60 protein-coding genes and 1 pseudogene (1 of these 61 cut by a window edge) are annotated in these 53,310 nt (G+C 64.6%); 14 read left to right on the plus strand and 47 right to left on the minus strand.

The genetic code is table 11. From position 1 onward, the window contains the following. Positions 1 to 104: 104 nt before the first annotated feature. The 5 genes from AC3WQA_RS00245 to AC3WQA_RS00265 form a co-directional block, all read right to left on the minus strand. Complete coding sequence (locus tag AC3WQA_RS00245) at positions 105 to 314, minus strand: hypothetical protein (RefSeq protein ID WP_369487781.1); 210 nt, start codon at positions 312 to 314, stop codon at positions 105 to 107. After that, on the minus strand, positions 301 to 1,068 hold the full coding sequence (locus tag AC3WQA_RS00250; protein WP_492673246.1) for a DUF6338 family protein: 768 nt from the start codon (positions 1,066 to 1,068) through the stop codon (positions 301 to 303). The genes AC3WQA_RS00245 and AC3WQA_RS00250 overlap by 14 nt, the downstream gene beginning before the upstream one ends. A 43-nt stretch (positions 1,069 to 1,111) precedes the next feature. Next, the gene (gene istB / locus AC3WQA_RS00255) at positions 1,112 to 1,852 is read right to left on the minus strand and encodes an IS21-like element helper ATPase IstB (protein ID WP_492673247.1); all 741 of its coding nucleotides are present in this window, start codon (positions 1,850 to 1,852) and stop codon (positions 1,112 to 1,114) included. Positions 1,853 to 1,862: 10 nt separating this feature from the next. After that, positions 1,863 to 3,389, minus strand: a complete 1,527-nt coding sequence (istA, locus tag AC3WQA_RS00260) for an IS21 family transposase (RefSeq protein WP_492673248.1) — start codon at positions 3,387 to 3,389, stop codon at positions 1,863 to 1,865. 190 nt (positions 3,390 to 3,579) lie between these two features. Continuing rightward, positions 3,580 to 3,897: a helix-turn-helix domain-containing protein gene (locus AC3WQA_RS00265; RefSeq protein ID WP_492673249.1), complete on the minus strand. Its 318-nt coding sequence runs from the start codon at positions 3,895 to 3,897 to the stop codon at positions 3,580 to 3,582. Positions 3,898 to 3,935: 38 nt separating this feature from the next. On the opposite strand from AC3WQA_RS00265, the gene AC3WQA_RS00270 reads away from it, so the two are divergent. The 7 genes from AC3WQA_RS00270 to AC3WQA_RS00300 all read left to right on the plus strand — a co-directional run bounded on the left by AC3WQA_RS00270 (position 3,936) and on the right by AC3WQA_RS00300 (position 13,756). Further along, entirely contained in the window at positions 3,936 to 4,343 is a 408-nt protein-coding gene (locus AC3WQA_RS00270) for a helix-turn-helix domain-containing protein (protein ID WP_492673250.1), read from the plus strand. A gap of 68 nt (positions 4,344 to 4,411) precedes the next feature. After that, positions 4,412 to 4,966 carry a hypothetical protein gene (locus AC3WQA_RS00275; RefSeq protein WP_492673251.1) on the plus strand — a complete coding sequence of 185 codons (555 nt, stop codon included), beginning with the start codon at positions 4,412 to 4,414 and terminating at the stop codon, positions 4,964 to 4,966. A 177-nt stretch (positions 4,967 to 5,143) separates the two neighbouring features. Further along, the gene (locus tag AC3WQA_RS00280) at positions 5,144 to 5,821 is read left to right on the plus strand and encodes a hypothetical protein (RefSeq protein ID WP_492673252.1); all 678 of its coding nucleotides are present in this window, start codon (positions 5,144 to 5,146) and stop codon (positions 5,819 to 5,821) included. Positions 5,822 to 5,872: 51 nt separating this feature from the next. Then, on the plus strand, positions 5,873 to 9,940 hold the full coding sequence (locus tag AC3WQA_RS00285) for an RHS repeat-associated core domain-containing protein (RefSeq protein ID WP_492673253.1): 4,068 nt from the start codon (positions 5,873 to 5,875) through the stop codon (positions 9,938 to 9,940). Between the two features lie 19 nt (positions 9,941 to 9,959). Then, complete coding sequence (locus AC3WQA_RS00290; RefSeq protein WP_492673254.1) at positions 9,960 to 10,202, plus strand: hypothetical protein; 243 nt, start codon at positions 9,960 to 9,962, stop codon at positions 10,200 to 10,202. 1,611 nt (positions 10,203 to 11,813) lie between these two features. Then, complete coding sequence (locus AC3WQA_RS00295) at positions 11,814 to 12,620, plus strand: hypothetical protein (protein WP_369487819.1); 807 nt, start codon at positions 11,814 to 11,816, stop codon at positions 12,618 to 12,620. Continuing rightward, positions 12,620 to 13,756 carry an ATP-dependent helicase gene (locus AC3WQA_RS00300; RefSeq protein WP_492673255.1) on the plus strand — a complete coding sequence of 379 codons (1,137 nt, stop codon included), beginning with the start codon at positions 12,620 to 12,622 and terminating at the stop codon, positions 13,754 to 13,756. The genes AC3WQA_RS00295 and AC3WQA_RS00300 overlap by 1 nt, the downstream gene beginning before the upstream one ends. 170 nt (positions 13,757 to 13,926) lie before the next feature. Here the strand turns inward: AC3WQA_RS00300 and AC3WQA_RS00305 are convergent. The 5 genes and pseudogenes from AC3WQA_RS00305 to AC3WQA_RS00325 form a co-directional block, all read right to left on the minus strand. After that, positions 13,927 to 14,991 (minus strand): annotated as a pseudogene (locus AC3WQA_RS00305) (DEAD/DEAH box helicase family protein); the annotation flags it as partial. A 155-nt stretch (positions 14,992 to 15,146) separates the two neighbouring features. Further along, entirely contained in the window at positions 15,147 to 15,371 is a 225-nt protein-coding gene (locus tag AC3WQA_RS00310; protein ID WP_369487836.1) for a hypothetical protein, read from the minus strand. 109 nt (positions 15,372 to 15,480) lie between these two features. After that, positions 15,481 to 16,119 carry a single-stranded DNA-binding protein gene (gene ssb / locus AC3WQA_RS00315; protein ID WP_369487837.1) on the minus strand — a complete coding sequence of 213 codons (639 nt, stop codon included), beginning with the start codon at positions 16,117 to 16,119 and terminating at the stop codon, positions 15,481 to 15,483. A gap of 126 nt (positions 16,120 to 16,245) precedes the next feature. After that, positions 16,246 to 16,938: a hypothetical protein gene (locus tag AC3WQA_RS00320; protein ID WP_369487838.1), complete on the minus strand. Its 693-nt coding sequence runs from the start codon at positions 16,936 to 16,938 to the stop codon at positions 16,246 to 16,248. Between the two features lie 135 nt (positions 16,939 to 17,073). Beyond that, a complete protein-coding gene (locus tag AC3WQA_RS00325; protein ID WP_369487839.1) occupies positions 17,074 to 17,796 on the minus strand; it encodes a thermonuclease family protein in 723 nt (240 codons plus the stop codon). Positions 17,797 to 18,023: 227 nt separating this feature from the next. On the opposite strand from AC3WQA_RS00325, the gene AC3WQA_RS00330 reads away from it, so the two are divergent. Then, the gene (locus AC3WQA_RS00330) at positions 18,024 to 19,082 is read left to right on the plus strand and encodes a hypothetical protein (protein ID WP_369487840.1); all 1,059 of its coding nucleotides are present in this window, start codon (positions 18,024 to 18,026) and stop codon (positions 19,080 to 19,082) included. A 3-nt stretch (positions 19,083 to 19,085) separates the two neighbouring features. Here the strand turns inward: AC3WQA_RS00330 and AC3WQA_RS00335 are convergent, their stop codons facing one another. From AC3WQA_RS00335 to AC3WQA_RS00360, 6 genes are all read right to left on the minus strand, one after another. Further along, positions 19,086 to 19,880, minus strand: coding sequence for a S1C family serine protease (locus tag AC3WQA_RS00335; RefSeq protein WP_369487842.1), 795 nt, complete (start codon positions 19,878 to 19,880; stop codon positions 19,086 to 19,088). Then, positions 19,877 to 20,161, minus strand: a complete 285-nt coding sequence (locus AC3WQA_RS00340) for a hypothetical protein (RefSeq protein ID WP_369487844.1) — start codon at positions 20,159 to 20,161, stop codon at positions 19,877 to 19,879. The genes AC3WQA_RS00335 and AC3WQA_RS00340 overlap by 4 nt, the downstream gene beginning before the upstream one ends. A gap of 4 nt (positions 20,162 to 20,165) precedes the next feature. After that, positions 20,166 to 20,489: a hypothetical protein gene (locus tag AC3WQA_RS00345; RefSeq protein WP_369487846.1), complete on the minus strand. Its 324-nt coding sequence runs from the start codon at positions 20,487 to 20,489 to the stop codon at positions 20,166 to 20,168. 222 nt (positions 20,490 to 20,711) lie between these two features. Then, a complete protein-coding gene (locus AC3WQA_RS00350; protein ID WP_369487848.1) occupies positions 20,712 to 21,839 on the minus strand; it encodes an ATP-dependent DNA ligase in 1,128 nt (375 codons plus the stop codon). 53 nt (positions 21,840 to 21,892) lie between these two features. Beyond that, complete coding sequence (locus AC3WQA_RS00355; RefSeq protein WP_369487849.1) at positions 21,893 to 22,363, minus strand: hypothetical protein; 471 nt, start codon at positions 22,361 to 22,363, stop codon at positions 21,893 to 21,895. 153 nt (positions 22,364 to 22,516) lie between these two features. Then, positions 22,517 to 23,296: a PRTRC system ThiF family protein gene (locus tag AC3WQA_RS00360; protein ID WP_369487850.1), complete on the minus strand. Its 780-nt coding sequence runs from the start codon at positions 23,294 to 23,296 to the stop codon at positions 22,517 to 22,519. Positions 23,297 to 23,522: 226 nt separating this feature from the next. Here AC3WQA_RS00360 and AC3WQA_RS00365 point away from each other — a divergent pair, with 226 nt between their 5' ends. Beyond that, on the plus strand, positions 23,523 to 23,771 hold the full coding sequence (locus AC3WQA_RS00365) for a hypothetical protein (RefSeq protein WP_369487895.1): 249 nt from the start codon (positions 23,523 to 23,525) through the stop codon (positions 23,769 to 23,771). Next, on the plus strand, positions 23,761 to 24,279 hold the full coding sequence (locus AC3WQA_RS00370) for a PH domain-containing protein (RefSeq protein WP_369487897.1): 519 nt from the start codon (positions 23,761 to 23,763) through the stop codon (positions 24,277 to 24,279). Before AC3WQA_RS00365 ends, AC3WQA_RS00370 begins: the two co-directional genes overlap by 11 nt. Here the strand turns inward: AC3WQA_RS00370 and AC3WQA_RS00375 are convergent. From AC3WQA_RS00375 to AC3WQA_RS00420, 10 genes are all read right to left on the minus strand, one after another. After that, positions 24,260 to 24,943 (minus strand): hypothetical protein, encoded by a 684-nt coding sequence (locus AC3WQA_RS00375; protein WP_369487898.1) that lies wholly within the window; start codon positions 24,941 to 24,943, stop codon positions 24,260 to 24,262. The genes AC3WQA_RS00370 and AC3WQA_RS00375 overlap by 20 nt on opposite strands. Continuing rightward, complete coding sequence (locus AC3WQA_RS00380; RefSeq protein WP_369487899.1) at positions 24,924 to 25,964, minus strand: DUF6694 family lipoprotein; 1,041 nt, start codon at positions 25,962 to 25,964, stop codon at positions 24,924 to 24,926. Before AC3WQA_RS00380 ends, AC3WQA_RS00375 begins: the two co-directional genes overlap by 20 nt. Further along, a complete protein-coding gene (locus AC3WQA_RS00385) occupies positions 25,961 to 26,914 on the minus strand; it encodes a recombination-associated protein RdgC (RefSeq protein WP_369487900.1) in 954 nt (317 codons plus the stop codon). The genes AC3WQA_RS00380 and AC3WQA_RS00385 overlap by 4 nt, the downstream gene beginning before the upstream one ends. Positions 26,915 to 27,213: 299 nt before the next feature. Continuing rightward, complete coding sequence (gene lepB, locus AC3WQA_RS00390; protein ID WP_369487901.1) at positions 27,214 to 28,074, minus strand: signal peptidase I; 861 nt, start codon at positions 28,072 to 28,074, stop codon at positions 27,214 to 27,216. A gap of 99 nt (positions 28,075 to 28,173) precedes the next feature. Beyond that, entirely contained in the window at positions 28,174 to 29,010 is an 837-nt protein-coding gene (locus AC3WQA_RS00395; RefSeq protein WP_369487903.1) for an alpha/beta hydrolase, read from the minus strand. Between the two features lie 2 nt (positions 29,011 to 29,012). Further along, complete coding sequence (locus AC3WQA_RS00400) at positions 29,013 to 29,879, minus strand: S1/P1 nuclease (RefSeq protein ID WP_369487905.1); 867 nt, start codon at positions 29,877 to 29,879, stop codon at positions 29,013 to 29,015. Continuing rightward, positions 29,876 to 30,256, minus strand: a complete 381-nt coding sequence (locus tag AC3WQA_RS00405) for a hypothetical protein (RefSeq protein ID WP_369487906.1) — start codon at positions 30,254 to 30,256, stop codon at positions 29,876 to 29,878. The genes AC3WQA_RS00400 and AC3WQA_RS00405 overlap by 4 nt, the downstream gene beginning before the upstream one ends. After that, on the minus strand, positions 30,256 to 30,588 hold the full coding sequence (locus tag AC3WQA_RS00410) for a hypothetical protein (protein ID WP_369487908.1): 333 nt from the start codon (positions 30,586 to 30,588) through the stop codon (positions 30,256 to 30,258). Before AC3WQA_RS00410 ends, AC3WQA_RS00405 begins: the two co-directional genes overlap by 1 nt. 12 nt (positions 30,589 to 30,600) lie before the next feature. Beyond that, positions 30,601 to 30,999 carry a hypothetical protein gene (locus tag AC3WQA_RS00415; RefSeq protein WP_369487910.1) on the minus strand — a complete coding sequence of 133 codons (399 nt, stop codon included), beginning with the start codon at positions 30,997 to 30,999 and terminating at the stop codon, positions 30,601 to 30,603. Then, positions 30,996 to 31,661: a hypothetical protein gene (locus AC3WQA_RS00420; RefSeq protein ID WP_369487911.1), complete on the minus strand. Its 666-nt coding sequence runs from the start codon at positions 31,659 to 31,661 to the stop codon at positions 30,996 to 30,998. The genes AC3WQA_RS00415 and AC3WQA_RS00420 overlap by 4 nt, the downstream gene beginning before the upstream one ends. A gap of 639 nt (positions 31,662 to 32,300) precedes the next feature. On the opposite strand from AC3WQA_RS00420, the gene AC3WQA_RS00425 reads away from it, so the two are divergent. From AC3WQA_RS00425 to AC3WQA_RS00440, 4 genes are all read left to right on the plus strand, one after another. After that, positions 32,301 to 33,764 (plus strand): AAA family ATPase, encoded by a 1,464-nt coding sequence (locus tag AC3WQA_RS00425; protein WP_369487912.1) that lies wholly within the window; start codon positions 32,301 to 32,303, stop codon positions 33,762 to 33,764. Beyond that, positions 33,761 to 34,816, plus strand: coding sequence for a ParB/RepB/Spo0J family partition protein (locus tag AC3WQA_RS00430; RefSeq protein ID WP_369487913.1), 1,056 nt, complete (start codon positions 33,761 to 33,763; stop codon positions 34,814 to 34,816). Before AC3WQA_RS00425 ends, AC3WQA_RS00430 begins: the two co-directional genes overlap by 4 nt. A 1,900-nt stretch (positions 34,817 to 36,716) precedes the next feature. Next, a complete protein-coding gene (locus AC3WQA_RS00435) occupies positions 36,717 to 37,850 on the plus strand; it encodes a hypothetical protein (protein ID WP_369487914.1) in 1,134 nt (377 codons plus the stop codon). 362 nt (positions 37,851 to 38,212) lie between these two features. Further along, positions 38,213 to 38,686, plus strand: coding sequence for a hypothetical protein (locus tag AC3WQA_RS00440; RefSeq protein ID WP_369487916.1), 474 nt, complete (start codon positions 38,213 to 38,215; stop codon positions 38,684 to 38,686). A 72-nt stretch (positions 38,687 to 38,758) separates the two neighbouring features. Here AC3WQA_RS00440 and csrA read toward each other — a convergent pair whose 3' ends face one another. The 21 genes from csrA to AC3WQA_RS00545 all read right to left on the minus strand — a co-directional run. Beyond that, positions 38,759 to 38,959 carry a carbon storage regulator CsrA gene (gene csrA, locus AC3WQA_RS00445; RefSeq protein WP_369487918.1) on the minus strand — a complete coding sequence of 67 codons (201 nt, stop codon included), beginning with the start codon at positions 38,957 to 38,959 and terminating at the stop codon, positions 38,759 to 38,761. A gap of 36 nt (positions 38,960 to 38,995) precedes the next feature. Beyond that, positions 38,996 to 39,646 (minus strand): hypothetical protein, encoded by a 651-nt coding sequence (locus AC3WQA_RS00450; RefSeq protein WP_369487920.1) that lies wholly within the window; start codon positions 39,644 to 39,646, stop codon positions 38,996 to 38,998. Positions 39,647 to 39,737: 91 nt separating this feature from the next. Then, positions 39,738 to 40,415 (minus strand): hypothetical protein, encoded by a 678-nt coding sequence (locus AC3WQA_RS00455; RefSeq protein ID WP_369487922.1) that lies wholly within the window; start codon positions 40,413 to 40,415, stop codon positions 39,738 to 39,740. A gap of 92 nt (positions 40,416 to 40,507) precedes the next feature. Further along, the gene (locus AC3WQA_RS00460) at positions 40,508 to 40,756 is read right to left on the minus strand and encodes a hypothetical protein (protein ID WP_369487923.1); all 249 of its coding nucleotides are present in this window, start codon (positions 40,754 to 40,756) and stop codon (positions 40,508 to 40,510) included. A gap of 35 nt (positions 40,757 to 40,791) precedes the next feature. Further along, the gene (locus AC3WQA_RS00465; RefSeq protein ID WP_369487924.1) at positions 40,792 to 41,283 is read right to left on the minus strand and encodes a DUF1643 domain-containing protein; all 492 of its coding nucleotides are present in this window, start codon (positions 41,281 to 41,283) and stop codon (positions 40,792 to 40,794) included. Further along, complete coding sequence (locus tag AC3WQA_RS00470; RefSeq protein ID WP_369487925.1) at positions 41,283 to 41,489, minus strand: hypothetical protein; 207 nt, start codon at positions 41,487 to 41,489, stop codon at positions 41,283 to 41,285. Before AC3WQA_RS00470 ends, AC3WQA_RS00465 begins: the two co-directional genes overlap by 1 nt. Positions 41,490 to 41,585: 96 nt before the next feature. After that, complete coding sequence (locus AC3WQA_RS00475; protein ID WP_369487926.1) at positions 41,586 to 41,801, minus strand: hypothetical protein; 216 nt, start codon at positions 41,799 to 41,801, stop codon at positions 41,586 to 41,588. Between the two features lie 88 nt (positions 41,802 to 41,889). Beyond that, positions 41,890 to 43,140 (minus strand): DNA-methyltransferase, encoded by a 1,251-nt coding sequence (locus tag AC3WQA_RS00480; protein WP_369487928.1) that lies wholly within the window; start codon positions 43,138 to 43,140, stop codon positions 41,890 to 41,892. A gap of 13 nt (positions 43,141 to 43,153) precedes the next feature. After that, positions 43,154 to 44,245 (minus strand): phosphoadenosine phosphosulfate reductase domain-containing protein, encoded by a 1,092-nt coding sequence (locus tag AC3WQA_RS00485; protein WP_369487930.1) that lies wholly within the window; start codon positions 44,243 to 44,245, stop codon positions 43,154 to 43,156. 59 nt (positions 44,246 to 44,304) lie between these two features. Then, a complete protein-coding gene (locus AC3WQA_RS00490; RefSeq protein ID WP_369487931.1) occupies positions 44,305 to 45,240 on the minus strand; it encodes a deazapurine DNA modification protein DpdA family protein in 936 nt (311 codons plus the stop codon). A 7-nt stretch (positions 45,241 to 45,247) separates the two neighbouring features. After that, positions 45,248 to 45,685, minus strand: a complete 438-nt coding sequence (locus AC3WQA_RS00495) for a hypothetical protein (RefSeq protein WP_369487932.1) — start codon at positions 45,683 to 45,685, stop codon at positions 45,248 to 45,250. Between the two features lie 127 nt (positions 45,686 to 45,812). Further along, the gene (locus AC3WQA_RS00500; protein WP_369487934.1) at positions 45,813 to 46,451 is read right to left on the minus strand and encodes a hypothetical protein; all 639 of its coding nucleotides are present in this window, start codon (positions 46,449 to 46,451) and stop codon (positions 45,813 to 45,815) included. Beyond that, positions 46,448 to 46,831, minus strand: a complete 384-nt coding sequence (locus AC3WQA_RS00505; protein WP_492673256.1) for a hypothetical protein — start codon at positions 46,829 to 46,831, stop codon at positions 46,448 to 46,450. Before AC3WQA_RS00505 ends, AC3WQA_RS00500 begins: the two co-directional genes overlap by 4 nt. Positions 46,832 to 46,839: 8 nt before the next feature. Continuing rightward, positions 46,840 to 47,175 carry a hypothetical protein gene (locus tag AC3WQA_RS00510; RefSeq protein WP_369487938.1) on the minus strand — a complete coding sequence of 112 codons (336 nt, stop codon included), beginning with the start codon at positions 47,173 to 47,175 and terminating at the stop codon, positions 46,840 to 46,842. A 74-nt stretch (positions 47,176 to 47,249) separates the two neighbouring features. Continuing rightward, positions 47,250 to 48,098: a prohibitin family protein gene (locus AC3WQA_RS00515; protein WP_369487939.1), complete on the minus strand. Its 849-nt coding sequence runs from the start codon at positions 48,096 to 48,098 to the stop codon at positions 47,250 to 47,252. A 634-nt stretch (positions 48,099 to 48,732) separates the two neighbouring features. Beyond that, positions 48,733 to 49,044, minus strand: a complete 312-nt coding sequence (locus tag AC3WQA_RS00520; RefSeq protein ID WP_492673257.1) for a hypothetical protein — start codon at positions 49,042 to 49,044, stop codon at positions 48,733 to 48,735. 24 nt (positions 49,045 to 49,068) lie between these two features. Next, the gene (locus tag AC3WQA_RS00525) at positions 49,069 to 49,272 is read right to left on the minus strand and encodes a hypothetical protein (RefSeq protein WP_492673258.1); all 204 of its coding nucleotides are present in this window, start codon (positions 49,270 to 49,272) and stop codon (positions 49,069 to 49,071) included. 24 nt (positions 49,273 to 49,296) lie between these two features. Next, positions 49,297 to 50,334, minus strand: coding sequence for an AAA family ATPase (locus AC3WQA_RS00530; RefSeq protein WP_369487941.1), 1,038 nt, complete (start codon positions 50,332 to 50,334; stop codon positions 49,297 to 49,299). 62 nt (positions 50,335 to 50,396) lie between these two features. Further along, positions 50,397 to 50,912, minus strand: coding sequence for a hypothetical protein (locus tag AC3WQA_RS00535; protein ID WP_369487943.1), 516 nt, complete (start codon positions 50,910 to 50,912; stop codon positions 50,397 to 50,399). A 51-nt stretch (positions 50,913 to 50,963) separates the two neighbouring features. Continuing rightward, positions 50,964 to 51,515: a hypothetical protein gene (locus AC3WQA_RS00540; protein ID WP_369487944.1), complete on the minus strand. Its 552-nt coding sequence runs from the start codon at positions 51,513 to 51,515 to the stop codon at positions 50,964 to 50,966. Further along, on the minus strand, positions 51,512 to 53,310 hold the 3' portion of the coding sequence (locus tag AC3WQA_RS00545; protein WP_369487945.1) for a helix-turn-helix domain-containing protein. It continues 151 nt past the right edge of the window; the window shows 1,799 of its 1,950 coding nt (coding positions 152-1,950); the start codon falls outside the window, past its right edge; the stop codon is at positions 51,512 to 51,514. Before AC3WQA_RS00545 ends, AC3WQA_RS00540 begins: the two co-directional genes overlap by 4 nt.

The raw sequence follows: 53,310 nt of genomic DNA on the forward strand, positions 1-53,310 counted from the left end.
GCACCGCATCGGCGTCAAATACACCGACAACATGGCCCGCCCGCGCGCAAAAAAAAACCACGGGAAGCGCGAGGCTACCCGTGGTTTGTGGTGGATGTGACGTTCTAGTCCGTGGTTGAGAGCGCGAGGCTGAAGCTGCTGACCACCTTCGCCGCTTTGAAGAGCGGTTCGGAAGTCACCTTCGAGGGATCGATCCCCATCGCGGCGCAGCTGACCTTAAGTGGAACAGCGGGTAGCTGCGCCACTGCCGACGGCGGCTTCCAGGCACCGGTAAAGGACAGTGCAGCAGAGTAGTGCGCGTCACTTTTCATCATGGCTCGCACCTCCTTCCATAGACCGTGCAGTCGACTGGCCATCGTGTACCCGCTCCTGTGATCCGTTCCACAACGCGATCGTGGCCACTTCACTCCCCCTGATGAAAATGCCGCGTGAATCAGGGTTCGGAATAGCCCGTCCGTCCTTGGTGATATCACAGGATTGCGCGAGAAACAAATCGGGGTATGTGCCGTGACGTGACGTCGCCGATCCCGACTTGAAGATTCCGATGACCGTTGAGCCGGACTTCTTCTCGACGACGACCACATGCGGGCCACCGGTCGTCAGCTCCAGGTACAGAGCGTCCCAACCCTCAACGATCGAGGGCAGCGGCGCGAGCAACTGGCGGACGACCTTACGACCACCGAGCCGACGAGCGATCGTCGACACGATGATGTACGGCCACGCGACGACGTTGAACCGAACGGCGAGCGCCGCAAGGTAGTCGTGCACCTGAACCTCATCGTTCCCAGCGAACACCTTCGTGGTCGGTGACCAGAGCAGGACGAACGCTGCGGCCTGGTAGCCGCGGGAACGTGTCGAGCTGAAACTCAACTTGCGGTCACCGTTAGTCGCCTTGGACGCCGACACCGTGACGTGGCCGATAGCCCAACGCATGCGGTCCGCCACCCCCGGCTTGGCGGGCGACAGACTGCAAAACGCCAGCCGGTTAACCACCTTTGCCACAGCGATTGACCGCGGCCGGCAACCCAGCTGACCACCGTCGCCTGCGGCGCTATCCAGCTTCGCCAACAGACTATCCACCGCCGGCACCTCGCTGCCCGGCGCAGGCAGTCTACTGACCGCTGCGGTTTTTCACCCGCCGCATGGATTCGCCCTTCAGATCCAGCTTAACGCTGCTGTGGACGAGCCGATCGAGGATCGCGTCGGCCATTGCTGGATCGTTTATGTAGGAGTGCCAATCCTTGACGGGCATTTGACCCAGGATGATGGTGGCGCCGCTGCCCACCCGATCATCCAGCACTTCGAGCAGATCCGAGCGCCCGCGATTCGTCAGCGCGGTCAACCCGAAGTCGTCGAGGATCAGCAGTTGCGCCTTGCTGAGCTGGTTGCGCTGTCGCGCGATGGTTCCGTCCTCGTGCCCGATGGCCATCTCTTCCAGCAGCCGGGCGGTTCGGCGGTACGCAACCGTGAAACCCAAGCGCGCGGCCTGGACGCCGAGGGCGCAGCCGAGCCAAGTCTTGCCAGTGCCGGTGGCGCCGGTGATGAGCACATTCCGGTGTGCGCCGATCCAGAAGCCGGTCAGCAGATCCGCCATCACGGCTTTGTCCAAACCACGCCCCGGCCGATAGTCGATCTCCTCGGGTGCGGCGATGACCTTGAGCTTGGCGTTCTTCAGAAGGCGCTGATAGCGTTGGTTGTCACGTTGCGCTTTTTCGGCCTCGACCAGCATTTGTACGCGCTGCTCGAAAGCCACGCTGGCGAACACGGTATCGCTCATCTGGTGGGCGAACGCCTCGGCCATGCCGGCGAGGTGCAAGTCGCGCAGTTGCTCGATGGTTTGCAGGTGTGACATGAGGTATCCCCTATTCGTAGTCGGTGGCGCCGCGCACGTTCTGGTGCGGTGCGATGGGGTCGTTGGCCGCCGCGTCGTCTTGCAGCGGTGTGTTCTCGATGCCGCGCGACAACATCGAGCGGACGGAGGTGATGGTGATCGCGCGCATGCGCAGGGCCCGCGCGCAGGCTCGGTCGAGCCGTTCCGTGCCGAAGTCTCGGGCCAGCCGTTTGAGCCCGCGGAAGGCCTGCATCGAGGCGGCAGCGGAATGGGCTTGCTGGTGTTGCTGCATGAACTGGTGGACAGACGGCCCGACGGTTTCCGCCCAGGCGACGAGCTCTGCCATCTGCTCTTCACCGTACAGCCGGTGCGCAGGCGGTTGGTGCTCCTTCTTGATGAACACGCCATCGACACCGAACGAACGGCGATGCGTGGCCACCAACTGCCCGCGGTGATACGCCTCGACCGTGGTCGTCGTGACCCGCAGATTGACCTTGCGCGCCACCAGGCTGAAAGGCACTGAGTAGTAGTTGCGCTCCCAGACGACGCAGTAATCCTGCGGAACCGTGACGCCAATCTTCCACTCGGCATACTCGTAGGGCTGCACCGGCAGCGCGCGCATCGCTGGCCGATCCAGCTCCTCGAACAACTCGTTTCGGCTCATGCCGCCACGCGTGCGCATTCCTTTGCTGTTGAGGCGTACCAACAGCTCGTCGATTGCCTGGTTGAGTTCGGGGAGCGAAAAGAACGTGCGGTTCCGCAGCCGCGCAAGGATCCACATCTGGGCCAGGCGAACACCACCTTCGACGGCCGCCTTGTCCCGCGGCTTGCGCGCGCGGGTGGGCATCACCGTCAGGTTGTAGTGGTCGGCAAAGGCCTGGTAGGTGGGGTTGATGTAGTGGCCATCCTTGCGGGAGATGCTGACCACGGCGGACTTGAGGTTATCGGGGACGAGGTAGAGCGGGACGGCACTGAAGAACGCCAACGCGTGCACATGCGCATCGATCCAGTCGGGCAACTGCTGCGTCGCCGTGCAATAGGCAAAGGTCTTGCGGCTGGAGCCCAGGACGCCGACCCACAATTCCGCCGGCGTCTTCACGCCGGTGTCGGGATTTGTGATCGAGGGGCGCTTGCCCGAGTAGTCGACGAAGAGTTCTTCGCCCGGGCGTCGCACCTGGCGCATGACCACGCCGAGCGTGCGCTTGTAGCGGTCGTGGCGTCGCCGGAATTCCCGATCGGACATGGGCTCGGTGTCGAGTGAGGAGGCGTATTCCTCATACAGCAGCGTGATCGTCACCCCGGGGCGGGAAAGCTCCTGATGGACGTGAGACCAGTCCGGTTCCACGAACTTCTTTCGTATCCGCTCACGGCCGTTGTTGAGGCGCGCATCGAGCGCTTCTTCGGAAAGTTCGCTCACACGTTCCCAGGTCAGCCCTTCTTCTCGCAGGCGGTCGCGGTAGCGGCCGGCGGTGTGATGGTGCACATGGCAGATCTGTCCGACCTTGCGGTTGGACAGGTCGGTGATCAGCAATAGCCGGCATAAGCTCTTCAGAACCATGTCAAATTCTCATGCGGAGGGGATCGGGCGAGCGCTGCCGTCCGTCGCGCCGCCGTTCAGGGCGGCGCGGTTGACAGGATCGGCGGGGGCGCATGAGAATGCGTACGTCGGTGGTCACTCGACAATGGCAATCTCAAAGGGCTGGCGTTTGCAGACGCTGGCCCTTTTTGCGCTCGCGGTTCGGGGTGGGTTAACCGATGGCGGTTCCGGGCGAGGCGTTTCCTGTGGGCGAAGGCGGGGCGGCGCGCTGGAGCACCGGGTAGCGATCCGGCCAGAGCTGATCGGGTGTCGTCGAGAGCGTGGTCGCGATCTGTGCCTCTATACGCTGCGAGCGCCGATATCCTTGGCTCACCGAGGTGACAGTCGTCGGCTGCACGCCGAGTTCTCTCGCCACTTGCGCCAATGAACTGCCCGCCTGCCGCAGGCGTGCCTTGATCCGTTCATGGCGTTTCCTTTCGTGGCGCAAGTCGTTACCCTCTACGGCATGTATGAGACTCAATATAGGCATATATGAGTAGCATTGCAACGCCAGAACAAAACGCTGCTATGGGTCAACGACTGGTAGCTGTGCGGGCCAGCACCGGCCTGAGCCAAGGCGCCTTCGCCGATACCCTGGGATTGTCACTGCGTGCGTATGCCAACTACGAGCGCGGCGAACGTGAGATGCCGGTCGCGTTGTTTCGTGCCTTGTACGAGACCTACGGTATCGATCCGGTCTGGCTACTGGCTGGTCCCGGTGAACAGCCGATCAAAGCGGCCACGCGCACGATGGACTTCGCGCTCGTCGATCAGATCATCCGATGCGTTGATACCGAGCTAGCCACATTGAGCAAGAAGCTCAAGCCAGCCATGCGTTTGCGGATACTGAAGGCTGCCTATGCTCTGAGTACCGAGAAGGGGCGTGTGGAGCCGGGACAGGTGAAGGAACTACTCGCCATCGCGGTGCGCCGATGAACGAACGACCCGAGCAAGATGGGCACTCGTACCGTTCCGTCATTCTTTTTCCCAGGAGTAGTTCGTCCATGAAAGAGCACGACATCAAGTGGAACCAATTGAAGTCCGAGTTGGTGGATGCCGTCCGCGAAGGCGCGGCGGATGCGGAGGTGCTCTCGCTGGAGGCTCGTGACCGCTTGGCACAGGAAGAAGAACGGGCCTTCCGTACGCGCTTCCGATGTGATCGGCCTCAACTGGATCGGCAAAACCTGATCCGTCTGAAGCATGAAGCCGACCTCACGGATCGGGAAATACGCCTGCTACTGTTTACACACTCGCTTCGTTTTGGCAGCGAAAGCGTGCACTTTGCGGCATCCCTGCGCGGCTTGGCCTTGTTCGGCCGTATCGTCATGGGCTTCCTGGGATTCGAATTGCTTGAGGCATGGTACCTGGCCTCGCATTCGCCGCTGCCCGTACCGGTTTTGCTGCTTCGTCTCGTCGGCGTCATGGCCATGATGCTGGCGATGGGCTGGGGTGTGCAGCAGATCTACCTTAGGCCGCGACAGATTCAGTGCCGTGTATCTGTGCGGTGCGGCGGGGCTACGGACGAGGGCTTGTGGCGTCGCCTATGGCGTTGCCGATGAGGCACTGAGGTCGATGAGACGATAGCAGGACAGTTCATCTCGGCGCAAGATCTTGCTTGTTGACGTCTATGCGCAGGCGAAGAGATAGTGCGTGTGATCGCCTGCCGCGATGCGGCTCATGGCGACATCATCGAATCAGGGCCTGGGGAGTCGCTGATGTCAGGGAAGACAAGGGGCATGAAATCGTTCCGTAGCCCGGTCAAGACTACAGGTCTTGAGGTTTGTGGACGCCATTGGCGCAAGGTGACCACAGGTCTGGCGCTCACCTTGTTGCTTTTGCTCAACCGCGCTGCACGCGCGGCGGATGGCAAACCTTTGCAGCCCATTTGCAGTGCTGATCGTTGTGGCCTGCTCGTCGACGGCGCTTATCCTCACCTGGTCATTGGCCGGCTCGCGAGCGTGGGCACGCCGGCGGACATGAACCAGGTTTTCCACTGGGCCAAGTCGCACGGCTACTGGAAAAGCCTGCCCGTTTCGATAACACCCTACCTGCACGATGTGCAGATGGTGACGATCAACGTGCCCAAGGGAACAACCAACCAGTCGTTAACGCTCTTCATGCTGCGCACCGAATTCACCGCCGCGCCGTATCACGTGGGCGATCTGGTGCGTTACGCCCCGCACGACGCCGCGCACGACGAAGCCGCCACCGGCAGTGCCGACGACCTCACGCTCTTCCACGATCTGACCGGTTGCGTGGCAGTGCTTTGCCAGAAAGGCGATGGCGCCTGTTTGGCGCGCTACCGGCAAGGTGCGTTTCGTCACACCGACGGCCAGCAGGTCAGCACCACCTCGGGGCGGCCTGTTTCTCCCAGCACACGCATCGATCCGATTTCGCTTCTCCCCCTTCACTGATTCAACGGCGTTGGTTCACCGAACGTCGCTCGCATGGATAGAGAGAACCTTATGAAGACGCTGAGCAAGCTACTTTTAACGATGATCCTGGTCATTACCACGATGCAAGCGTGGGCTGGCGTCACACAGGCCAACGATCCCAATGCCAACGCGCCGTGCGACAGCGCCGACAGCAATAGCTGCGGGTCTGCCCATGGCATGCCGGTGTACTCCTTCAAATCGCTGCTCGCTGGCCTCAACATCCGCGATACACCGATTGGCTACACCCCGCCGCTGGGACCGACGGTGGAGACCACGATTGCCTACAACGAGCGCGAAGCCGACCAGCCGGTAGTGTTCGATACCTTCAGCGTCGGGCAGAAGTGGACGCTCAACTGGATCAGCTGGATCCAGGATGATCCGAGCAACCCAGGCAGTCAGGTGCTGCGCTATGTCTCGGGCGGCGGCGGCTGGCCCTACAGTGGATACAACGCAACCACCGGTGCGTTTTCGCCCGAACCGGACAACGGCGCGGTGTTGGTCATGACCTCCAGCAACCCGGTCAGCTACGAACTGCGCTACGCCGATGGCAGCAAGGACGTCTTCGCCATGCCGGACGGCGCGACTACCTACCCGCGCAAGGTGCTCCTCACCCGGATCGTCGATGCGCAGGGCAATGCCCTCACGCTAAGTTACGACAACCAGCATCGCCTAGTCACAGTGACCGACGCGATCGGCCAGCAGACCACCTTCACCTACGGCAACAGCACCGCGCCCCTGCTCGTCACCGGCATTGCCGATCCGTTCGGTCGCCACGCAACCCTGGCCTACGACAGTCAAGGGCGTCTAGTGTCGATCACCGACGCGATCGGCATGACCTCCACCTTCACCTACGACAGCGCCCTGTTCGTGCAGGCGATGACAACGCCCTACGGCACCACCACCTTCGCACACACCGAAGGCGCCAACGGCAATGCCACGGAGTTGTCGATCCAGGCGACCGATCCCGCCGGGCATACCGAGCGCACCGAATACATGCCCGGTGCGCCCGGTGCACCTTTCAGCGTGTCGCAGGCGCCGAGCGGCATGAATACCTTCAATGCCTACCTCAACTACCGCGACTCGTATTACTGGGACAAGAATGCGTTCGCGGCGGCCTGCACGGTGAGCAATGGCACGACCAGCTGCGACTACAGCAAAGCGCGCATGAAGCACTTCCTGCACGCCTATCCGTGCTGCTACTACACCTCGCGCGTGCTGGAGAACGTCAAGTATCCGCTGGAAGGCATGATCTGGTACGACTATGCCGGCCAGCCGGGGCCGTACTATCCCGGCACGCTGAACCTGCCCAGTGACGTGGGTCGGGTGCTGGATGACGGCAGCAGTCAGGTCACTCACTACACCTACAACGCGTACGGCAAGGTCACGTCCAAGATCGACCCCGATGGCCGCGAAACCACCTATACGTACGCACCCAACGGCGTTGACCAGATCCAGGTGCAGCAGAAGACCGCGAGCGGTTTCGATACGCTGGCGAGCGCCACCTACAACGGCCAGCATCAGCCGCTAACCACGACCGATGCGGCGGGCGGTACCACCACCTACACTTACAACGCCCGCGGCCAACGCACCTCGGCCACCGACCCTCTGGGCAACATGACGCGCTACCAGTACGACAGCAACGGCTACTTGTTGGCCGTCATCGACGCGCTCGGGCATGTGTCGCAGCGGTACACCTACGATGCCGAAGGCCGCGTCGCCACCAGCACTGATGCTGCGGGCTACACGCGCCAGTTCCAGTACGACGCGCTCAATCGCGTAGTATCCGTCAGCTATCCCGACCACACCTCCACCCGGTACACGTGGAACCGCCTAGACCTCGTGGCCGTCACTGACCGCCAGGGCAACACCACCCACTACGGCTACGACGCCGTACGCAACCTCATCGCGGTCACCGACCCGCTGGGCCACGTCACGCAGTGCACCTACTACGCCAACGGCAAGCGCCACACGATGACCGATCCGAACGGGAACGTCACCACGTGGACGCGTGACCTTGAAGGCCGGGTGACCGCCAAGACCTATGCCGATGGCAAGGGCTCGACGTACGCATATGACGGTGTTGGCCGTCTGATTAGCCAGACTGATGCGTTGGGGCAGACCATGGCGTACAGCTATGACCTGGCTGACCTGCTTACTGGAGTGCAGTACCTGCATGCCGTGAACCCCACGGCGGCGGCATCCTACCGCTACGATCCCTACTATTCCCGCCTGACTGGCATGACGGACGGCTTGGGTAACACCGGCTTCAGCTATGTGCCAGCCGGTCAACCTGGCGCCCTCAAACTGGCACAGGAGACGGGGCCGTTCAGTGCGAATGACAGCGCGCAGTATGCCTACGATGCGTTGGGCAGGGTCATTCACCGCACCACGGACGTGACGGTGAGCGATACCTACGATGCGTTGGGTCGGTTGAGCGAAGAAACCAACCCGCTTGGCAACTTCCAATACAGCTACCTCGGCGACACCGACCAGCTGACGTGGCGGGTGCTGATGACGCCCTCCGGCCAGCCCGGCCTTGCGTTGAACATGGAGTACGAGTCCAACCGTGGTGACCGGCAACTGCATCGTCTGATGTACCTGGACGTCAAGGGGCGGCGCCTGGAGGCCTTGCAGGAATATGCTCACAGTCCCGAGCATCTGCTGACAGCCGCCAAACTTGAGTGGCCGCGGCTGCGCGAAGGGAGGGATCACGATGGTGACGGCAATCACGACGATCGGGCCGATACCATTGATGCGGAACAGGCGGTAGCGAACGATTTGCAGCACGACTACGGTCACGATCGCGACGGATGGGGCCATGACGGTCGCGATGACGGGAACAACGAAGATGGTCGTGGTGACAGCGAGCGGTATCGCTACGATGCGGCATACCGACTCACGGATGTGCGCGGTGACGATCGGGATGCCAGCCGCTTCGACTACGACGCGGCCGGCAATCTGCTGAAGGCGGCGGGTGCCTCGTTCTCCCTCACGGCCTCTGCCAACGCGCTGAACCAGCTCAGCACGGTCAACGGCATGTCATGGCAGTACGATGCGGATGGCAATCTGATCAGTGATGGCGTACATCAGTACACATGGGACGCGGCTGGTAGGCTGGTCAGCCAGACCAATACCGCAACCGGTGAAGTCACCCGTTACGGTTACGACGGCTGGGGCCGGCGCTTGATGATCACCCACCAGAACGGCGCTGCCAGCACGCAGGCTCGCTATCTGTGGTGTGGGTCGGCGGTTTGCCAGGTGCGTGATAGCAACGACGTGGTGATGGCGGACTACTTCGACCAGGGTGAAATCCATGGGGTGCAGGCGCTGTACTACGTGCGCGACCAATTAGGCAGTGTGGTTGGTGCGACGGACGCCAACGGCAAAATGCTGGGCACTGCCAAGTACGGTGCGTATGGCGTCACAACACGGGCAAGGGGTATACATCCCGACTACGGGTATGCAGGTATGCTGCATGACCAAGGATCAAGTCTGTTTCTGACGCAGTACCGTGCTTATGATCCAGCCGTAGGCCGCTGGCTCAGTCGCGATCCGATTGGGGAAGAGGGAGGGGAGAACATTTACGCCTACGTAGATGGAGATCCGTTGGGCTCGATCGATCCATTGGGCCTAGCTTCGTCGGGACAGACATGCCAAGCCGCGTGGGCGGCCGCTGGGGCCACATGTGGTGGAGTTCTAGGAGGAGTGCTTGGCGGGGCGGGCGGCGCAGTGGGTGGTGGTGCTGCATGCACGCTGGTTGCGCCTGGTGTAGGTACTGTTGGATGTGGCGTTGCTGGAGGAGAGTCTGGTGGTTCTGCAGGTGCTGCAGGTGGTGCTGTTGCGGGCGGTGCCGTCGGCAATTGGCTTGGCGGAAAAATGTGCAATAAGGCTGATAACTCCTGCCCACCGTGTTCGCCCCAAGTGGGCACGATTGGTTACCGCCTTGATAAAGTTCCCCCAAGCAAACCCCATTACCCTTTCCCGGGTGATCACGTACACCTGTATCGAATGAACCAGAATCCCAATAACTGTCAGTGCTTTTGGTCTGCGATTGGCGTGACAGAGCCGCCGCCGCCACCCGGGGCAGTGCCTCTGTGAGAAAGGGAGGCGGCGCGTAATGAAATATGCAGATGGGAAAGAAGTCAGGCTAGGCGATCATGTGGCATTAGGGGGGGGGCGCGTAGGAGTTGTTGTATGCTCTATCGACACGAATGAGTACACCACGCTCTTTCCACAAGAACAGTGGAGCTATTTGCGTTCCGGTGTGATAGTCAGAATGGCTGGGGCTGGATTAATCCACTACCTTGAGCCAGATGAAGACTTCGAACAATTGCCGGGAAGTTCGGCACCGCGTGAATGACCTGAGTACCGAACAAGGCGCCTCTGGAGGCGCCTTGTTTATTTCATTGGTGTTCGTCCATCACTGGATCCTCTCGCCTCCCAATGAGGGGAGGCGGTGGACTCTATGGCTGCGAGGCGCCACTCAGTGTCGCCACAGTCGAGTTCACCGCCTTCGGCTCTACCAGGGCGGCGGGTGTCGGCTGCGCTACCTGCAGAAGCAGCAATAAGGAGGCGGAGGAAATTAATTTGCAACCGTCACAGACATGCTGGGCCACGTCACGCTGCACGCCTACTACGCCAACGGCAAGCGCCACACGATGACCGATGCGCGCCGTCAACCAGAACCTTGCGGTTAGAAAAAGGGCTGCAGGGAAATATGGGGTAAAACCTCACTGCCAAGCTGGGGCACATGCATCGAACGCCCGCCTCATGCGGGCCTTCGATGCATGACGTTTGGCGGTAGGCAAGACATAGCGGTTCATGGTCGGCCACGTCAGTGACGCGGTCGCGTGTTGAACGACGACAGCAGCAAGATCACGCATTACAGCTACGACGTTCACTGGTCAAAAAGCTGCTGCTGCTGGTCAGTTCACTTGCCTGAAATGGTCAGCCGTGTTGGCAACAGATGGTCAGCTCGATGGCAATACGCAGACAGACCGAACGCCTCCTCGAGTTCGGCAAGCTTCGCCGGCTCGAAAGGCGCTGACGTACCAGCCATGTGGATCAACGGTTCTCGGAGCGGAACGAGTCGTGCTTGGACATGGAAGACCTCCAAGGTTCAAGAAGCCGTCGACGGGAATCGGCGGTGGTTGGAACCTCGGGGAGCACGATCCCTGTAGGGATGCGAACACCCCAAGGGATAGGAAGACTGCGCAGTGAAACACTGCGGAGGACGCACACGCCTACAACGGAACGGTGATCGCGAGATCACGTCAGAATCCGGAGCGAGGCGGTCTGCGTCAAAGTCAACGCGGCGCGGGCCGAACGGTCGGGGCGCGAAGACTTCAGGTACACATGCCGGAGGCGGACAACGACCCTCGGGTCGAATCGCACACACGCACGCATGTGGCTGGCCGAAGCCAGACGGAGGTAGCAGCCGAAGCTGCAGTGTTTGGCGCATCGCGGATGCGCTATGTCGCCGAACAAAGGGTGATCGGTCCTAAGCGGACCGAGGCCATCGGGAGAACCCCGACGTGGTACGACAGCCGCACGGAGCGGCGGAACATCAGACCTATCTCTGGTGGATAGGAGCGGCTAGGAGCGAGCCTCGGCGCTTTGGTTGTGCATCTGAAAAAGCATGCCAACCAGAAATCGATGGGCAGACGGTAAGACGTGAGGGTACGCGGCGTCAAGCGGATTCTTGCACCACGGCGATGGGGCATCGGATTCGCCTCCACCCACTGCACGGACACCCCGTTGCCACGCTCTTCGGTGCGGCGGATCGCCGGCGTGTACCGCCCGCTTTGGGCGCCGGCCCTTTGTGTGCTGGCTTCTACGAGCTCAACGCGCCGGCCTCGGCTGCTGCACGGGCCGATTGCGCGAAAATCGCCCGATAACAGCCGAGTTTCGAAAGTCCACCGTCCTGGCACGACAGGACAATGGAGGCACCAACCACGCAAGGAGTGCACCCGTGAATGCTGCCGTTACCGACCAGACCGCCGCCGCCGGCGGCCGTACCGACCGCGACCAGCGCCAGTCGGCCAAGCGCACCCGCAGGCTCGAGATGGCCACGTGGGTGCCCAAGCAATCCACGCCGTACCGCCTGGAAAAGCTGGTGCTGAAGTCGAGCGCCGCCCAGTACGTGTACCACCTGGGCCTGGTGATGGCGCAGAAGTCCTTGTACTTCTTCTACTTCACGCTTCCGGACAACAACGAGGCCGTGAAAGCCGCCGACGCGATCGTGACCAAGAAGGTTGACGCCGTCTTCACTGCGATCGACGACGAGGTCAAGCGACTCACCGCTGTGATCGACGCGCAGCTCCCGGATCGCCACACCGGCTACTCCGACATGCTCACCTTCGAGGTGGCCATGTACTGCCCTGAGGCCGCCAAGATCGGCGACATCGTGCGCAAGTACGACACGCTGGTTGATCTGCTCGATACCCTGTGGTTCGCCGGTTTCGTCAAGCGCGAGGAGCGCGGCGCGCTGATCCAGAAGTACCGCGCGATGATCATCGGTCTGGCCCGACAGCTCTACCTGCTGAGCCGCCAGGCGCGCAGCTCGGTGACGCGGCAACGCGCCCAGCGCGACAAGGAGCGGCAGGAAGTGGCAGACCGTCGCGCGGCCGCCGCCGAAGGCCGGTCCGCCGACGCCGCAGAGGCGCCCCCGCCCGCCGCCTCTGCGTCCGTCGCGGCAGCCGCCACCGATGCAAGCGTGGAGGAAGCGCCGGCGAAAGCCGCAGCCCCCCGCGCCAGGCGAGTCGCGGCCGGCGCCTGATGCTCAACGACGCGCAAGCCAGGGCCGTCGGGGTATATGGGCACTGCCTGATCACGGCGTGCCCAGGGTCGGGAAAAACGACGGTTCTGGTTCACCGCGCAGCTCACCTCCTGTCCAAGCCAGGCGTCACGGTCATGGGGGTGACCTTTTCATCCGAATCGGCAAAGGAGCTCGAGCGCCGAGTAAAGGCGAAGGTGCCCGATGCTGCCAAGCGCGCGCTGTTCGGCACATTCCACGGACTATGCAAACGTCAGCTCGAGGCCGGCGGACATAAGTTCAAGCTGGTGAACGAGAACCAGCAGTCCGATCTCATGCGTCGGGCCTACGTGGACACCATCACGACCGAGGACCAGGTCGACTTCGAAACGTCCGTCGCCTTCGTCGACAAGATGAAGTCCGCGGTCGATCCGATTCTCCCGTCCCCGCATGTCGAGCCGCGGGTCAAGGTCTACGAGCGCTACGAAGAGCTCCTGCGCCAGACCGGCGCCTACGACTTCGCTGACCTACTCCGCCTGGCGGTGCGCGGGATGCGCACCGCGCCCGGCATGAAGGGGCACGTGGCCCCCTACACGTCGACCTACATGCTCGTCGACGAGTGGCAGGACACCGACGAGGTTCAGTACGACTGGGTCAAGGAGCACATCACCCACGGCACCTCGGTCACCGTCGTGGGCGATGACGACCAGTCGATCTACTCATGGCGCGGCGCCAACGGTGCGAAGGCCATGAACGACTTCAAGTACCTCACCCAAGCTACGCACGTGGCGCTGGACACGACCTACCGCTATCCGAAAGAGATCATGGCACCGGCGGCGCAGCTGATCCTAAACAACGAGGACAGGATCCCGAAGGCGCTCAGGACGGCCAACCTCAGCGAGGGCGTGGTGGAGGTCATTCGCTGCGCCAGCGAGGACGATGAGGCAGCGAAGATCTGGACGGCCGTCCTCGAGTCCGGCGAGCCCGGCCACTGGGCGATCCTAGCCCGGACGAACATGCAGCTTGAGAGGCTGGAGCAAAAGAAGCCCGACGGCGTCGCCTGCCAGCGCATAGGCGGCACATCATTCTGGGAGCTGCAGGCGCCGGCGCTCTTCTTCGCCCCGCCCGACTTGCGCTCGTCTCCCTCCTTCTTCGGATAGATGACCAGCACGGGGCGCTTGTTCGCGACCGCATCTCGGATCTGCCGGAACATCGGGCCGACGTGCTCGTTGCCGACCCACAGGTGCGTGTGAATCACCTTCTCCGCATGCGTCTGGCGCAGCTCGGACACCTCGACGCGCCCCAGGCGCATCAGGGCGACGGTGCGGGGAATGCAAGTGGCCGACATCTCCATCAGGTGCGTCTGCTTAGTCAGATAGTGCTCGCGCTGCCCACGCGACCATCGCTGCTGCTCGTCCACCACCACCAGGACGAACTCGCCGATGTCTCGCGTCAGCACGGCGCTGGTACCCACCACCACGCGAGAGAGCTTCGGATCGGCGTCATCCTCGTCCCCGGCCACCAGACTTGCCGGGACTTCCGGGTAGACCTGGACGAAGCCGTCGTAGAGCTGCTTGGCCAGCGGATAGGTCGGCGCCATGATCAGCACGCGACCTTGCGGAATATCGGAGACCGCTGCGGCAAGCACGTGGCACACCGCCGTCTTACCGGTGCCCACGTCGCCCGAGATGATCGAGCGGGACTGGTATGGACGGGCGAGCCGCTCACGCATGTCGTTGACGGCCCGGCGCTGGTCGTTCGTGAGCGGGAACGGAAGATCCCGGATGCGATCATCCAAGCTGGGCAGGAACAGCGGCGTCGCCGGCTGGGTCTCGACAGACCTTTGCGTACGCAGTCGCATTCCCAGCGCGGCGATGCGGATGTACGCGGCGCGCGCATGCTCCGCATATTCAAGCGATGCCGGCGCATGGATCTGCCACAGCAGTTGCTGCAGCGACCAACCTTCGCAGCCCACGGCTTTCAGGATGGTGGGCATCGGTGCCAGCTCCGCGAGCTGGTCAACAAGGAAATCGCAGGCCTTGTGCACCATGTGAGGGAGGTAGCCGTGGATGATTGCGCGCACCTCCATCCGGAGGCTGCCCGCCTTCCTAACGGGGTAGACGGGGCGAACTCGGCCAATCCATTCCGCCTCAACGACCTCGACGACTGTGATCCAACGGCGCCCGTCCCGATCCTTCGCCTTGGCGAGGAAGGCCATGGTCTGGCCTTTCACAATGCTCTCCGCGGGCGTGGGGTCATCGCCAAATAACGCGGCCTTGTAGATGTTGCCGGCGTCGTCCGCGAGGAGGAACGCGAAACGCGGTGGCCCCGAGGAGCTTCGGCTGGGCGACGACTGCACCTTAGCGACAACGCACGTGGCCTCGCCTTCGGCCATCAGGGATAGATCCCGGCAGGGCTCGGTGAAGTCCTGATACGACTCCGGCACGAGCAGCGGAGTCTCCGACGGGCGAGTGATGCCGAAGGACTTCAGCGCCGCATGCGCTGCGCTCTGGCGACGCCGTTCGTCACCTGTTTGGGCTGCCGCAACGTTCACTTACCCCTAGGCCCCTGGTCGTCCTTGCGCCAGGGCGGAGGCACCTTGCGCGCGGTCAGCAGGTGGATCAGGCCGACCGCGGCACCGAGGAGAAAGATCGTCAACACGGGGACGACCACCTTCGGCGCGTTGAGGCACAGGTAGCCGACCAGAAGCGCGAGCAACCCAAGCGGGATCGCGATCCTCGGATTACTGGCGATGACCCGCAGGATATGCTTCATGCCCTGTCTCCTGATTACCACCGTTCTTAATGCAAAAGTGGCCGGCGATTATTTGCCCGGCCACGTTGGTATTATCTCTTTAGCCGCCTGATACCTATTTCAAGCTATATCAGGCGGCTTGGTCAAAAGGGATGTCGTCCTCGAATCCGCCATTGGTGCCACCGCCGGAATTATGCGGGTATCCATTACCACCACCATTCCCGCTACCGCCGCCACGCGGCGAATTACCGTATCCGCTACCGCCGCCATTCCGATTTCCGTTTCCGTAATTGCGACCACCGCCGTTGCCGGACTGGCCGCCACCATTGCCATTGCCCTGGCGACCGCCCTGACCATTCCCGCGGTCGTTCTGCGGTGCGTTACCGCGCTGGCTGCCGTTGCCTTGGTGCTGGCCCGAACCGTCGCGGTTCGGATCGCTGCCGAGCATCTGCATCTCGCTGGCGATAATGTCCGTGGAGTAACGCTCGACACCGTCCTTGTCGGTGTACTTGTCCGTGCGCAGCGAGCCTTCGATGTAAACCTGGCGGCCCTTGGCGAGATATTCACCGGCGATTTCGGCGAGCTTCCCGAACAGCTTCACGCGATGCCATTCGACGCGCTCCTGCTTTTCGCCACTCTGCTTGTCGACCCACGATTCACTCGTGGCGATGCGCAGGCTGGTAATGGCGGTGCCACTGCCAGTAAAGCGGGTTTCGGGATCGGCGCCCAAATTGCCGATCAGCGTGACCTTGTTCACTCCACGTGCCATTGTCATTCGCTCCAGTTAATCGCCGAATTTTCGGCGTGGTGTTTCTCGTACCCGGAAGGTCGGGCTCTCTTGGGTGTCACGCTGAAAACATACGCCCCGCGCCGGCGACGAAAAGATCGTTGAATTTCAGTTTCCCCACGTGGTGGGCCCCTGAGCCGCCGTGGCCGCGAACGGGCCAGTGTGGTTTCGGCTCTCCTGCACCAGCGTTTCGTGGAGCCGTTCCGCGGCTCTGATGACATCCATAGCCTTCATGCCGTTGAGTTTGGATCGGGCGGCGTCGAGCAGCATTGGCTCGCTGATCTGCGAAGGCTGGACGTGTGCGGCGATCATCTGCTGGATCGGTAGGCTCCCCACGATCAACATCCTCACCGACTTCTGGAAGACGCGTGCGTCACGATCCGGAAGGGCGGCGGTTATCTGATTGATGGAGTCGACGAGCGCGTCGCTGCTGCTTCCGTTGATCGCGATCTTGTAGCCAGGCAAATCTGGCGTCACGTGGGCTACTGGGGCGGGGACGGGCGCAACGGCGGATGACGGAGCCTGTTCGGCCACCGGCGGCGCAGGCGCAGGCTCGTGACCTTTCAAGCGCTCTCGCAGCAAACTCCATTCGACTGCGGTGTAGGTCTTGTCGGCGCCACTTGCCGCGGCGTCGAGGTATTGCTGCTGGGCGGGTGTGACGAACCCGACGTTGTGGCTAACAGTTGGCTGCGCGCCGGCTGCCGGGCCGCTGACCTCGAGCGGAATATCGCGCCACTCAACCTTCATCCAGCCGAGAATGGCCACCATGGCGATGAGGAGCAGGAACGCGCCGCGCTTCACCCAGACCTCCTGCGGCGCGTTGGCGGCGGGCTGAGGTGGCGGCCTGCGGGCGCTAGTCTGAGGAGCAGGGATGGCCGAGGATGGTCGGCGGTGCCGAGCTTTCATGGTCTTGGCTCGCATGGACATGTTCCTGGATCAACCGCCGTTGCTGTCGTTGAGGAAAGCGGTCGGATCGAAGTCGGTGGCCCAAAGACCCACGCGGTGCGCCTTGGCGAGTTCCTGCACCATGTTGTAGTCGTTGGTGACTCGAGGAAGCTGGAGCGCCCAGCCCTGTTCGACAAGCTGGGAGCCAAGGTCGATATAACCGACAAAGCAACGCCCGAGCGTGCGGCCGTTCAGATCCTGCCCCTTTGGATAGCAGCCGACCTTTTGGACGCCGATGAAGTCCCTCAGCGACCGCGTCGCTTCATCGCCGCAGAACCACTGGCGGCTGCCGGTGACGCACTGGTAGTTCGACGAAGGGATCTGGATGCCCCAGAGGACGAACACCTGGCCACCGACCTGGATCCGGTTGCCGGAAAGCAAGGTAGCATCGCCCACGATGGCGCCCCTCTCAGCCAGCCTCATGGTGACTCGGTCGGCAAGCGGCGCCTCGGCACCGGGATCGGCGGTCGCAGTCGACGGAGCGGTCGCGGGTGCGGGGTTGGCGCGCGGCGCGAAGATGTTCCCCAGGATCTCCCGCGCCGACACGTCGCCGCTGGTGTCACTGGGCTCTTGCTCTCCCGTGATCACCGCCCCGACGCGCTGGCGTAGATCAGGCCGCGCCCTGAGGGCCACTAGACCAGCGAAAACGACGAGGCACGCGAGGGCCAGTGCCGTCGCCATGCCACGCTTCTGGGGTTTGACGTTCTTTGCCATGCGACTTCCCTGTGGTTGTGATTCCTCACGGTAAAGTCTAGGGTTGTTCCCCGGAGAGGCCATCTTGAAACTGGGCCATTTCTGGGGCAGTTTCTCCCGAACGCGCCTTGCTCCCGTGGCCCAACCACGTTACCGAAGGGTGGCCAAAGTGCTCCTCGCCGGGTCGCAAAGGCTGGTAACAATCGGCATACTTCGGCGCACCTTCAGGGACAGACGCAGGATTCTCCGTGGCCCCCTCCCACGCACCCTCTCACGAACGTGACGATCGGCTGGCCTCTCCGACTCCCGTCGAGGCGTGGCATCTGGCCGCCGTGCAGACCCTGAGTGAGGTCATCGACGGCCTCGGGGCGATCGTGGCGGAGCCGAACAAGGATCCGAAAATCCTCCTCGAGCTGGAAATCGGCGCCCTGCAGCAGCAACTCGTTAACAGCTGGCGTGCCTTCTGCGACACAGCGTTGTTGCGCACAGACCGCGACATGAGCTTCCTGTTCAAGGAACCGGCGCTTCCTGTGCGGATTCGCCTGGAGGCCGAGCGTAAGGCCATCGACATCACCTGGGCGACGCCGGAACCGCAGGATGGTGCGCCGTTCCTGCTCCCTGGTCGCCACGCTCTGGGCACGACGACGTTCGCCGAACCGTCCAACCCCTTCCAGCCGGTGCGCCTGACGAAGCTGCCCGAGGACACAGTGCTGCTCGACATCACAGACGCCTTGCACGCAGCGACGGCCGCGGTCGTTGAGGTGCTGCGAACGGTGTGCCACGACCTGAGCCATCACGTGGCGACTTTGCCGACTGCCGTGGGCTACCAGCAGATGTCGTTCTTCGTGGCCTTCTACCAGCGAGCCGTCCGCCTGCTCGAGCAGGGACTTGGCGACGACGAGTTTCGCCTGTGGGATCGAAACGTCGTCGAGGCCGCGAGCTTCGTAGACATCCCAAAGGCCATCGTCGCCAGCAGTACATCGTCCAACGCGATCCGCGTCCTCGCGGTGAGCCTGGTAGCCGATCTGTACGAGCGAGCGATGAAGAACGCCGAGATGGAGCACGGCCAAGATTACGACGTGCTGGTCGAACTGGTAAGTAAGCGGCTGAACCAGGCGCACACGCAGTTGTCGTCCATATTGGATGGCCACAACCACATCCTGCTCGCGACGCACGGCGCCGCGGACGTGAAGGCCACCCCGGTGGTGATCATGCGGACGGTGCCGGCGCGGTTGCCGCAGCTTGCGCTGATCCCCTCCCAGGCAGACGTCCTCCGGGATCTACTGGACAGCGTTCCCGTCATGTAAACCCTACTGTGCCCTTCGGCGCAGACGCGCAACCACGCGCTGCACGACGTCGCTGGGTATTGCGAACGACAAGGGCATGCTCGAGCCGTGATCGGCCTCGAATATTTGGGCGTTAATGCCGACGATTCGTCCGGCCAGGTCGAACAGCGGGCCGCCCGAGTTGCCTGGTGCCTCGGGCACGTCAGACTGGATGAACCGCACCGGGTTACGTCCTTTGAACTTGAGGTCTCGGCTGGTGGCGCTCACGACGCCCTCGGTGACCGTGCCCTCGAAGCCGTAGGGTGCGCCGATCGCGATCACCTGCTGCCCGGGGCGGACGTTCGCCGAGTCCGCCCAGCTGGCGGCGTTCAGGCGATGCTCCGGGTGAACCCGCAGCAAGGCCAAATCTGCGTCCGTGTCTACCCCGAGCACAGTCGCGCGAAGCGGCACGTCCTCTCCCGACCCTCTGGGAAATCGCACAAGCAACACGTTGGCGCCGGCAACCACGTGCGCGCAGGTGACGATCTCGCCCGCGGCGCCGACGACCACCCCGGCGCCGCGAGCAGCGCGGGCGGCCAGGCCCGCCTTCGCGATCGCCGCCGGCGAGGCGTCGTCGAGGTGGTCGCCAATGATGCTGACGGTGGAACGCCCGCCGACGGCGGCGGCGGCCACGAGCAGATCGGCAGCGCCGGGCGACTTTGCCGTGGCCCGCGCTCGGTTACCGCATCCGGCGGTGCCCAGCCAGAAGGAAGCGAAGGATGCGGCCGCCACCAGCAGCGCGAGGCCGCCCCACACGAAACCGCCGGATTGCGTGCTCATCTGCAATCACCATCATCGGCAACAGGCGGCAACACGCCTTCCCCTCGCTGGTGCAGGAACATCGCGAAGTTGGCGACGTCCAACGGGTCGCCCTTCGCGACTTGCTCGCGCAGCATGTCGGATAGCCGCTGCTGCATGCCGGGCTCGTCGTCGTTCCAGCCGCCGCGCCCCTTGGATCGCGCGATCGCCAGCTTGGCCTTCATCGCCTCGGCGAAGGCGTCGACGGCCACCTCGTCGGGGTGCGCACCGGATAGCGTCTCAGCTTGATTGCTATCAGTCATGGCGTCAGCTCCCAGTAGCTTTCGATTGGCAGGCGCTGCACAGGTCAGGTTCGACCCAACTGCATCCGCCGGGGCACGCAAAGCTCTCGGTGCATCCGCAGACCCGGCACGATCCGGACTGCGACAGCAGCGGCGGGCGCACATCTGCTTTCGCCTCGAAGTCTGGTGCGGACTCACTATCGGACGCCGCTTCGGCGTACCGCTTGGCCAGCAGCTCGGTGGGGAATCGGAAGGCGCGGACGACGTCGACGATGTCGAACCCACGTCCCAGCACCCCCAGGTATTCACCCACGGCAGCCTTTCGTTTCAGGACGAAGCTCCCGCGCATATGACCCTCCCTGTCCTCGCATCGATTGGTGCCGATAGCGTAGTCACCGCGCGCGAATGCGCGGAGCCTGCAAACCCTCGGAAATTCGCCGATTTTCTCGGGGTTGGCTACCGACGAAGGCGCCGTGGCCTCAGCCGGCATGAAACGGTGCCACCCCGCATCGCGCGTGCGCTGCCGCTCGTCCGGCGCGGACGATTTGCCCCGCCCGCGCCGGCCACCTGCTTACGCCGCCTCGTCGAACCCCTTGTACTTGAGCTGATCCATGCGGCAGTCGGATTCGTCCTGGTCGGTACGCTCGCGCTGGTAGACTGGCTGATATAGCGACCCGCCCAACCGCGCCACGTTCAGGTACTGCACCTCGACGATTGCATGGACGGCCGGTATCGGTTGGTTTGGCGGGATCGTGACGTTCCCAAGTCGATGCCAAGCCCCGGCGGAGTCCCGCGCCTCGACCTGCACGCTGCGACGCCCGGTGTTCAGCGCCATCACGCGCACGGTGGCCGATGCCAGAAACTTGTACTTGTGCCACTCGGCGTCCGTGGTCTGGAGGCCCGGCACGTAGGCGGAGCCATCGCGCTTGAACACGACACCCTCGCGGCGTGCCGCACGCACCTCCTCGAGCAGTCTCCGCTTATCCAGCGTCGTCCGGGCGACGCGCGAGATCCGCACCGACGCGCCGGGCTTGATGACCTCGCGGAGGATCTTCCGGCGCTCGGCCAGCGGGAGGGGACGGAGGTTACGACCCTCATGCTCCAGCACGTCCCAGAGGTACACCACGTCGCCCATGCTCTCGCCGTCAAACACCGATCGGCCGCGCCAGCCGACCGCGCACGTGCGCATCTCGGCATCCACGGCGTCCGCCAGAGGGGTCATGTTGCCCTTCCGGTTTACGCCATGCGCGACGATGGCATCGTCGCACTCGACGACCACCAGACGCCGCTCACCGTCATGCTTCTCCTCGACGCTGTACTGCGGGTCTAGCAGGTAGCGATCAAGTTCGTGGTCGCCGATGGGGTTGAGCAGCATCGGCCGGATGTCGGTACTGGTGAACGCCCGCAGCGGCACGTCGGCCATCCCGCCAATGGCGGCATCGCTGCCGAGGTAGCCCTTGGCGAGCTTCGCCTTCACCAGCCGGAGGTATTCCTTCAGCGCCTTCTCGTAGGGCACGGCTACGGTGATCTTGTCCTGTGGCTTTAGCGCCCCTCCGATAGCGCCGGACTGGGCCTTGAGCAGCCATCCGCGGCCGTCGGCGGCACGTACCAACTGGACTCGGTATTCCTTGAACGAAGTTCCTTCGGTACAGGTGAGGCGGATCGACTTGGCTTCTTCAGTCGCAGGATTGGCGTTCATGCGGCGTACCTCGTGGTTGCGAATAGGAGTGGGCGATGCGGTAGAGGTCGCCGTCATCCGTCCACGCCCTCCTCTGCGTGTTCCTCACCCTCGCCGGCTTTGGCGAGCGCCATCGCGGCCTCGATGGTTTCTCGGTCGCCTGCCGGAAACGCCTCGCCGCTATTCAGGGCGTCGGACAACGCCGTGAGGGTCACCTGACTGCACCCCACGGGGCCGCCGGCATACTTGGGATAGGAACGAATCCACAGATAGGCATGGGTGCCCGGACGCAGCACGAGGATGTCCTCGCCGAGACGCAATTCCTCGGCGATGCCTGACGGCATCCAATCCACCCCAACCTGGATTTCGATGGCGGAGAGGCCGTGCTGGATGCCAAGAGCGTTCAACGCCTCAAGGCGCGCGACCAATGCCGGGTTCACTTGCCACTCGACCCATGCGGGGCTGTCGCCGAACTCGGCGCAGGAGTGGGCGTTCAGATACACGGTCTGGCCGCTGGGGGACGGGACGGGGCTTTCGGCAGTCATAGGCGCTACTCGTTCGGGAAGGACGACCCATGCTGGCCGGGTGCTGGCTGTCGCAAAGATCGTGAGACTTCTGCGCGCAGCAAGCGCCATTTGCGGCGCGAAGGTTGCTCCGTGGTGCCGACAGCCCGTCGGCAGCCGACTGGGTCGCGCCTGTCAGGCGTCGGGCGTCGTGGCGGTGTAGCCGAACGTCGCCCACACCGCCGGGTCGATCATCAACGGCGAGACGGTCAGTGGATTCAGCCGCACCAGCGCCCCGTGCGCGTCCAGTCCCCCGTCGAACAGAAGCGTGCTGAGCAACGTAGCGCCCGCCGTGGCCATGTTCTGGTTGATCGCCCACTTCTGCCTGGTCAACGCCTCGGCGAGGCTGCAGCTCGGGAGGTCATCGTCGTCACCTGCGAGCAGTTCCTGTCCGTAGAGGTCGTACACGTTGGGCAGGCGCTGGCCACGGGATGGCGTGCCCAAATGGCCGAGCACGATCTGCCCGCGATCCGAACCATTGCCGAAGTCGCACCAGAGTGCATCCGTCCGGACGCCACGGCAGGACTGGCCAAGCTGGTACCGGAACTTGCCGCTGTCAACGCAGCCAACGATGAGGTCGGCGCCGATACCGCGCCGCACCGGATCGAGCGCCTCTGGCACCGCGCGCCAGTCGAGGCCGAAGAAGTTGTTGACGCGGCCGACGACCATGATCGCCTTGTTGAAGCCCGCGTCGCCCTGGGTCGTCATCTGCCGGCCGAAGTTGGCCGGGGAGAACGTGTCAGGGTCGAACACCGTGACGTCCATGCCGTGGTGCCCCTGCACGCGCAGCGCCGCGTCGAGTCGTCCGAGTTCCGACAGGAACAGGGAGCCGGTTCCGCCGGCCCCGACGACTGTCACACGGATCGGCCGGTCGGCGATGAACGTCTCGGGGATCACGAAGCGCGGCGTGGTCATGCGAAAAGCTCCGTCCAGAGATCATCGGAAAGGGGGAGCAGGTAGTGGCCCACGCAGACTCTCGCGGCGACCTCCGTGGACGGGCGGTCGACGCAATGGCCGAACACCATGCTCACATGCGGCCCGCAGCGCGAGCGGTCGGACTCGTCATCCACCCCGGAGAACCGCGCCGGATACCTCATGTTTCGACCGTCGCTCATCTGGCGGCTATACAAGGAAACGCGCGATGCAAACCGAGAAAGACCGGGTCAAGCGCCTAGCCAAGGACCTGATGCTCCGTCTCCTGGGGTGCTTCAGCATCAGTATTGCGTACGGTCTCATCATGCTGCGGGTGTTCCACCACGGCACACCCGCCAGCATGGGTGAGCTCTGCGGCGAGATCACGGCTGGCTTGGCACTCGCAACGCTCATCCTCTGGCCTCCGGCCTACCTTACCCACTACTTTCAGGATCGGAGCAGTCCCGATGACGAGTAAGCCTGCTCCGGCGACGAAGACGGCATATGTGCAGCCAATCCTCTTCCAGGGATCGCCGTCCCAGAGCATCAATGCGCCCACGCTGCTGATGGCTTTGATCATGTTCGCCGGCGTGTTCTGGAGCCGCGTAGCGATGCACGCTCCGCATCTACTGCTGCTCGGGCCCATCGTCGCGGTGGTTGCGCTTGTCTTCTACCGGTTCCTGAGGACCGCGACTATTTCCTACACGATCGACGCCGAGCGCATCCACGTCCGCCGCGGGTTGCTTCTGCGGAAAATAACGAGCCTCGAGCTGTTCCGTGTGCAGGACGTCACGCTGTACCAGTCGTGGTGGCAGGATCTGCTTGGCATTGGGACGATCGTCGTTGACAGCAGCGACCTTGTCACCCCGCGCCTCGTGATGCTTGGCATCCCAGACCCGATCGCCTTCCGCGATGAACTCAACAAGTCCTCTATCGCCCTGCGCGACCGCAAAGGCATCCGCGAGGTCAACTACGGGCGCGTGTAGCATCGCGCCGGTTACCACTCCCCCCGCGTCCGGCTCGTCGACGGACAGGTGCCGGTGCAATGGCGAGCGCCGGCCCTCCCCTCCGCTCTTTGACTACAACCGGGCGCAGACGTCGAGCGAGCGGGTCGGCTGCGAACGCCATGAGCAGCGCGAACGCCCCGACGCTGAGCGTCCCTGCAGTACCTTGCGGTGCTGGCACACCCGATCGTCCCTCGCTGATCACCGTGACGATCGGCCACACCAGCGCGATCGCGCAGACCGCCTGCATCGCCGCGATCGCCAGCCGTAACCGTCGCGGCGCCGTGGCGACCGGATTGGCGCCTCGCTTCGGCACCAGCAGCATGGGCCAAATCTGGAAGGCAAATGGATGATCCATGCCGATGGCGAGGCCCAGGAGCAGCGTGGCCATGATCGCCCACCGGATTAGCACCGCCTCGCTCGAGCGCGGCGGGCCCGGCTGCGTCGCCTGTGCGGGTTCCGATGCCTTCGTCGCAATCGCCCGCTGCCCAGCGCGCGCGCGCATCCACAGGGTGAAGATGGACGCACCCACGCTGAAGCCGGCGCCGGTACGCAAGGCCAACGGAACACCCGATGGGACGATCCAGACGACGCCCAGAGCCAGAGCGGCGACCAGGAGAGCGCGATCAGTTGTCGTCGGTGTCATGTTCGTGGCCGGCACGGCATGCAGGGATTGCTGTCCCCGGCGTCCAGGTCCTCATGCGCGCCTTGATGTCCGCGATGCACTGGTCGGCGGCGTTCAACTCGCCGTTCTCGCGGGCGGTGTACGTCGTGTGGTCGAGCTGATCCTGTTGGGTGTAATCCTCGACCGCGGTGATCGAGTACTCGAACTGTGCGTCCTTCGGCAGGTGCTGCATCAGGTTGTTGGCCTCGGGGCGCTTCAGTAGCTGGCAGCAGACGTAGCGCAGCAGCGTCGGGCTGTTGGGCGGGATCGGATCGGGTCGATTCCAGCCGAAGCCGGCCTTGATGACCTTGTCGAGCGTCTTCCTCTTCGAATCCGGCACGTACTCTAGATCCTCATCGAACAGGGGGATGCCCTTGTCTGGATCCATGATGGTGAGATGGAGCGTTGGCGGGTAGACGTTAAACGCCGTGTGGTTGGTGAAGTTCAGGATGAACGTTGCTGCGGACGTCAACACCGGCGCGTTGGGCGCCGGCGGCGTGAAAAACGGGTTCGCCCATTGAAACTGGTCGACCGTGTAGTGGCCATCCGAGTGAGCCTGGTCGCGTCGCTCGACGAGCAGATCGCGCTGGAGCTTCAGCGACTCGAGGTAGCGGCGCGTCACCTCGGGATCAGGGGCGTCCGGCGGAAGCGCCACGGGTGGTGCGAGAACGCCCCTGACAATGCCGACGAAGTGCAGGAACTCCGTTCGATCCATGCCTTGCACCGCACGCCAGTCGGGGAGATTGGTATCGTGGCCGCCGGGCTTGAAGTACTGCTGATCGAAATAGCTCGCCGCGCTGTCGAATTCCTTGCGCGCCGCCGGCGGCGTCGCCCTCGACATTGCCTTCAGTGACGCCGTCAATGCATCGCGGCTCGATGCATTGAGCGCGACGGATCGCTGACAACCGGCGAGGGCCAGCAGGAGCCCCGCATGGCACAGAACGCGGATCAGGGCGGAGGAAACTCGCGGGCTCATCGTGGTGTCCTTGGTCGGTGTCGTCATGCAGCCTTGCGGGGTTCGTCTTGCGACTCGCGAGCCTCGCCGTCGCTCGGCCGAGGAATGGAGAAGATCGTGGCCAGGCGCGAAAGGAGGCTGTCGACTTCCCCAGCGAGCAAGGTGTTTGTGGCGTCGAATTCGCCGATGGCATCGGTCTCGCCGCCGTCCAGCGCGTCGAGGACGACGTCGAGGAACTTCAGCTTCCGGACGACGAGATCCTCGCCCAAAACGAACGAAAGGCGATCCGCGAACACCAGTCCCAGCTGGAAGACCTGCTTGCCGTTGCGAAGGTGCTCCGCTACCTCCTCGGCGTCGAGATCCTGCCGCCGGCACTTTGCGATGGCGCCGGTGGCGGTCGCCGGATCGCGCAGTTCAACTTCGTCGCCCAGCGAGAACCCGGCTGGCAGCGTGCGATTGGAGAGCCAGTCGGTCATCAACATGCGAGGGCCTTCCTCCGGCGCCAGCGGCACAGCGGGAAAACTTCCCAGCGCTTCGCGAATTTGCGTCAGAGAGTTCTCGGCCGACTTCCGGCTTGAGGTATCAAGCACGACCCACCCCGAGGCGCTGTCGACGTACCCGTCCATTCGCGACTGCTGGACGAAGGCCTTCGGGAGCAGTTCGTTGAGCAGATCCTCCTTCAGTCGCTTTCGCTCGCGCCCGCCGACCTTGCGCCCCTCCTCTTCGCCGATCTTCTGCACTTTGCGCTGCAGCTCGGCGTTGACGACGCCGGAGGGAAGTAGCTTCGTCTCTGCCCCGACGGTGAAGAAGGTGCGGCTCTGGAGACGCCGCGTGAGCGGGTCGTCGTGATTCCGCCCGACCGGCGGAACAAAGCCACGTGTTTCCGCTTCGAGCGGCCCGCAGGGTCGCAGCCGATGCTCATCGAGAGCCTCAGGCAGGCGATCAAGGTCGGCTGCGACAGCAGGTGAGAATCGAAACAGCAGCAGGTTCCTGAACATCGTCGGTCTCCTTACCGAGGGAGGATCTGGTACATGGCGTTCGGCAGCGCTGGGTGGCGCCACGCGTCCCGGGGCTCGATGAATGGCGCGGGGCCGCGACGGGTGTTGGTTGTGGGCCGGCGCGTGGGCTGCGGGATCGATGGAGCGTTCGAGTCGCCCTTGTCCGCGCGCCTGATCAGTGCCAGGCGATTGCTCTTATCCATGGGTACCTCCTCCTTTTTTTGACCACGCCAGAGTAGTTTCCGGGCGCGCGCTAGCGCCAAAGAAAACCCACGATTGCAGGGCTAGTTTCACAGGGGTCAGCGAATCGGTAGCCAGACCCGCGACTCACGCGAGGGGACGCTTGCCCACGAGAAAATCACGCGCACGGCGCGACCGACAATCGCGTCGCGGGTTACACAACCCCACCAGCGGCTGTCGATGCTGTTGTGACGATCATCGCCCAGCACGAAGTAGCAGTTCGGCGGAAGGATCGCTGGCACGGTGACACCCGGGACAGGGTCGGCGATGTGGTAGCCGACCATTGTCGCGATGCGATGCGGACGTCCCGGCAAATGCTCCTCCAGCACCTCAGCGCCGTGCGCCAGCAGCGTGCGGTCATCCGGTTGGCTGGGATCGCCGCGGTACGCCCCCAGGTTCGTCGTTGCCACCGGTGTGCCGTTGATGACGAGCGCGTCGCCGCGCATCACGACGCGGTCCCCTGGCACGCCGATCACTCGCTTGACCCAGTTCTCGGACGGAACAGGTTTGTCCAACTGCATGCACGTTTCGTCGCCGCTCCGTACCTTCTTGTCGCCGATGCGACACTGGTATCCCGGGAAGCGAAAGACCACGACGTCGCCGCGCGCCGGCGCGTTACCCCGCGTTAGGCGCTGGCCCCAGGGGAGCCTGATCCCGTAGGCCGTTCGATCGACGAGAATGACATCGCCGACGGCCAGCGTCGGGATCATCGATCCCGACGGGATGATGTACGGCATCCCGATGCTTCCAAGTCCGACGAGCAGCACACCGGTGACTACCAGGAGCCCGAAGTCGAAGCGGGCCAGCATTTGCGCTTGAGCGGGAAAGGAGCGGTCCAGCATCCGCCGCGTCGGGCGGAGCCACAATAGGCAGCAGGCTCCGAAGAGAATCGTGAGAAGCGCTACGGCGTGGTCGTCCATGTCGGTCCTTGAGTGTTTCTGCTTCCTTTGCTGGCAATGGCGTTGCCGATGGCGCATCCCCAGCCAGGCGACCATTCTCTCCGCATCTCGCCGATGACGTCAGCCATGCGACGTCCGCCCAGCATCACCCGCCGGTACCAGCGCCCGGTTCAGGCGCGGCCCCGCTAAGTCGGCCAGGGGACTGCCGCCGGTGAAGGCGACGGCGATCGCGGCCACGTGGCGCCGGTGCACCAAGCCTCGATGCGTGCAGTCGACGGCGACGTGCTGGTCGAGGCCGGGCCAGCGGGTCTCGGCGATCTCAACCATGCCGTCGCTATCCTTGCCGATCACGCCCAACCAACGGGCGGCGCCATTGGCACGCGTCCCGGCGAGCATGGCGATACGTGGTTGACGTAGCCCATGCCGTGGGCGTTCGCGCGCGATTGGCGCGCAGAGAATGCCGCCAGTTCGGCCGAGCGTTCGCTGCCCGGCTGGATGGCCGAGTAGTTCGCGGGCGGCCTGGCTCCCATTGAGCGGTGCGCCGAGGCAGAGGATCGACTCCACGTCCAGAGCTCCCTGGCTTTCGAGCCAGGCCGAGACGGCCAGTACGCCGCCGCAACTGTGGCCGACGAGGTGCACGCGACTTCCGAGCGAGGCGGCACGCACCGCGGTCCGCTCGATGGCCAGGTAGACGGTGGCCGGCTCGGCGGAGCACTGGTAGTCGATAAAGACGACTCGATACCCGGCCGCCGCGTAGCAGCGCGCGAGCACTCGCATGCAGGAGCTTCCCATCCACAAGCCGTGCAGCAGGACGACGGTGTCGAGGCCGTCGTCCTTGCCTGGGTACAGTGCGCGGCGAATTTTGGACTGGGTTCTGACGAAAGCGCCGGCGGCGCCCATCGCGAGGGACCACGTGCGGTACTTCGCTTCGAGGCGGAGGCGATCCATCGCCGACATGGTCAGTCCGCCCTGCCGCTGAGTTCCAGGTTGAGCACGGCCGCGAGGTCCAGACCTCCCTCGATCAGCTGTTGCTCGACGACCGGTTCCCAGTGTCGCAGGTATGCCGCGCTCACCGTCCTGCCCGGCAGGATCCCCGGCTCATTGGCGATACGACAGGCAGCCTCCGCCCAGTCCTGCGGATCGGTGGACGACGCGGCAGGCATGGTCATCGACTTTCTGACCAATCGCTGGGTGAGGGCGCGGTAGTCGGGCTTGCCACCGTTGATCCAGCCGAGAAAGGCGTTCGGCTTCGCGAGCTCGCGGATCAGGCCTGAGTCCCATACGGCGTGGATGTTCGTGCCCCGACCGTCGAAGCGCACCTGGAACGCATTGCCGCCTTTTCCAGGGCCGTAGTTGTGCAGCGGCTGCGAGCTGTCGCCGCCGGCTAGGTGGATGACGTATTTCAGGGCCAGCTCCCGCTCCTGGTCGGAGCGGCTGCGATCACCCAAGACGTCGGCCTCATAGTCCACGGCATTGACCAGGCACTCGCCATTCTTGCACTCGGCTTCCGGCTTGTAGTGACAGTCGCCGGCTGGGAAGTTGGTGAAGTGCCAGCGGGCCGTGGTGCGGTTGCGGTGCTTGTCGGCCCACGATGCCACGCTCTCCATCGTTTCCCCGGGCTCGAGGGCAAGCAAGCGGCGCACCTCGGCGCGCGCGACCGGGTTGAGGTGTGCCTCGGCGATCGCCGCAATGATCATGTGACCCTCGTGGCCCCAGGCCATTGCGGGGCTCGGCGTCGCCGCGATCATCGCCAGTGCGGCGATAGTGCTCAGCGAGGCACGCCAGCCGGGGGCTCGTTTCGTTCGCATCTCGTAATCCTCGCTCATCGTGCCTTGCCGTTGACTGTGGCTCGCCGGCGCCCTCGCGCCGCGCGGCGAGCGCGACGGAGATGTGCGCATCCTTCGTCATAGCCCGGCGGGGCTTCCGGGCCGTAGTGGGAGCACACGAACAGCGTGGTGCACAGGGAAGCCACGACCCACCCGACGATGGCCAACGAACGGAGTTCCTTCGGGAGCATGGTGAGCGCCAGCGTGACGCCGATGGCATCCCCGATGGTCACCAGAGCAACTACGACGGCCGCGAACACCCGCAGCTGCCGGCGATAGGCCGCCACCTGCCATTCTGTGAAGCGCTCCCACGCGTTGAACTCGGCGGGGTGGGTTTCCCGTTCCCGTGGAATCATTGGGGGTGCAGGGTTGTGCATTACGCCGCACCCTGCCGCAGCGGGAGGGCGCCGGCTTGGGCGACCCAGACGGCTTCGACGCGGAGTTCCTCGTTGGCCGACAGTATCCGTGTTGTGTCGAGCACGTGGACATCCGACTTCCTGTCGTGCTCCATGCTTGAGGCGGGAAAGACAAGCTCCATGACCTTTTCCTTGCCCAAGCCGTTGAACCATCCCGAACGATCCTTCGCGAGCCGCGCGCGCATCCCGTTGAGGAGGTTGAGCACCTCCTCGGGTTCGCCTGCCTTTCCGCTCTCCAGGACAAGAACGGTTGGCAGTGCTGCCAGCTTCCTCAGGGTCTCGCTTGCAGACATGGTGATCTCCGGTCAGTAGGCCACGATGATCTTGGACGGATCGGGTGCGACTCGGCGCTGTTCGGACGTCAGCTCGTTAAAGGCGCGCTGCATATGCGCCTTGATGTAGGCGCCTCGGAGGAACGACCCCACCGCGTGGGCGAAGTGCTCCTGCTCCGGCTGGCCCTCGCATGCCGTCGCGAAGACCGTCAGCGCGCGATCTGCGTCAGCCAGCACGAAGGGATCCGGTTGCTCTCCACGGCCCACGATGTCATTGATGTCGGCGATCACCGCCTCGATGCGTTCGCGAGCGAAGGTTGGGGCGGCACGGATGCCGGCGATAACACCGGCTTGCTGTTCCTTGGTCAGCGCCTGATGGCGGAAGGCCGGGTCCCGGTCAAAAAGAAGTTTGGCGAGTGCGATCTGAATCATGGTGCTCCTTCCGTGGCGAGTACTTGGTGGTGCGCCCTCCTGGCATGTGCAGCCGGGGGCAGGTTGAGGAATACATCCCGGTATGCGGCAAACATGAAGGCCGCGACGAATGGTTGGATGGCAAGTGCGATCACCAGCAGGATGGGTGGCCACGAGCAGACCGCGGTGATCAGGACAGCCTGCTCGGCGACAAAGGACACCGCAGCAACCATGCACAGCGGACGCAGGTTGAGGTTTACCGCCTTCGACGACAACGCCCAGGCACGGCCGATGTCGGCGCCGGCGAGGAGGACCAGCGGAAGAAGGAAATAGAGGAATGGGATGATGAGCCAGCCGACGCTGCTTTCGATGACGACGATGGCCGCGCGTATCCACGGATCGCGGAGCGCCTGGCCGGCGGCATAGCCGTCACCGACGCCGGCGAGGTGACACAGCAACGAGAGCAGGTAGCCACCGACAACGATATAGCTGATCGCCAGCCACCCAGCCCCCGTGCCTCGGATACTGTCCAAGAGGGGGCGCCGGCCTTCAGTCGACGCTACGGCATGCATTTGAAGGCCAAGCACCAGCAGCTGCGCGTGGATCAGGAAGTCAGCAAGCGGCGTGGCGAGGGAAACGAGCATCGAGGCGGCGTACACCACCGCGGAGGCCGCGGTAGGCATCACGCAGCTCCCGGAAAGGATCCAGGCATCGCGCGCCCAGCGCCTGCCCCCGCCAGCCGATACCTTCCGTGGCTCGAAGGTGCGCATAGGGATCAGTTAGGCCCCAAGTTGCGGCCGGCAAGGTAGGCGACGAACATCAGCGCCAGTGCAAACGCGACGATCGCAATTACGCTGATAGCGAAAGCGCGTACACCGGCCCGCAGTGCCGACAAGGCACCCTGCCCCGCCGGCGTGGCTTCCCCGTCAACTGCATCGGGCGGGGGCGTTGGCGCTCGCGTTGGTCGATCCATGGATCTTTCCTTCCTCGTCTGGCAGCTCATTAGGAGCTTTGCCGGTCCGCTGGCGGCGCAAAGTTCGCGTCGATATCGCATCAGGGACGATTCTGAGGGTCACGCAATACCCGTTGCGCCCGGAAACTGGGCTGTTTCAACGCGAGTTTCGCGGCACGGACGTGCCTTGCACGGGCGCCCCAGTGTGGCTAAGCCCGGAGAAACTCGCGCGATAACACGGGGTTTTCTTCGTCCAAGCCGGAGGAGCCCTCGCTAACCTGTCGGTCTATCCCGGAATCGACAGGATGTAGGTATGGCTCAAGGGGAGCGCCCCGCTTCACCCAAGCGGGGATTGCGTCGGGAGTGGACAATGGTTGAGCACGCACCAGTTGCGCGCTCGTTCCCGTTGGTGGATGATGCGGCCGTACCTATTTGCGGCACGGAAAGCGATTTTCGGTACGGAGCGGCCAATCAGGCTGATTTGTCCGCTCAGGGCGGCCACTCGCATCCCGGCCACAAAGGCATTCACGCACACGGGACTCAGTTGATGGACAAGCCACGCCACTATCGCATCGGACGCGCTGACATCGAGGCACGCGCTGCCCAGATGGAGCGCGTCCTCAACAAGGTGAAAGAGGAAACGCTGCGACCGGACTCCCGGAAGGTCGCGCCACGCTTCAACCTCAACCTGACGGCGGAGATCCTCGGCCTCAGCAAGAGCCAGTTTCTGCACCGCGTCAACGACGGCAAGTTCGTGGGCGGCGATCGCACCGGCTCTAGGACGCTCTATACCTTGGAGGAAGTGCGGACCATGGCCAATCAAGTTGGCCTCCGGCACCCGTTCGCACCTGGTCACGGCATCGTCATGACCGTTGCCAACTTCAAGGGCGGTGTCGCCAAGACGTCGACGAGTGTCACCCTCGCGCAGTACATGGCGGCCCGCGGCTACAACTGCCTGATTATCGACCTCGATCCCCAGGCGTCCGCGACCACGCTTTTTGGCGTATCGCCGTATCTCGATGTTTTGCAAGAAGAATCGGTTTTCGCGCTTTATGACGACGAGCCGAACCTTGACCGAATCTGCCGCTCAACCTACTGGCCCGGCATCGATCTCATTGCCGCAAATCAGCACCTGTATGGGCGCGAGTTCGCGCTCGCCGGCGCGGCCAAGGAATGGGGTGGCGAAATCTTCGAGTTCCTCGCGCAGAGGCTTCCCGCGCTGCGTGAACGCTACGATCTCATCTTCATTGATACGCAGCCCTCGCTGGGCTTTCTAACGTCGACCGGCATCTTTGCCTCGGACCACCTGCTGGTGACCGTGCCGCCTTCGAGCCTCGACTTCGCGAGTTCCGTCATCTTCTGGTCGCTGCTTCGCGACGTGCTCACTCAGGCGCGCGACGCGGGTGGGCACTCCAAGTTCTGGGAAGGCGTCCACGTCCTGCAAACACGCGTGGACGAGCAAGACAAGTCCACGCACTTCATCCGGAAGCTGCTGGCTGCCGGCTGCGAGGACTGGCTGTTGCCGGACGTGATTCCCGCAACGAGGGTGGCGACCAATGCGGCCTCCGACTTCCAGACGGTCTACGACGTGGAGAAGTACGAGGGCAGCCACCGAAGCATCAAGCGGGCGAGAGAGGCCTTCGACAAGGCGTATGCGCAGGTCCACGACGCCGTACGTCATACCTGGGATGTTTGGCAGAGCCCGGCCGACTGGGATGTCGTCTATCACCCCGAGGCCGATCTGTTCGACCAAGAGGCGGCCGCGGCCGCCGACCAAGACGCGGAGAGCTCAGGGGACGGTGCCGCACCTGAGATTCGGGAGCGTGTCGCATGAGCCTGTCCTCCAAAAACGACAAGCTGCTTGATGCAATCGAGGCCGGGCTGAAGCCGGCTACCGGAGGTACACCCGAGAAAAGGCGCGGCCTCCCCTCCTCCAGCCATGGCGCCGGCACGGCCGTGGGCATGATGGTCGGCAGCGCCAACGAGACGCTGCGTTCCAAGCTCGCGGAATCCGAAGCGCGCGCACAATCCCTTGCCGGCGAACTTGCGCGAGCCCAAGCTGTGGCTGATGAAAAGGCGCGGGAACTAGCGGAGGCCAAGGTCGTGCTCTTCCTTGACCCGGCCCGGGTCAGGCGCAGCCGCTACGCTGATCGGCACCCCAACGCGTTCGTCGACAAGGACTTCAAGGAGCTTTGCGACGAGATCAAGAGCACCGGCGGCAATGAAGAGTCCGCCAAGGTTCGCCCGGTCAAGGGCGATCCCGACTACGACTACGAGCTGGCGTCCGGGCATCGCCGACATGCAGCGTGCTTGGAGCTGGGTCTTCGGCTCAAGGCCGAGTGCCATGACTATACGGACGAAGAACTGCTCAAGCAGATGCGGCTGGAGAATTCCGGCCGCAAGGATCTGTCGGCGTTCGAGATTGGTCGCCACTATGCCGGCCTGCTCGCGGACAAGCTGTTCAACTCCGGCCGCGACCTGGCAGCGAAATTGGACGTTTCACAATCAGTTGTCCAGCGCCTGCTCAAGTTCGCGGATCTGCCGGAGGAAGTCATCGCCGCGTTCCCCGATCCGCGCGAAATCCGCATAGAGTGGGTTGAGCGGCTGGCCGCCAGCTGGCAGAACGATCAGGCGCGTGTGGAAGCGGAGATCGCTGGGCTCGCCGGTCAGGCAGGACTTCGCGCTGCGACGATCTACGCTCGCCTCACCGGTCGGCAGTCCCGGAACAAGGTCATCACGCGCGAGGGCGCAGTGCTCGGGCGTATCCGTATGGTGCATGGATGCCCTGCCGTCGTGCTGTACAAGGACGCGCCGGAGAAGTTGCTGACTCGCATCCAGGAGCTCGTAGTCAACTGGCGCGACGACGAGGACGGGGCCGGCACATGAAGCGGCCACCCTCCCCTCACTTCCGCCTTCTGGCGGCAGCACACAAAGGCCCGGGACTTCCCGGGCCTTTGTCATTTTGGGGAACGAAATCCGGGCCGCGTGTTCCACGTCGGGCGTTTCGGAGCGGAATCGAAAGCGCCGCCCAGTTGAGCCACCCTTGCACCGACCCGGCCCGGGTCGCCCGGTTTCTCGGCGCGCGGGCCGCTGGAGCCGGCAGCGCCCCTCCGGGGGCTGGGTCCTGTTTTCCGCATTCGCGCCGAGCCGGTCCGGGTCCCGTCATTGGCTGTCCTCCGCCGTTTGGTCGAGACCCCTCCGCCCGCAGCACTCATCCCGCGGCGAGAACGGCGCTCCCAGTGAAACGTGTGGTTCGGCCCGGCCGCGGTCTGCGCCGCGATCGCAACAAGCTCACATCGATGCGGAGCGATGCCCCAGCGCCACGCGGTCTGAGCTCGATGGTGTTTCTGGTCGGGATCGTTGACGCTACCGTGGACCGGCGGCCGTTGACGCGGTCGTCCTTGTCGGCGCCAGGGTGCGACCCGGGCCGGGTCACCTCGGCCCTCCTCCTCGAAGCCGAAGCCACTGTGCACGCCGGCGTCGAAGCCGCCGCGCCGGTGACCCGGGCCGGGTCACGCGCCGGCTTCGACCATTTCCTTGCGCAGGCGAATCCCGGCACGCCGGCTGCGAGCTTCCCTGATGACTTCGTTGACCCGGCCCGGGTCAGCCCTCGGCGGGACTACGGCCTCTGCCGGCTGCAGCTTCCGGACGTGCCTGGTCACGAGCGAGGCCCCCAAGACGAACCCTCGCGCAGGCATCAACTTCCGGTGGCGGTAATCCCAGCCCGTGACCCGGCCCGGGTCACTTCCCGCCAACCGCTGAAGTCCACCGTCCGCGCCGCCGGTCACCTTCCGTGCCGCGCGTGCGCGACCGCTGGCTGGACCGGCTTGGTCGTGACCACTGACGTCAAGGATCGCCAGGCCAGCGGGCTGGCCGCGCTGCAGGGCGCTGGACGCCGCCCCGACCTGGCCCGGGTCACCCTCATGGTTGCGGGCCTCACCTTACTCGCGGTGAACGTGACCGCCCGCGCGGTAGCTGGTATGACCCGGCCCGGGTCATGCCCGACTGGCAGTCGCGTGCGCCCGACTACTGTCGGCCGTGACCCGGCCCGGGTCACTAGGCCCTTGGCTGCTGACGGCCCGACCGAGCTCGCGGCCCTCGCGCCGGACGCCAAACGCCCGACCCGGCCCGGGTCGCCCCCTACCTCGCAACCTGGCCGTGGGCGGATAGCACCACCCACGGCGGCACGCCACCAGGGGGACGTCGCCGGCGAACCGCCCCACGTTACGCGGCGTCCAGGCGTCTCATTACCGGCGGGCGGACGCGGTTGGTTCGCGCCAGGCGATCGTGGACCGGCCCAGGTCGCCCTTAGTGGGCCTCATCGCGAACTGGCGCGCTCCGGCGCGCGCATACCGATGCAGCCACGGTCTGCCGCCGGCCACGCGACCTCGGCCACTCGATACTTCACGGCCGCCGTGAAGGCCGTGCGCACTGGACGCACACCCACGCCGGAGCTGCTGACCCGGCCCGGGTCATGCCCGATTTTGTCGATCCCACTCGGGTCACCCCGGCACGCACTCGCGCGTCGAGGCGCCCTCGCCCGTGACCCGGCCCGGGTCACTCCGTCCACCGATGGAGGCGCCGCCATGACGTAGCGCTAACCGCACGACCACAACTGGCGTACCCCAGAAACGAAAAACCCCCCGGCGCCAACCAGGGGGTCTATCGAAGGCGGTATCCAGATGGAAGCGGAGAACTGGACAACGCACAGCTGACACTGGCGAAGTTACTCCGCCCCATCCGGGCCGTCAACGGGTGCGCTTTTCCTGAACGAAGGAGAAGCCCAATGTTGACCGAATCGACAGGGGCGGCTGCGTGCCGCTCGATCCCCGAAAGCTTTTGGAAGGCTCGCGCGACCGACCCCACCATCCGCGCCCCCGACGCACGGGAGCGACTGGCAAACACCCTCCAGCGACTGGCCGACGCCGATCTCACGGCCTCGGGTTACCGTGTCGTACTCGACACCCTGGCCCGTCTGCTGCGCACGGGCAACACCTCTGAAGCCGTGCCCGTTCAATGGATGGCTGATCGCCTCCACATCCACCGCAACGCGGTAGGCGCTGCCTACGCCGCGGCTGAGTCTGCAAACCTCCTGCGGAGGATCCCCGTCGCCGAACGCGGGGCACCGACCCGTACGGCCCTCGCGGGCCCGCTCCTGGCCACCCTCCGCCTCCTGGCCACCCAGCCTCCGGAACGCCAGGACGAGCTCCGGCGCCTGGAGCCAGCTCCTACGAAGCGCCACAGCCTGCCGGCAGCACCACAGCAGGGGCCGCGCCCCCGTATCGCCAACCAACCTGTCGCCAGGAAGCCTGGTGCGCACTCACCCACGCCGGCACAGGGCAGGGAACACACCACGGTCCCCTTGGCGCCCAGAGCGACCGAAGCCACGGCCGCGGCCGATCCCACGCTTCCGCTCCCTCCCGTGCGCCCGGCCTTCGACCCCACCATCCAGGCGACCCTCCGGAGCAAGGTTGGCCAAGACGTGATGTACCGGGTGATGACCCATCCGCCAGGGAGGCCGTTCGCCATCGACCCCGCCTGGGGGCTGAGTCCCGCGGAAGCCGACCAGCTCCAGCTGCTGGTGCCGACCCCCGAACGCCGGCCGGCCCAAAAGGCCCCACCGGCCCGCCCTGCAACCGCATGCGTCAACGTTCCCCCGGCAATTGCGCGCGCGGCTCTGCAGGCGTTGCCCAAGCTCACTGAACTCGTAGGAGAGCGCGCGGCGAAGGTCATCGACGAGATCGCGTACATGGTCGCGGAGAAGGGCCTCGGCCGCGGTGACGTCGCCGGCGGCTTCCGCGCCGGTCTGCACCTAGTAGGGCAGGGGACGTGGTCGACTCCGCGTGGTTTCCATCCCGCCTGGATCGGCGCCGCCCTGCGTGCCGCTCAAAATGGCGACGCCCACAATTCTGTGCACTAAACCAGAGCTCTTCGCTATCGCTCTATCTCTAAAAACCAACCCGCGCGCGCGCGTCCGTGAAACATTTTCTGGTTGAGGTTAGTTAGGTGATTGATTTTAAAGAGATAAAAAGGCCGTGAAACATTGCATCTCGATGTTTCACAGCCAGCCGCGCTACAGGCGTTCTGTCCAGCACCCGCCGCCCTGGCGACAGGTAAGTGATTGTTCTCTCTGGCAAAGGTCGCCTTCCCCGGGCCGCATGCCAGCCGCAGCGCCGAGGCGACTGCCCGAGGACGATCCATTGCCGGCCGCCGCTGCAACGATGATCCAGCGATGAGTTTCGGATTACCCTACGATGACCTTACCCGGAGTCGGTGATACCCATGCCTACGACCAAGCCCGATCCCCGCCGCTCGATCTACAAGCGCGACAACCTGCTGCGCCTCCTCGCCAGCGGTCGCGTCCCGGGCCGATCGGACTCCATCCGGATCGATCGCCTCGCCGCGCGCTACGAAGTCCTTGTACGCGAGGCCTTACCGAAGCGCCTCCAACTGACCGCGCCGGAGGTTCTGTTGCTGGCGGAACTCGTGACGCAACTCGACATCGGAAATCCCGACCACGTCTTCATGCTTCCGCTGAAGGCAGGCCAGGCGGTGGTGCAGGGCAGGGCGCTCGGCGCCGACGCGGAAGGCCTGGCGTACCGCCTGCGCAATCTAAGGCACAGCGAACTGCTCGCGGTCGTTGACCTGGCAGAGGTCGTGCTTGGCAGAGCCGCGCGGGAGTCAAGGGAGCCGACCCGAGAAGATGCCGTCGCCGCGCTCGACGACGCGAGCGGATCCGCCGCTGGCCATCCCTGACCAATGCCTGGCCCGAAAAGCACGAAGCCGACGCGGTGGCATCGGCTTAATGATCAAGCTGGCAGTGGGCAGTCAGGCGCGCGCGGAGCGCTCCAAAGGTGATCCTGCAGGTTCGTCGTGGATCTTCCGATAGATCTCTTCGCGGTGTACCTGGAGGTGCTTCGGCGCGTTCGTTCCGATACGTACCTGGTTTCCGTTTACGCCGAGGATCGTGATCGTCACGTCGTCCCCGATCTTGATGCTCTCGCCAACTCGGCGGGTAAGGATAAGCATGGACACGTCCTTGTCGCATTGTGGTTGGTGACTCGATTATGCGGTTCGTTCCGGACAACCGTCTACCCGTTGGATCGCCCGCGCGAATTGCTGCGCGATCAGCAGGGCCAGCTCCTGGTACGTCGCCGCCCGCACGTGTCGCTCCTTGCCCTCGAGCAGGTCGACGCGGCCGGCGCTGCCGCCCTCACGATCGATGAACAGGATTGCGCGCGGCTCATCAAGGAAAACCCTGAGTTCCGCGTGCACACGCGCTTGGTCTGCCGCCCGAACGCGAAGCGGCCGCACCGAGACAGACACTTTGTTGGAGCGGATCGCCAGTAGCCAACGAAGCTCCGACGGTATGTCGGCGACGAGCTCGTGGCCCGGCGGGATCGGGAGATGCTCCCAGGCCTCCAGCAGCGTCTGCCCAATACGCGCGCCCTGGTCGTGCAGCCAGCGGATCATTTGCTCGAACAGCTCGCGCCGGCTGAACCGGCCCGTCATCGTGGCGACAGGCACCCCGCGGTGCGCGACGACGACCGCGCCAGATGCGTGGCACAGCGTGATCCCACTTCTCTCGTAGCTCCGCCGCAGGTTCTCGCCGCTGATTGCTTCGACAGCCTTCCAGGTTGCAGCCAGTCGTGTGAGGTCAATGCCGGCACCGGCGTCGAGACCTCGATCCAGAAGTAGAGCAACTTGTGCGTTCATGGCGAGATCCTGTGGTGTCGCTGGACTACGAGGTGAGGGATGGTTCGTCGGCGCGGCTGCTGCTGACGCAGGCACAACTGCATTGCCGAGATCACCGTCCGGTGCCCACTCGCGGGTTTGCGTCCAGCCATGCGCTGATGGCATCCGTGAGCGAGCGCATCTCCTCCACGCTCCAGCCGTGTCGTCGGAGCGACATCTCTCCTGAGAACGCGACGATGGCGTCGGGCGACCGCGGATCGACCGGGCTGCCGGCCGGAACGCGCATGACCTTGCGAACGACGTGGTTGCCCAGGAAATAGACGTGGCCTCCGACCGCCGCGCCCGGCCGCTCGCGCAGCCCGAAGGTGAGGCGCTGGCTGAGCCGCGAGAAAACACGGGTGAGGGCGTACCGCGCGGCGACGAGGTCAGCATTCGCGGCGAGTACGTCAGCAACGGCGCCGATGTCCGGCGCGCCATACGGATCCTCCGCGCGGTCGACGCTGGCGGCGAAGCAGACCTCGACGTCGTCGAGACCGTGCTCGGCGAGGATCCCCACCAACGTCCGATCCTGCAGATAGCCCTTGCTGGCCACATCGGCCATCGACGGCACGGCCCCCTCGGTCGCCAGCACCTCGAGTCCCGACTTGCTCTCGGTCAGCCACAGCTCGACGGCGCTCTTGAGCTTCGCCTTAGCCGTGGTCGACGATTCGATCGTTTCCGAGGTCGCGGTGAGGACGGTGCCGACGTCTGCGTAGACGAGAACGTGGGTGTGGAACTCGGGATAGGACATGTCGGTCGCTCGCGGTAGCGGAAATTCGGGGCGCACTCGCGCGCCGTTCGTCTTCCGTTATCGTTCCCCGTGACCAGCGGAAAAGTTGGTGACTATTCCGCGCGCGAGGGCCGGAGCCTGTCCCAGAGTGTGACCATCGTGGAGGCAGCCACGGCGAGAGCGACGGTGGTGGCAACGTCGAACGCAAACCAGGCCAACGTCTCGCGCATTTCCACGCCGCGGCTCGAGTGGTGCTCCGAGAGGTAAGCGGTGCACCCGGCGATAGTGGCGATCAGGAAGATGCCAATTGCGGCAATGCCCAGGCCGGCGGCGGTGGTGTGGCGTGTCGTGGTGATATCCATGGGGAAATCTCGTCCAGAGTGGATGCTGCGACTGATCACGGGTAGGGGGAGGGGAGTGTTTCGGCGCGAACGTACAGGGGATGGCGTGGACTGCCGTCCTTGTTCCTCACCAGGCAATGTAAATTCGGAATCAAGCGAGCGACGTCGTCGGCTCGCGACCGGAACGCCCCATCTTTTCCCCACGCTGCGACGATCAACGAAGCCTGGCCAGCGAGAGCTAGCAGCGCCGCGTCGTTGTGTGGGCCGACTGGATCGACCGCTTCCTTCATCACCGCCGGCTCCGTGGCGCGGAAGGCAAAGAGGTTGCCCACGCACATCGCGCCGAACCCCCATCGCTTCGCGAAATCGACCATCCGACGGACGCTAGGGTCGTCCTCGGTTGCGTCGGCCGTCGACGGGTTGAGCGGAAGGAACATCACGTAGCGGGAGTTCGTGAGGTCGAACTCCCTCCACAACGTGTAGCGGTAGAGCCCGTCTGGAGACAGGACCGTTTGGCGGAGCAACGGGTTGAACGCGGCGATGTCCATCACGCGGCTTCGGCTGCAGTCGGCGTATGCGCCGGCGCTGCGTCATTCTCGTCGTAGCCGCGGTACCTGTCCCATGATTCGGCAGAGTCGATGCTCAGCGTGCCGCGCATACCTTGACGTACTCTATCCGCGTCGGCCCAACGGTCGACCCTTGCGACTTCCCTGGCGTGGTCGCCGACCCAGTCGAGCACTACCCATTGGCTCATCGTCCCTCTCCTTTGTTGATCGCCATCGAAGCATGACCGCTAAACGTCTCGCCGTCCGAGATTGCGGCCCGTCGCACATCGTGTCTTGTATTGGTCTCAGTCGACATCGCGGCCGGTCTCATAGTTGAGCAAGCGATCGGCGACGCCGTGCAGCCCGGCGCGTTCCAGAGCGAGGATGCTCCCGTACTCCTCCAACAGACGAAAGTCGTCCTCGGTTGGCCGCGGTAGGGAGGATGCCTGAGTGGCCGCAGGCGCGACGTGCTCAACCAACCGTCCGGTGAGGCTCGATGGCCGAACAATGATCGCGCTCATGCGGGCTGCCTCAGTGAGAGAATGGCAACAGCCTCAACCGGAGCGCTGTCGGGCAAACATCGACCGAATTTCGCCTCGCCGCCGACGGTCACGCTGCACGCGCCGGCCATACTTCGACGTCCTCGGGCATGTGGAACCCATCGCACTGGCGGAACCGCTCACCGGACGGCCGCAGGAAGGTAAGCATCTGCTCGGTGATCACCCAGCGGCGCCCGAGTCGTTCTGCCGCCATGCCAGTCTTCGCGGTACCGCCGAAGGGGTCGACCACCAGGTCGCCAGGTTCGGAGAGATAGCGAATCAAGAAGTCCGGGATGGATAGGGGCATTGTTGCGCCGTGCGCGGGCAGCCGCAGCGCGGCGGCGTCCCTTCGGTACTGCAGCGTGTCAGCACATCGCGCGCCCCGGTGCAGGACATTGCGCGGGATACGACCCGGTGTCGCGTTGCCAAAGCTACCCGGTCGGACGTGGTATGCCCCGTCGCCGTAGACCGCGTCGCGTGTTTCCCCTCCGGCGCTGATCAACCGGAGGTGCTTTTCGGTGTGCGGCAAGAGTACGCGGCGATTGTCGGCACGCACGAGCTCGGGTGAGGGGGAAAGCCAGTAGATGAATTCGTAGGTCGCCGTCAGCTGCACTTTCATCCGCGACGACCAATAGGTGGGCCCAGGCGGCTTCGAGCCATTGCACCAGATCAGGCGATCGAGCAGCTTCAGGCCCAGACGGTCATGCAAGGCGAGCAGCAGACGCTCGTTGATCATGGATCGCGCGGGCGAGCCTGGAAGGAAGATGTCCAACAGGCCGAGGTTGATGCACACACTACCGCCGGGCACGAGCCTTTCGACGATCGGCTTCAGGCTGGCCACGATGAAGTCGACGTATTCCGCGTCACTGGGATTACCGTAGGCGCGAGGCCGGCTCAAGCAATACGGCGGCGAGCAGATGGCGACGGTGATCGGCGTGTCGAGCCGTTCGAACGTGTCGATGCAGTCGCCCCAGATCGCCACGCCGAGGTTCGTGGAGAACGCCAAGAGCCGGACGCCGGGCAGGGCGCGATGGAGTCCCTTGGGCGTGCGGTCGATGAGTTCCCACACACCACGCTCACCCGGTGCCCTGGCCAGTACACCCATCTGCTTGAGTGTCTGCTGGTGCCAGCGCACCGCGCGTTCATAGAGGTTGCGCGGCTGGGCGGCGACGCCCACGGCCTTCCGGGCCTGGCGCTCCGACGCCGGCACGCCGGCTCGGTCGCCGGCGGCCGCGTAAAGCGTCGCGTTGTCGAGACGCCCGTCGGGCGCGTCGGCGTACGCGGCGGTCACCGCGGCGAAGAGCTGAAGCTGGGTCGGCACGGTACCCACCGGGCTACGCCGCCTTCGCTTGCCGGAGATCCAGCAGCTCGGCATACCGGTGCCGGACCGCGGCAGCGTCGGTGAACCGCACCGGGAGTCCAACGGCGCTGCCGACGCGCCGGCGCACAGCCGCCAGCAGCTCGGCCTGCCCGGGGTCGGGGACGAACGTGGGCCAGCCCTTGCTGTCGAAAAGGAGCTCGGCCGGGATGCTCGCTTCGGCCGCACGGCGCGCAGCGGCGGCGGTCTTGGCCGCTTCGAGCCGCGCCCGCAAGTCGTCCGTGAGGCGGTCGGGAGCCACATCGCCGAGCCAGCGGTTCCCCTGGAAGGCGAAGGTCGAGCGGCATTCCAGATCGACCATGGCCAGGTAGCTCGCGTGGTGCTCGTCGAGGTTGGCGGCGATGGTCAGATCCGGCAGTGACCCCATGACGCAGAAGTTGCAGCTGACCCGAGTCGAGCCGTGGACGCGATAGGCAATATGCGGCGCTAGACCGGCCGCGTCGATGGCCGCGAACACGTCGTCGGTCGACAGGTGCAGGATCGCGTGCCAGTTCACGCCGACATGGCCGCGCCGCGTGAGCTTGGTGGATGGGGAGCTGATGGGCTTCTTGGCGCGGGCGGGGCTTTCCTGCGCGCGGACGCCGTCCACCGAGATGATGGCGCCGGTCGGAAATCGCTTGCGCAGCGCGCTGCTGATCGGCGCGACCTTTAGCTCCGAGGTGCAGAAGCGCATCGCTGGTGTCGCCCACGGCAGCGTGAGCTTCACCGTCTCGAGGTCGATATAGGCCTCGCTTCGGCTCGCCCATCGGGATTCCCAGCGGTCCAGCATGTCACCGGCGGCGCGGCGCACCACGATGAGTTCCCATCCGATGTGCTGCGCCAGGCGCTCGCACACTGCCATCGAATCCTGCCACTCGACGCGGCCGAGATCTGCGTGCACCAGGACGCGTGGGCCTTCGTGGCCGATCGCGTCGAGATGTCGTGCAACGGCGAGCGCCACGGCCTGGCTGTCCTTGCCGCCGCTGACCCCGACTGCCACGACCGCGCCAGCGGCCAGAAGTGCTTCGACGTCAGGTGTCAGGGCTACATCAAGGCGCGTGCCAGCCATGCCGTTCTCCGTGGTGAGTGAGTGCATGCAGTCTCACGCGTCACCGCCGGCGCCAAAGATCAACCGACTTCGTTGACGAGGGCGGTGCGCGCGCTGCGCGGGCGCTGCAGGTCATACCAGTCGCGCATTGCAGCCGCGCGGTGCTCCATCGAGCTCGGCGCGCCCGCCTTCCGGGCCGCCACTCGCGCACCGAAGTCCCAGGCCATCGAGTCGAAGGAGGCGACCTGCGGGATGTCGGCCAGCTCCGCCATGGACGCTCCCTTCACGCCGAAGCAGTGGACGCGAGCGGTTCGCGGCAGGTACGGAAGAAGATGGTCGAGGATGGCGCGGATGCCGAAGGTGGGATCGTTGAGCGGTCGCCGGCACATACTGCCAAGTCCGATCAGGACGGGAGCGTCGAAGTGAGCGGCGTGCTTCTGCCAGGCCTCCTGCATCAGGTCGAGGCTGCGCACATAATCGTCTGGCAACCACCCTTGCAGCACCGGCACTGGTGGCGCGAGCCAGAAGGCGCCGAGGTCCTGCCAGCGGGCCACGAGGGTAAGGTGCGCCTCGAGCACCGCTGCGGTCGCCTCGATGCGGTACTGCCGCACGCCGGCGTCGTGGGCGATCTCCGGCTCCACGCACATGTCCGGCTGCGATGCCCATGCCGGACGCAGGACACCGATCAGGTTGACGTAGTCCGCGAGCGACCAGGGGAACACGCCGAGCATGCCAGGCTGGTGGCCGAGCCGCTTCCAATTCATCATTGCCGTGAAGCCTGCCGAGTCGAGTGCGAAGTCGCAGTCCTGCAGGACGCCGGTGTCCGCATCGGTGCGAAAGCGCCGAGCCTGCCGATCCCAGAAGGCCGAGGCCGACACCATGACCGGCATCCCTTCCCGGTAGGCAGTGAGGCACAACGCCCCTCCTCGATGTGGGACGCCGATGCGCAGAACCGGCTCCTCGCCGAGGTAGGCGTTGGCGCGTTCCGGTGGTGGCGAAAGCCAGTCGGCGCTCACGGGGGCACTACTCGCCCGCGCCGTCCCAGCGCTCGATCTCGACGTCGCCCTTGACGACGCCGAGCACACGCAGATTGTCGCGATCCCAACCGCCCCACGCGGCCGCGGCCTCGGTCATGGCCAGTTCGACCGCCGCATCCGCGTCGGCGCCTGCGTGCACGGAGATGTGCGTCGTGCCCGCACCGCTGGCTTTCTGGATGAACACGGTGAACTTCGGCACTGTCCGGAGCGGCGGCTCCGCCATGGCCTCCAGCGCATCTGTGGCCATCGCATCGACCGATTGGATCGCATGGTCCAGCCCGGCGGCCAGCTCGGCGGCTCCGTTGCCCTGGGGGGATTTGCGGATGTAGGCGATGGCCTCGTTTGCGCGGTTAACAAGCGCAGCAAGTGCAGAGCGGAAGCGGCCCTCCGCCAACGCGGAAATGGGAGTGGAGAGGTCGGACATGATTCGTTCCTTTGGCGGCGTAGTCGTTACCCTCGGAGACTGATACAAGGCGCGGCCGCGCCAAGATCGGCACGATTCCGTGCGGCGTCGAGGGGGAGCGGACGCGCCGCCAGCGACTTCGGGTGGGTCAGCCGGCGTTGGCAACCGGCTGGCGGTTCGTCCCACCACTGATGAGCGCCATGATGTTGTCGTGGGTCGCCGGACAGGACGCGCCAGTCAAAGGGTCGAACACCAAATGATCGGGCTCGCAGTAGCGGAGCCGTTGGTAAACGTCTCGACGAAGGACATCGGCGCGGTCGGCCGCCGTGTAATCCCGTTGGGCCGAGTCGTAGCGAGTGCGTGAGCTGAATACCGTCAGGCCCACCATGACCAGCGCGCCGATAACGCCGAGCGGGGCGATGACGGACAGCATCTGGTCGGCCGCGCCGCTGATGGTGCCGGGCGGTGCCGCTTGGCCGTCGCCCATTGAGCGCAGGAAATCGGGAACGAATTGGGCGCCGACGAGTACCAAGATCGCGAGGATGATCGGTCCGATCACGAACGCCCAGTTGAAGGACGGCCGTTCCGGCGGGCGCAGCGCTTGGGCACGCGCCGTTGCCTGATGCGTCGTACCGCTGACGCCCCCGACAAACAGGCCGAGGCCGCCGGTGCCGAGGCCGACGCCCGTGCCGCTGCCGCTGAACGTGCCGTCGACGGTCTCGCGCCCGACGATTGAGCCCAGTGCGACGCCGTGGTTCCCGCACTGCGGGCAACAGGAGGTGTTCATGACGCTTCTCCGTGATCAGGTGGTGGGATGGTCCGTGCGTGTGGCGGTGGCACCGCCAACGGGGCACCGTGGTTTGGTGGAGTGAGGCCGAGCCCGGTACGGGTGATGCGTTCGACTTCCGATCGGTACCGACCAGGCTGCATGTTCGACGCGACCGGCTCGAGGAGGAGGAGCTCCTCGAGTGCCTGGCGCGCGCGGTGCTCGCGGTGAACGAGTTCCTCGACATGCCGGATGGACGCCGTTGCCTCACACTCGATGGCAGGCTGGTTCTCCGCCCCGGCCTTCCGCAGCTGCAGGAGCAGCAGCAACCGGTGCCGATTTAGCGTCGCCACAAGGTCGTGGCTCGCGACCGCTGTCGGATGGAGGGTCATGGCATTCATGCCGCGGATTACTCGTCATCCGCCCGCTTTTTGGCGGCGAGCGTCAGGCTGGCCGCCGGCATCATGAGGGCGAGCAACGTCAGCATCGCGACGAAGAGCGCCAGGGCCGTGACCAGAGCGGTGTGGATGGGCTCGCCCTGAGCGGGGAGCGAGTCGTCGAGCGACCGAATCAGCAGGCGGCCAGCCACCGGATAGAGGGCGATTACGGCCCCCAGCGCTGTGACGAGACTAAACAGGATGGTGGCAACCTCCACGCCCTTCGGTTGGTCGCCTCGACTCGCACGCAGAAACGAGATGTTCGCGAGGATCGTGAAAATGAGAGCAATGGTTAGATACTGGAGCATGACCTCTTCCTTGGCATGGACGCCTTTGGGTGCAAGGGACGGCCGGTCAGCGGGTGGCGCGACCGGCCCGGGAGTTACTTCGTGACGTCGCCGAGGCCGAGCAGCGACTTGTCGCCGCCGGTAACGACGCGTGGATAGGCCCCGTCCCACTTCTCGATCCGCCGCAGCTCGAGGTACATCGGGTTCGCGCGCAGCGCCTCGCCCTGCACGTCGATTGCCTGCGCGTTCGCTTTGGCGATGGCGAGATTGGAGTCCGCTTGGCCCTGGGCCTTGGCGACGGCTTGCTGAGCGATGACCTGGACCTTGGCGAGGTTGTTCTTCTCCGTCAGCGCCTGCTGCTCAGCCACCTGCTTTTCTTCGATGGCTTTGGTGAACGATGGGTCGAACTTGAAGTCCGTGATCTGGATGTCCTCAAGGATCAGGTTGTAGGCGGCGAGTTTCCCGCGCAGGAGATCCACGATCTTCTCGCGCACCAACTCACGGCGCTTGAGCAGCTCCTCCGCGTTGTATTGGGCAACGACGGCCTTGACGGTTTCCTGGATGCGCGGCTCGACGATGTTTGCCGCTACGTCAAGGCCGGTGCGCTTGTAGATCTCCGGCAGCTTGGTGCTGTCGAAGTGGAAGTTCACCGACACGTTGGTGTCGACCGCCTGCAGGTCGTACGTGCCGGCGGGCGCAGGCGAGTCGGCGTGCTGGGTGCGAATGTCGACCTTGGTCACCGACTGGAAAAAGGGCGCTTTGAAATGCAGTCCGGCATCCTCGACGCCGACAATGCGCCCGTTCGTGAAGAGCAGGGCGCGCTGGTCGGAGCCGACCGTGTACCAGCTCCCGAAGAACGTGCTGAGCGCGAGAAGTGCGAGGACGATCAGTCCAATGGAAAGGCCCTGGTGCTTGAGGATCGGTGACGACGGAAACGATGACATTGATGACTTCCCTGTAGTTGATGGCATGCAGAATTGCGATGTGACGCTACTGGTTCGGGGTTCGGCACAAAGATGCCGGCCACTTTGGTGTCGTGAGGGGAGTTAGGGCGTCGATGCGTCGTCCGGCTCGGTTGAGTCCGGCTCCGGATGCAATGGACGTTGCGTTGTGCTGGCCTGAATTGCTGCGCTCCGGCGTCTTGCGTGCTGAGCGATGGATAGCCGCACGATGAGGACGCCGATGCACCCCATTTCGACGAGCGGGAACAGGCGAAGGCCCGGTGCCGACCACAGCGCCGTGATCGCAAGGGCAAGCCACACTGACGCGAGCACGAGCAGGCCTGCCCTATGAGATCGCCACTTGTCGGATCGCCCTGATGTGTCCATGCGGACAGCTTAGGCGCGCAAGGACACCCGTCTGGATATGAAACTGGCCGGTTTCAAGCCTCTTTTCTGGCGGTTTTTTTCGGCGCCGCCGCTTCGGTGCTTTGAGCCGCGGCCTCGACCCGCGCAAACACGTCACCTTGAGGTCGATGTGCACTGGCCCGTAGCGACCATCGCCCGTCAGGACGCCATCGAGCTGAGCGACTTCCTTCGGGTATCCGGATTTGAGTGTGGCCAGCCACAACCGAAGGCGCTAGTCGTTGGACACTACTAGGCGCAGATGAGGGCCTTTTTCGGCCCTCGGGCACAGCTTCCCAACCACCTTGCCTTTGACGTCCGTGATGATGTGTCCAGTGCAGGCGAAGGCGTCCAGAGCAGAGCGAAGTTCAGGGTCATCTTCTCCAATTGTGGCAAGGTAAAGATGAGGCGTCAGCCCATGCTTTTTGAGCACTTGTTCTGCATTTGCGCGTCTTTGCCTGTCCTCACTTTGACACCAAAACCTCAGCAACCAGTCAGTCATCACTGCCAGCAAGGCACCACAGCCGAGCAATAACAATTCACTCATTTCATCTGTCTCCTAGAACGGATTTCAGTGTGGGCAAACACACTCAAATCCGGATAGCCCTTCCTTGGTTAGGTTGTGCCACTTCGCAATGCAGTAGTTGCCGAGCAGGATGCCGCGTTGATCGAAGCGATCCATTGGGCCTATCGAGAGCCCGCGCGCCGCACACCAAGCCTCCGCCTTCCACGAAGCCTCGAACGTCCCGGTTTCGGTAAAGGTCACCCGCGCCATGGTCATTTCTCCTGAAGGTTCGACTTATGAGGCGACGTTGGGCAAGGGTGGACCGAACGGCAGTTGGTGATTCGCCTGGCAGGACGCAGCTGTCTCGCCAGACTGCGCGGCAGACAGGCTTTCCAGCGCGTGCTTTCGGCGTACCGCCATGCAGGCTTTGGAGATCGCATCGAGATTTACGCTCGCTTGCGGGTCAGCCGCGATGGCTGGTGCGTAGCCGCGGAGGTCGGTACCGTTGCAGCGATTTGGCCCCAGCTCCTTCATTGCCAGCCGCATGCGGAGCTCGTGGCTTGGGTCGCCCAGGGCGATGCTTGTGTCGAAGCGCCGGCGTAGGGCGTCGTCCACCAGTCCAGGCTGGTTGGTGGCGCACACCAGAACGACATGGGGCGGCATCCGGTCGATCAGGAGCAGCAACTGGTTCGTGATCCGACGCAGCTCACCGACGTCGCCGGCCTTCGCACGGTTGACGCCAATGCTGTCGAACTCGTCCAGGAAAAGTAGGCAGGGGCCGGTCGCGGCGAACTCGAAGATCTTGTCGAGGTTCTTGCCCGTGTTGCCGAGGTAGCTGTCAACGAGTCCGCCGTATCTTGCAACGAGATACGGAGTGCCCAGGGCGTTGGCGAGGGCGCATGCAAGCATCGTCTTGCCGTTTCCCGGCGGCCCGGACAGCAGGATCTTGTGGCGAGGCGGGACGTTCCAGGCGGCGAGAGCTTCGCGGTTCTGCTGTTCCTCGATCAGTGCGGCGCAGCTGGCGCGCGCCGCCTCAGGCAAGACGACATCGTCGAGGCCGATGGCTGGCTGGAGGACGTCCAACAGATCCGTTGGCGGCGGGATGACCCGAGTGGCGTTCATGGGCCTGGACGCGCGCAGCTTCCTGGCGAGCGAAGGCGAGGAGCCCTCGATCAGCGCCGCTACTTCGTCGGTGATTTCGGTCAGCCGTTGGGCCTGACCCCACCGTGCGGCGTCGACCAGGCCAGGCAGACGCTGCAAGACCTGGACGACGTAGGAAGGAGGGCGTTTGCGGCTACCCGTGGAGGGCTTGGTCACGGTTTCGGCGGACATTCCAGGTCTCATGGAGGCGAATGGACGGCAGGGGGGGATTCCGTAGCTCAGCGACCAGCGGGCTACGAGTGCGTCGGTGAAGCGACCCGGGCGACGGGAGCTGTTTGCCACGTTGCCTCGTTCCGCACCTCTGTGAGGCGCGTCGCCCGCGCGTCCGCGATGCCGGCGAGAGACTCATAGATGAGCTGCCGGATGGCTTGCATAGCCTCGGCCTTCGAAACCACCCCGTGATCGGCGTCGGTGCGGACTTCGATGCGCGTCGTGCCTCCTGGCCCCGGTTGTGCCGATATCTTGAAGGTTGGCTTCCCATCGGCGTCGTCCTGATAGAAGTGGGCGTCGTCGACGGCGAACGCGGCATCGCACGACCGGACGACGGTCCGGAGGCAGGTGGAGTTCGATACCTCCATCGTGACGGGGCCGAGTGGATGTAGCAGCGTGCCGTATTCGGCCGTCGTCTCGGCGGTCAGTCCGGCGTCGACCGGGCCGTAAGTCATGTACTGGCTCAACGTCCACAAACCGTAAACGAGGAGGCCAAGACAGAGCAGCGGCAGCGCCATGGAAAGGGGCGGGTTCTTCATTCTCTTCTCCATCCTTGAGTTGTCCGTGCTGAACTTGCGAGCGCTGACCGCTCAGTGCGGGATCGGGCCGTATTCGACGCCGCGCGCCGTGTCGATGAGAAAGGCTCTCATCGTCTCCCGATCAGGTGTTCCGCAGAGCGCCCCGTCAACCCCGTAGGCGTTGGTGTACCACGTGACTTCAAGCGCCGGCTCCCACGTCAGCAGCGTGTTCTGCACCGAGGCCGACCCCTGTTCGAGGAGTTCCGCGAGCAGCGCGTCGGGCGTGGGCAGGCAAAGGTCTTCAAGGGACGCCTCGATATGGGCATCCTCGCGTGTGCGTGCCTGGCCCTCCGCGAACGCGCGCACCATGGGGTCGGCGTCGCTGAAAAGCGCAGGGCAGTCCGCGTCGGGATGGTCGGCGCCAGCGCAGCAGGCGAGGGCGACCGCGCGATGAAATGCGCCCGTGCCGACGCAGGCGTGGCCACGAGCCCTGGCAGTTGCCTCGTCGACAACGTGGCGCGCCCAGACCGCCCGCGCTTCGATGGCTCTGAGGATGAGCTGCCATCGGTGTGCGTCGGGTAACGTGGCGCCGCTGCGGTCGCTGTCTGCCGGCACGGTGATCATGCGGAGGTCCTCGACTCGCGTGTCGGTGCAGATACGCAACCACGCGGCTGGTAGTGGGGTACCTCCGCCTTGAGCCAGTCGGGGCGCGTGTCGCGGCGGAAGCGGGCGGATGCCCAATAGATCCTCGCCTGGCGTTTGACGGACTCCGGGTCGTAGAGCGGGCCGCGTGGCGTGGGGCCTGACGAGAGGCACCCCTCCCGTCCCCACCGGACAAGGGTCATCTTGCAGACACCGGCCAGAGTGGCGGCTTGGGGCGCCGTCAGCCAGTCGGCGGGCGTCTCGGTGGGCACGGTGTCGGTGGCGGACGCCTCACGGAGAGCTTCCAGGCCGATGTCTGTGATGTGGGTGCGGTCGCTCCAGCGGGGCTTGTAGAGGCGCGCAACACCGTCGACGATCCTTGCCTCGACCCACGCGACGCTCTCGCCCAGGATGGCAGCAGCTTCCTCGACCGTATGGCCGTGCTTCGATTGCCGCCTTTTCACCAGCGCCTGGACGGTGAACAGCGGGATCCCGTCGCCCTGCCGCCGCCACTGAATGCCCTCGAGCAAGATACGCAGTTCCCCGATGGACACGCCGACCTTCGCCGCTGCCTGTTCCTCGGTGAAACCGATATCCTCGCGCAGCTTCGCGACCTGGCGCCATGCCACCTGCAACGCTCCCCGGTTCGGCCCATCGGGTTCGCTCCGGGTCTGCAGGCGCTCGGCGGCGATGAATCCCCGGAGTTCATCCTCGGTGAAGCCGTAGCGCTGGGTGGCCGTTGCCAGCGCGCACCAATCGTTCGCGCGGTCACCGGACGGGCAACCCCTGGCGATCCAGAGGGTCGCGTCCGTCTGCGCAACATAGTGGTGTCCGTTCTCGACTCTGGCTTTGAGCTGGCCTGTGCTTATCGCGCGGCTGACGTTGCCGAGGCTACGGCCAGCCTGCTTGGCGACCTCCTTCGACGTGAGGCCAGGCGACCACGGACGGGTGAGGTGGCGCTTCGCGCCCAGCTCGAGCCGCGGATAGCGGGCAACAAAATCATCGAACGTCGTGGGAGCGCCCGCGTGACCCCAGATCGCCGAACAGGTTTCGCAGGTCGCCGGGTGCTTGCGCGGCTGCCACTTCTTCCAAGTCGATTTGAGGTTGTCCATGAGCGGCATGCCCTGCCAAGGCATCGGGCGACCCGCGCGGCGGTCAGCGAGCATCTGGTCGGCGACCTCCTTCGGGACGTACCAAACCCCGCGACTGCTGCTGGCCTTTCCGATAGGGGCGTCGCACAGGATTGCACCTGGCACGTAGCCCATGCGCGCGAACTCCGGTAGCTTGTCCGATTTAATGGCCAGCGGTTCCTTCAAGGTTGCAAGGCGTACGTAGCCCTCGGGCGCTTGGCGTCGGGAGGCCCGCCACGCGTCCCAGGCGACGTGAGGGATCAGCAGCAGCCGGCCAACCTTCGTGGCCTTGAGGTCGCCGCGTCGAATCGCGTCGCGGATGGGTTCTTCGCTGCCGAAGACCCTGCCGGCCTGAGGCACGGTGAGACCGCCGACGACATCAGTGGTCTGCAGGCCGCAGCGGTTGAACGCGAGTTTCACCGACATCGGCGTGCGGGTGGCGCGCTGGTCGCCGGTCAACGCCTGCAGACGCTTCGTCAGGATGTCAGCGATAGCCGACGGGGAGATGGTACCGACGAGTGACGCAAGTAGGGCCAGCTCCGGTGCGTACCACTCGTAGCCGCGGTGGGTTTTCAGCGGCACTGGCCACTCAGCTTCTGTTGGAGGTCGACCGTGCCAGCGCGCGAACAGCCCGGCGAAATCACCCG

This window comes from Rhodanobacter sp. FW106-PBR-R2A-2-24 (assembly GCF_058789615.1).

Excerpts from the sequence above, each read along its gene's own strand:
- AC3WQA_RS00485 (WP_369487930.1), bottom strand. The coding sequence starts at position 44,245 with ATGGCTGGCACGCGCCTTGATGTAGCCCTGACACCTGACGTCGAAGCA.
- AC3WQA_RS00455 (WP_369487922.1), bottom strand. The coding sequence starts at position 40,415 with ATGTCCTATCCCGAGTTCCACACCCACGTTCTCGTCTACGCAGACGTC.
- AC3WQA_RS00440 (WP_369487916.1), top strand. The coding sequence starts at position 38,213 with ATGCCTACGACCAAGCCCGATCCCCGCCGCTCGATCTACAAGCGCGAC.
- AC3WQA_RS00335 (WP_369487842.1), bottom strand. The coding sequence starts at position 19,880 with ATGAGCACGCAATCCGGCGGTTTCGTGTGGGGCGGCCTCGCGCTGCTG.
- AC3WQA_RS00280 (WP_492673252.1), top strand. The coding sequence starts at position 5,144 with ATGAAATCGTTCCGTAGCCCGGTCAAGACTACAGGTCTTGAGGTTTGT.
- AC3WQA_RS00380 (WP_369487899.1), bottom strand. The coding sequence starts at position 25,964 with ATGACGACACCGACCAAGGACACCACGATGAGCCCGCGAGTTTCCTCC.
- AC3WQA_RS00495 (WP_369487932.1), bottom strand. The coding sequence starts at position 45,685 with ATGTCCGACCTCTCCACTCCCATTTCCGCGTTGGCGGAGGGCCGCTTC.
- AC3WQA_RS00400 (WP_369487905.1), bottom strand. The coding sequence starts at position 29,879 with ATGAGCGAGGATTACGAGATGCGAACGAAACGAGCCCCCGGCTGGCGT.
- AC3WQA_RS00465 (WP_369487924.1), bottom strand. The coding sequence starts at position 41,283 with ATGGACATCGCCGCGTTCAACCCGTTGCTCCGCCAAACGGTCCTGTCT.
- AC3WQA_RS00325 (WP_369487839.1), bottom strand. The coding sequence starts at position 17,796 with ATGGCAAAGAACGTCAAACCCCAGAAGCGTGGCATGGCGACGGCACTG.
- AC3WQA_RS00470 (WP_369487925.1), bottom strand. The coding sequence starts at position 41,489 with ATGAGCCAATGGGTAGTGCTCGACTGGGTCGGCGACCACGCCAGGGAA.
- AC3WQA_RS00505 (WP_492673256.1), bottom strand. The coding sequence starts at position 46,831 with ATGAATGCCATGACCCTCCATCCGACAGCGGTCGCGAGCCACGACCTT.
- AC3WQA_RS00340 (WP_369487844.1), bottom strand. The coding sequence starts at position 20,161 with ATGACTGATAGCAATCAAGCTGAGACGCTATCCGGTGCGCACCCCGAC.
- AC3WQA_RS00540 (WP_369487944.1), bottom strand. The coding sequence starts at position 51,515 with ATGATCACCGTGCCGGCAGACAGCGACCGCAGCGGCGCCACGTTACCC.
- AC3WQA_RS00375 (WP_369487898.1), bottom strand. The coding sequence starts at position 24,943 with ATGACACCGACGACAACTGATCGCGCTCTCCTGGTCGCCGCTCTGGCT.
- AC3WQA_RS00450 (WP_369487920.1), bottom strand. The coding sequence starts at position 39,646 with ATGAACGCACAAGTTGCTCTACTTCTGGATCGAGGTCTCGACGCCGGT.
- AC3WQA_RS00395 (WP_369487903.1), bottom strand. The coding sequence starts at position 29,010 with ATGTCGGCGATGGATCGCCTCCGCCTCGAAGCGAAGTACCGCACGTGG.
- AC3WQA_RS00385 (WP_369487900.1), bottom strand. The coding sequence starts at position 26,914 with ATGTTCAGGAACCTGCTGCTGTTTCGATTCTCACCTGCTGTCGCAGCC.
- AC3WQA_RS00420 (WP_369487911.1), bottom strand. The coding sequence starts at position 31,661 with ATGCCTACCGCGGCCTCCGCGGTGGTGTACGCCGCCTCGATGCTCGTT.
- AC3WQA_RS00520 (WP_492673257.1), bottom strand. The coding sequence starts at position 49,044 with ATGAGTGAATTGTTATTGCTCGGCTGTGGTGCCTTGCTGGCAGTGATG.
- AC3WQA_RS00530 (WP_369487941.1), bottom strand. The coding sequence starts at position 50,334 with ATGTCCGCCGAAACCGTGACCAAGCCCTCCACGGGTAGCCGCAAACGC.
- istB (WP_492673247.1), bottom strand. The coding sequence starts at position 1,852 with ATGTCACACCTGCAAACCATCGAGCAACTGCGCGACTTGCACCTCGCC.
- AC3WQA_RS00415 (WP_369487910.1), bottom strand. The coding sequence starts at position 30,999 with ATGATTCAGATCGCACTCGCCAAACTTCTTTTTGACCGGGACCCGGCC.
- AC3WQA_RS00430 (WP_369487913.1), top strand. The coding sequence starts at position 33,761 with ATGAGCCTGTCCTCCAAAAACGACAAGCTGCTTGATGCAATCGAGGCC.
- ssb (WP_369487837.1), bottom strand. The coding sequence starts at position 16,119 with ATGGCACGTGGAGTGAACAAGGTCACGCTGATCGGCAATTTGGGCGCC.
- AC3WQA_RS00425 (WP_369487912.1), top strand. The coding sequence starts at position 32,301 with ATGGTTGAGCACGCACCAGTTGCGCGCTCGTTCCCGTTGGTGGATGAT.
- AC3WQA_RS00310 (WP_369487836.1), bottom strand. The coding sequence starts at position 15,371 with ATGAAGCATATCCTGCGGGTCATCGCCAGTAATCCGAGGATCGCGATC.
- AC3WQA_RS00525 (WP_492673258.1), bottom strand. The coding sequence starts at position 49,272 with ATGGCGCGGGTGACCTTTACCGAAACCGGGACGTTCGAGGCTTCGTGG.
- AC3WQA_RS00410 (WP_369487908.1), bottom strand. The coding sequence starts at position 30,588 with ATGTCTGCAAGCGAGACCCTGAGGAAGCTGGCAGCACTGCCAACCGTT.
- AC3WQA_RS00515 (WP_369487939.1), bottom strand. The coding sequence starts at position 48,098 with ATGTCATCGTTTCCGTCGTCACCGATCCTCAAGCACCAGGGCCTTTCC.
- AC3WQA_RS00290 (WP_492673254.1), top strand. The coding sequence starts at position 9,960 with ATGAAATATGCAGATGGGAAAGAAGTCAGGCTAGGCGATCATGTGGCA.
- AC3WQA_RS00535 (WP_369487943.1), bottom strand. The coding sequence starts at position 50,912 with ATGAAGAACCCGCCCCTTTCCATGGCGCTGCCGCTGCTCTGTCTTGGC.
- AC3WQA_RS00345 (WP_369487846.1), bottom strand. The coding sequence starts at position 20,489 with ATGCGCGGGAGCTTCGTCCTGAAACGAAAGGCTGCCGTGGGTGAATAC.
- AC3WQA_RS00460 (WP_369487923.1), bottom strand. The coding sequence starts at position 40,756 with ATGGATATCACCACGACACGCCACACCACCGCCGCCGGCCTGGGCATT.
- AC3WQA_RS00435 (WP_369487914.1), top strand. The coding sequence starts at position 36,717 with ATGTTGACCGAATCGACAGGGGCGGCTGCGTGCCGCTCGATCCCCGAA.
- AC3WQA_RS00365 (WP_369487895.1), top strand. The coding sequence starts at position 23,523 with ATGCAAACCGAGAAAGACCGGGTCAAGCGCCTAGCCAAGGACCTGATG.
- AC3WQA_RS00350 (WP_369487848.1), bottom strand. The coding sequence starts at position 21,839 with ATGAACGCCAATCCTGCGACTGAAGAAGCCAAGTCGATCCGCCTCACC.
- AC3WQA_RS00355 (WP_369487849.1), bottom strand. The coding sequence starts at position 22,363 with ATGACTGCCGAAAGCCCCGTCCCGTCCCCCAGCGGCCAGACCGTGTAT.
- lepB (WP_369487901.1), bottom strand. The coding sequence starts at position 28,074 with ATGGACGACCACGCCGTAGCGCTTCTCACGATTCTCTTCGGAGCCTGC.
- istA (WP_492673248.1), bottom strand. The coding sequence starts at position 3,389 with ATGGTTCTGAAGAGCTTATGCCGGCTATTGCTGATCACCGACCTGTCC.
- AC3WQA_RS00275 (WP_492673251.1), top strand. The coding sequence starts at position 4,412 with ATGAAAGAGCACGACATCAAGTGGAACCAATTGAAGTCCGAGTTGGTG.
- AC3WQA_RS00285 (WP_492673253.1), top strand. The coding sequence starts at position 5,873 with ATGAAGACGCTGAGCAAGCTACTTTTAACGATGATCCTGGTCATTACC.
- AC3WQA_RS00265 (WP_492673249.1), bottom strand. The coding sequence starts at position 3,897 with ATGCCTATATTGAGTCTCATACATGCCGTAGAGGGTAACGACTTGCGC.
- AC3WQA_RS00370 (WP_369487897.1), top strand. The coding sequence starts at position 23,761 with ATGACGAGTAAGCCTGCTCCGGCGACGAAGACGGCATATGTGCAGCCA.
- AC3WQA_RS00270 (WP_492673250.1), top strand. The coding sequence starts at position 3,936 with ATGGGTCAACGACTGGTAGCTGTGCGGGCCAGCACCGGCCTGAGCCAA.
- AC3WQA_RS00500 (WP_369487934.1), bottom strand. The coding sequence starts at position 46,451 with ATGAACACCTCCTGTTGCCCGCAGTGCGGGAACCACGGCGTCGCACTG.
- AC3WQA_RS00300 (WP_492673255.1), top strand. The coding sequence starts at position 12,620 with ATGCTCAACGACGCGCAAGCCAGGGCCGTCGGGGTATATGGGCACTGC.
- AC3WQA_RS00510 (WP_369487938.1), bottom strand. The coding sequence starts at position 47,175 with ATGCTCCAGTATCTAACCATTGCTCTCATTTTCACGATCCTCGCGAAC.
- AC3WQA_RS00245 (WP_369487781.1), bottom strand. The coding sequence starts at position 314 with ATGATGAAAAGTGACGCGCACTACTCTGCTGCACTGTCCTTTACCGGT.
- AC3WQA_RS00405 (WP_369487906.1), bottom strand. The coding sequence starts at position 30,256 with ATGCACAACCCTGCACCCCCAATGATTCCACGGGAACGGGAAACCCAC.
- AC3WQA_RS00475 (WP_369487926.1), bottom strand. The coding sequence starts at position 41,801 with ATGAGCGCGATCATTGTTCGGCCATCGAGCCTCACCGGACGGTTGGTT.
- AC3WQA_RS00360 (WP_369487850.1), bottom strand. The coding sequence starts at position 23,296 with ATGACCACGCCGCGCTTCGTGATCCCCGAGACGTTCATCGCCGACCGG.
- csrA (WP_369487918.1), bottom strand. The coding sequence starts at position 38,959 with ATGCTTATCCTTACCCGCCGAGTTGGCGAGAGCATCAAGATCGGGGAC.